General features: G+C 48.7%; 24 protein-coding genes and 1 riboswitch. Of the genes, 14 read left to right on the plus strand and 10 right to left on the minus strand.

The features are described 5' to 3' along the window. Window positions 1–423: 423 nt before the first annotated feature. The 4 genes from BLS44_RS25075 to BLS44_RS25090 all read left to right on the plus strand — a co-directional run bounded on the left by BLS44_RS25075 (window position 424) and on the right by BLS44_RS25090 (window position 8,271). Window positions 424–1,701 (plus strand): DUF3472 domain-containing protein, encoded by a 1,278-nt coding sequence (locus BLS44_RS25075; RefSeq protein WP_090393532.1) that lies wholly within the window; start codon window positions 424–426, stop codon window positions 1,699–1,701. Between the two features lie 139 nt (window positions 1,702–1,840). After that, window positions 1,841–1,939, plus strand: a riboswitch (SAM riboswitch). 305 nt (window positions 1,940–2,244) lie between these two features. Continuing rightward, a complete protein-coding gene (locus BLS44_RS25080; RefSeq protein ID WP_176954553.1) occupies window positions 2,245–5,418 on the plus strand; it encodes a SusC/RagA family TonB-linked outer membrane protein in 3,174 nt (1,057 codons plus the stop codon). Window positions 5,419–5,429: 11 nt separating this feature from the next. After that, a complete protein-coding gene (locus tag BLS44_RS25085; protein ID WP_090393515.1) occupies window positions 5,430–6,872 on the plus strand; it encodes a SusD/RagB family nutrient-binding outer membrane lipoprotein in 1,443 nt (480 codons plus the stop codon). A gap of 154 nt (window positions 6,873–7,026) precedes the next feature. Next, on the plus strand, window positions 7,027–8,271 hold the full coding sequence (locus BLS44_RS25090) for a peroxiredoxin family protein (protein ID WP_090393516.1): 1,245 nt from the start codon (window positions 7,027–7,029) through the stop codon (window positions 8,269–8,271). Here BLS44_RS25090 and BLS44_RS25095 read toward each other — a convergent pair. From BLS44_RS25095 to BLS44_RS25115, 5 genes are all read right to left on the minus strand, one after another. Next, complete coding sequence (locus BLS44_RS25095; RefSeq protein WP_090393517.1) at window positions 8,268–9,281, minus strand: zinc-binding alcohol dehydrogenase family protein; 1,014 nt, start codon at window positions 9,279–9,281, stop codon at window positions 8,268–8,270. The genes BLS44_RS25090 and BLS44_RS25095 overlap by 4 nt on opposite strands. A gap of 254 nt (window positions 9,282–9,535) precedes the next feature. Then, on the minus strand, window positions 9,536–10,129 hold the full coding sequence (locus tag BLS44_RS25100) for a KilA-N domain-containing protein (protein ID WP_245729429.1): 594 nt from the start codon (window positions 10,127–10,129) through the stop codon (window positions 9,536–9,538). Window positions 10,130–10,338: 209 nt separating this feature from the next. Further along, window positions 10,339–10,689, minus strand: a complete 351-nt coding sequence (locus BLS44_RS25105; RefSeq protein ID WP_218127817.1) for a helix-turn-helix domain-containing protein — start codon at window positions 10,687–10,689, stop codon at window positions 10,339–10,341. A 130-nt stretch (window positions 10,690–10,819) separates the two neighbouring features. Continuing rightward, window positions 10,820–11,839 carry an aldo/keto reductase gene (locus tag BLS44_RS25110; protein WP_090393518.1) on the minus strand — a complete coding sequence of 340 codons (1,020 nt, stop codon included), beginning with the start codon at window positions 11,837–11,839 and terminating at the stop codon, window positions 10,820–10,822. 105 nt (window positions 11,840–11,944) lie between these two features. Beyond that, window positions 11,945–12,982 (minus strand): nucleoid-associated protein, encoded by a 1,038-nt coding sequence (locus tag BLS44_RS25115; RefSeq protein ID WP_090393519.1) that lies wholly within the window; start codon window positions 12,980–12,982, stop codon window positions 11,945–11,947. 335 nt (window positions 12,983–13,317) lie between these two features. Here BLS44_RS25115 and BLS44_RS25120 point away from each other — a divergent pair, with 335 nt between their 5' ends. From BLS44_RS25120 to BLS44_RS25140, 4 genes are all read left to right on the plus strand, one after another. Next, complete coding sequence (locus BLS44_RS25120; RefSeq protein WP_090393520.1) at window positions 13,318–15,237, plus strand: peptide-N-glycosidase F-related protein; 1,920 nt, start codon at window positions 13,318–13,320, stop codon at window positions 15,235–15,237. A gap of 412 nt (window positions 15,238–15,649) precedes the next feature. Next, a complete protein-coding gene (locus BLS44_RS25125; RefSeq protein WP_090393521.1) occupies window positions 15,650–16,096 on the plus strand; it encodes a styrene oxide isomerase in 447 nt (148 codons plus the stop codon). 178 nt (window positions 16,097–16,274) lie between these two features. Further along, entirely contained in the window at window positions 16,275–16,706 is a 432-nt protein-coding gene (locus tag BLS44_RS25130; RefSeq protein WP_090393522.1) for a hypothetical protein, read from the plus strand. Between the two features lie 674 nt (window positions 16,707–17,380). Next, window positions 17,381–17,974 (plus strand): dihydrofolate reductase family protein, encoded by a 594-nt coding sequence (locus BLS44_RS25140; RefSeq protein WP_090393524.1) that lies wholly within the window; start codon window positions 17,381–17,383, stop codon window positions 17,972–17,974. A gap of 672 nt (window positions 17,975–18,646) precedes the next feature. On the opposite strand, the gene BLS44_RS25145 is transcribed toward BLS44_RS25140, so the two are convergent. The 4 genes from BLS44_RS25145 to BLS44_RS25155 all read right to left on the minus strand — a co-directional run bounded on the left by BLS44_RS25145 (window position 18,647) and on the right by BLS44_RS25155 (window position 32,535). Next, window positions 18,647–21,046: an alpha/beta hydrolase family protein gene (locus tag BLS44_RS25145; protein ID WP_090393525.1), complete on the minus strand. Its 2,400-nt coding sequence runs from the start codon at window positions 21,044–21,046 to the stop codon at window positions 18,647–18,649. Between the two features lie 90 nt (window positions 21,047–21,136). Then, on the minus strand, window positions 21,137–21,271 hold the full coding sequence (locus BLS44_RS27055) for a hypothetical protein (RefSeq protein ID WP_262492883.1): 135 nt from the start codon (window positions 21,269–21,271) through the stop codon (window positions 21,137–21,139). Between the two features lie 148 nt (window positions 21,272–21,419). Then, a complete protein-coding gene (locus BLS44_RS25150; RefSeq protein WP_090393526.1) occupies window positions 21,420–23,621 on the minus strand; it encodes an alpha-galactosidase in 2,202 nt (733 codons plus the stop codon). Window positions 23,622–23,844: 223 nt separating this feature from the next. Next, window positions 23,845–32,535 (minus strand): GH36-type glycosyl hydrolase domain-containing protein, encoded by an 8,691-nt coding sequence (locus BLS44_RS25155; protein ID WP_176954554.1) that lies wholly within the window; start codon window positions 32,533–32,535, stop codon window positions 23,845–23,847. A 354-nt stretch (window positions 32,536–32,889) separates the two neighbouring features. On the opposite strand from BLS44_RS25155, the gene BLS44_RS25160 reads away from it, so the two are divergent. Continuing rightward, window positions 32,890–33,207, plus strand: coding sequence for a hypothetical protein (locus tag BLS44_RS25160; RefSeq protein ID WP_090393527.1), 318 nt, complete (start codon window positions 32,890–32,892; stop codon window positions 33,205–33,207). Here the strand turns inward: BLS44_RS25160 and BLS44_RS25165 are convergent. After that, window positions 33,204–34,442 (minus strand): trans-sulfuration enzyme family protein, encoded by a 1,239-nt coding sequence (locus BLS44_RS25165; protein WP_090393528.1) that lies wholly within the window; start codon window positions 34,440–34,442, stop codon window positions 33,204–33,206. The two genes, BLS44_RS25160 and BLS44_RS25165, sit on opposite strands and share 4 nt — an antisense overlap. 134 nt (window positions 34,443–34,576) lie before the next feature. Here BLS44_RS25165 and BLS44_RS25170 point away from each other — a divergent pair, with 134 nt between their 5' ends. The 5 genes from BLS44_RS25170 to BLS44_RS25190 all read left to right on the plus strand — a co-directional run bounded on the left by BLS44_RS25170 (window position 34,577) and on the right by BLS44_RS25190 (window position 44,425). Beyond that, window positions 34,577–35,977: a M60 family metallopeptidase gene (locus BLS44_RS25170; protein WP_090393529.1), complete on the plus strand. Its 1,401-nt coding sequence runs from the start codon at window positions 34,577–34,579 to the stop codon at window positions 35,975–35,977. Between the two features lie 363 nt (window positions 35,978–36,340). Beyond that, the gene (locus BLS44_RS25175; RefSeq protein WP_090393530.1) at window positions 36,341–39,451 is read left to right on the plus strand and encodes a SusC/RagA family TonB-linked outer membrane protein; all 3,111 of its coding nucleotides are present in this window, start codon (window positions 36,341–36,343) and stop codon (window positions 39,449–39,451) included. A gap of 10 nt (window positions 39,452–39,461) precedes the next feature. Next, on the plus strand, window positions 39,462–41,420 hold the full coding sequence (locus tag BLS44_RS25180) for a RagB/SusD family nutrient uptake outer membrane protein (RefSeq protein ID WP_090393535.1): 1,959 nt from the start codon (window positions 39,462–39,464) through the stop codon (window positions 41,418–41,420). 32 nt (window positions 41,421–41,452) lie between these two features. Next, window positions 41,453–42,724 carry a DUF4959 domain-containing protein gene (locus tag BLS44_RS25185; RefSeq protein ID WP_245729434.1) on the plus strand — a complete coding sequence of 424 codons (1,272 nt, stop codon included), beginning with the start codon at window positions 41,453–41,455 and terminating at the stop codon, window positions 42,722–42,724. Window positions 42,725–42,748: 24 nt separating this feature from the next. Further along, entirely contained in the window at window positions 42,749–44,425 is a 1,677-nt protein-coding gene (locus tag BLS44_RS25190) for a DUF4998 domain-containing protein (RefSeq protein ID WP_245729436.1), read from the plus strand. Window positions 44,426–44,612 lie beyond the last annotated feature (187 nt).

Here is a 44,612-nt window from a genome sequence, read left to right on the forward strand (position 1 = left end):
AAGTGCCTCGTGTTTATAGCAAGATATTAAGAGCCTGTTTAAAATTCATTCAATGGCTTTATTATGGCTGTTTTGGGCTGCAACTGCGTTAAATTTTTCGCCATAGTGGCCTACTATGCCTGCAAAATTTTCCTTGTTTCGCTCCAAAATAGCTTCATAATAAATTCCATCAATAAAATTTAAACAGGCTCTAAAGGGGAAACCCCGGCTCCTGTAGGAGCCGCGTAAAATTTCGGGCCCAACAAACACGCGGCTCCAAAAGAACCCGGGGGGATAAAACAGCAGATTACTATAAACACGCTGCTCCTCCGGAGCTGAACAATGCTGAAATTAGATGCGTTTGCCCGGTCCGATGCAATCGGTTGTGCAGCCGAATCACCGGGTTTCACAATATATTCGCATACACACAAAAAATTACGCTTTATGAACCGTTCCATAAAAGGATTGTTTGCAGGATTGCTGTTTTCTTCTGCTGTTATCAATGCCCAGACCGTAACCGTTCCTATGGGAGGGAACGCCTGGGCACAGGAAAGAACAGGAGATGGGCTGAGGATCCGCAATAACGGGGTTTCTAACTGGACGAAAACCGGTGACGGCTTTACGGCCTATATACGGGTAACACAGCCCGGCACCCTTAAACTGTGGCTGGAGACCGGTGCCGTTGACGGCAGTCCCCAAATAACAGTATCCCTGTTTGGACAGGCCCGTAAGGCAACCCTGAAAAACGGGGCTTCTTCTTTTTATATCGGGGAATGGAATATAAAAGACAGCGGCTATGTGCCTGTTATAGTAAAGGGTATCAAAAAAGAGGGCTGTTGTTTTCCCGATGTAACAGCATTAAAGCTGGAGGGGTCCGCCCTTACCGATAAAGCCAGTTATACAAAGAACAATGAAGGCAGCTTTTTTCATTGGGGAAGAAGAGGTCCTTCTGTACATATGGGTTACCAGCTACCCAAAGATGTGGATGCCGAGTGGTTCTATAATGAGGTAACGGTACCCACAGGAAATGATGTGATCGGTTCTTATTTTATGGCCAATGGTTTTGGAGAGGGCTATTTTGGAATGCAGGTAAACTCCGCAACCGAACGCCGCATCCTTTTTTCTGTATGGAGCCCTTACCAGACTGATGATCCAAAACAGATCCCGGAAGACCATAAGATCAAAATGCTGAAAAAAGGCGAAGGCGTTTACAATGGTGAGTTTGGCAATGAGGGCTCCGGCGGCCAAAGCATCCTGCGGTACAACTGGAAGGCTGCTACTACCTATAAGTTCCTGCTGCATGTAGTACCGGATGGCGACAGTCATACCATTTATACCGCTTATTTTTACGATGGGGCAAAGAACACCTGGCTGCTGGTGGCCAGCTTCCGGCGCCCCAAACTGGCTACCTACCTGAAACGACCCCATTCCTTCCTGGAGAATTTTAGTCCGGACCAGGGTAATATTGAGCGTAAAGTGTTTTTTGGAAACCAGTGGGTGCGCGATAGCAAGGGCAACTGGCACGAACTTACCAAAGCGCGTTTTACTGCTGATAATACGGCACGCGTAGGATATCGCAAAGATTACGCAGGTGGTGTAAAGGGGCAACAGTTCTACCTGAGGAATTGCGGTTTCTTTAATGATTATGTTCCTTACGATACGATGATCGAACGTCAGCCCACGGGCATAGCGCCACAAATCAATTTCAGCGCACTACCATAAGACCGCTACGACATTTTTGTAAAGCCATCGCTTAAAAACGGCGATGGCTTTTTTAAAAAACGAATAGTCTACCTGTTTTGTAGAAATTTATTTTGCTGCTAATGGTTTAGCTACTACCTTTGCTTTGTCTTAAGCAGACAACTTATCAAGAAAGACTGAGGGAAATGGCCCTGGGACGTCTTAGCAACCACCAGCATAGGAGCGGTGCTACATCCATCCAAAAAAGGAAAGATAAGTGGTCGTCAATGTTTCTGCATTGTCTTTATCCACGATTTTCTTTCCATAACTAATTTTTTAAACGGCAATTTTTGAACATGAACACAAAAATGCAATCGTCGGGGTATGGCCATGCGTCTCCCAATTGCCGGCAGAAGAACTGTCGTAACATACAAACAGGGCAACCCGCTGCCATGATGATGGCATGTTGTTGCTGCTGCTGATCTTCATTCCTTTTTCATTTTAGTTTCAAATAACGGCCGGGAGCCGGAGGACCCCCTATGCCCCGGCCGTAGCCATCCGAATATTTTAAAACAAAACGCAACGATGAACCAATTTCTAAGACAGATGATTTATGCAGTACTGCTTCTTTTCCCGTTATTGGGTACTGCACAATCGGCAACCATTACGGGAAGGGTACAGGAACAACTGTCCGGCAGCCCTTTGGCAGGGGTAACGGTAGAGGTTTCAGGAACCAACCGCCGCACGCTTACCGACGAACAGGGACGTTTTTCGATAGCGGCCGGACCGCATGCGATCCTGCTATTTTCTTATGTGGGATATGCCAACCGCCAGGTAAATACCGATACCATACAGGGGAACCTGCTGGTACCGCTGCAAAGCTCCAATACAGCGCTTGATGAAGTAGTGGTAACCGCGCTGGGTGTAACCAAAGCAAAAAAATCCCTGGGATATGCCACACAGGAGTTAAAGGCAAAGGATATTTCCGAGGCAAAAGAAACCAATATTGTAAATGCCCTGGCGGGAAAGATCGCCGGGGTACGTATTACCAATACGCAAGGCGATATGGGATCCTCGCGGATCGTGATACGGGGTGAAACCTCTATCGCCGGGAATAACCAGCCGCTTTTTGTAGTGGACGGGATCCCGGTAGATAACTCACAGCTGGGTGCCGGAGGCTCGCGGGATTTCCGCAATGCGATTGCGGATCTGAACCCGGAAGATATTGAGACCATCAGCGTACTGAAGGGGCCCAATGCCGCGGCGCTTTATGGTTCGCGCGCAGCACAGGGCGTGATATTGATCAAAACAAAAACCGGCCGGGGTAAAAAAGGGTTGGGGATTACCTTAAATTCCAACGTGAATATTGCCAGCCTGCTGATCCTGCCGGAGTATCAGAATGTTTTCGGACAGGGCTCCGAAGCTAAGTTCAGCTATGTGGATGGCAAGGGGAGCGGGGATAATGATGGAGTGGATGAAAGCTGGGGCCCAAAGATGGATGGACGGCTCATTCCCCAGTTCTATTCCAATGGAGAGCCGGTACCCTTTGTACCGCATCCCAACAATGTGCGCGACTATTTCCGGAACGGTGTTACCTATAGTAACGGTATCGCCCTGGCAAATGCCGGAGATAACTATGACTACCGTATTTCTTATAACAACGAAAAGCAGCTGGGGGTGGTGCCCAATAGTGAAGCCAGGAAAAACAACCTGTCTTTTAATGCCAGCTACAATGTAACACCCAAATTAAAAGTAGGCGTAAATGCCAATTATATTGTGAATAACGCGCCCAACCTGCCGGGGGCCGGTGGTAAACGGGCTACCAGTACCATGCTTCAGTTTACCTGGTTTGGCCGGCAGGTAGATATCGGCCGGCTAAAGAACTATAAGGACGCCAACGGCAACGGCATCAACTGGAACAACAGTTATTACAGCAACCCGTACTGGATCGCCTATGAGAACACGGTAAGCCAGCGGCGCAACCGGATCATCGGGAACGTGAATGTCAACTATGCCATTCTCGACGGACTGAGCGCCAACTTCCGTACCGGTACCGATTATTATAACGACCGCCGTAAACTCCGGGTGGCCTATGGTACCAACGGTACACCTTTTGGCTCTTACGAAGAAGATGCGTATGGAGTAAATGAAAATAATACAGAGGCCACGCTCCGTTATAATAAAAACATCAACAGCAATTTTAGCCTTGATGCCCTGGGTGGATGGAACCTGCGTACAAAGATCTATGAGGAAAATATACAACAGGCGCCCCGCCTGGCAGTGCCGGATGTATATACCCTGGCCAATTCAAGGGATCCGCTGGTATCCAATAATTTTTATTCCAGGTCAAAGATCTATAGTGCCTTTGCTTCGGCGCAGGTAGGATATAAGAATATTGCCTTTATTAACTTAACCGCCCGTAACGACTGGTCTTCCTCGCTGCCGGAACAGAACCTGTCCTATTTTTATCCTTCGGTAAATGCCAGCCTGATCCTGTCTGATGCGTTGAACATAAGCAGCAATACGCTGAATTTTCTGAAACTGAGAGGCGGATGGTCAAAAGTGGGCAGCTCCGCAGACCCCTACCAGCTGATCAATATCTTTAATTTTAACGCACCATTCCTGGGCAATCCGCAGCTGATCACTTCAACAATTGATCTGAACCCTGAGCTCAGATCGGAAACAACCAATTCGGCAGAGGCCGGGTTGGAAGCGGCGTTCTTTAACAACCGGGTACGGCTGGATCTGAGTGTATACAATACCAATAGCATTGACCAGATCTTAAAAGTGGATGTAACGGCCGCAACCGGCTATAATCAAAAACTGATGAATGCCGGTAAGATCAACAATAAAGGCATTGAAGTGCAGCTGGGCCTGATCCCTGTAAAGGGCAGTGATTTTCAATGGAACGTAGACCTGAATTATGCGGCCAACCGGAGCCGTGTACGGATACTGGATTATGAACAACGGCTGCAGAATTATGTGCTGGGGTCTTACCGCAGCGTACAGGTGCTTGCTTCTGTAGGAAAACCCTATGGTACCCTGTTTGGAAATGCATACCTGCGGGATGCACAGGGCAATATTGTTGTAAACAACAGCGGTATTCCGCTGGCGGACCCCAACAAGAAAGTACTGGGTAAATTTACGCCGGACTGGGTGGGCGGTATCAGCAACAGTCTTACCTATAAGAATTTCAGTTTTTCCTTCCTGGTAGATGCCAGCATCGGCGGATCCCTGTTTGCCGGCACCAACTCCACCGGCAGCTATACCGGTGTATTGGCGCTTACCCTTCCGGGCCGGGATGCAGAGCTCGGCGGGCTTAGTTATTACTATCCCGATAATAAAAAGATCAATGGTACCAGGGCCGGCACCAGCGGCCCCAACGGGGAAACCGTGTATGATGATGGTATGATCTTTAACGGGGTTACCGCCGGTGGTCAGGAGAATACCACCATTATCCCGGCCTCCCAGTATTACAAAGCCGCCCGGAGCATTGAAGAGGCATATGTATACGATGCCTCCTATGTAAAGTTAAGAGAAGTGAAGCTGGGGTATACCCTGCCACAGCAGTGGATCCGGAAGATCGGTTTTCAGGGGGCTTCCTTTTCGGTAGTGGGCCGTAACCTTTGGATCATTCATAAAAAAGTACCCAATATCGATCCGGAAGTGGCTTTCAGCACCGGCAATGCGCAGGGACTGGAAGACCTGACGCTTCCAACCGTCCGGAACATCGGATTCAACCTGAACCTTAAATTTTAAAACCGGCAGCTATGTTTAAGAATATCATTACACTATTTATTATTTTAATTACGCTTTTCGTTACCGCCTGCAAAAAGAACCTGGCGGAGATCAACCGGAACCCCAATGCAGTGGAGGATCCGCAGCCGGATTATCTTTTAACGGCGGCAGAAAAAACGGCTGCGGATAATTACTGGGGTGCCGATAATAATTTTAATTCCAGTTTGCTGCTCATCCAGCACTGGGCCAAGATCCAGTATACAGAACCCGACCGGTATATCTTCAGTAACAGCAGCTTTACCTCACTGTGGAACACCGGCTATGCGCAGGTAATCACCAACCTCAATACGATTATCCGGTTCCCTGACGAAAAAGCCAATAAGAATTATAAGGCGGTAGCAACGATTTTGAGGTCCTGGACCTTTCAGCTGCTGACCGATGCGTATGGAGCTATTCCCTATAAGGAGTCCGGAAAAATAAAGGAAACCCTTACCCCGGTATATGATTCGCAAAAGGAGGTATACTTTGGGTTGCTGGATGAGCTAAAAACCGCTGCAGATGCATTGGATCCCGCTGCCGGCAGCATTTCCGGGGATGTTTTGTTTGGCGGTAGCCTGGACGGCTGGAAAAAATTTGCGCGGGCGCTCCGGTTGCGCATCGCCCTGCGTATTGCCGACCGGGAACCGGAAAAAGCCCGGGAAGTGATCAGTGAAGTAACGGCCAGTCTCTCTCTGCTGATCGCCGGTAACGGGGAAGCGGCCAGATTGGTCTATGATAAACCTCCGTTGCAAAACCCCATGGCCGCCTGGTTTTCAACCCGGGACGATTACCGGGTGGGCAAAACCATTATCGATAAATTATATGCGCTGAACGATCCCCGGCTGGCGGTATTTGCTGATAAACCTGCCGATCTTTCGGTTACCAATTACGTAGGTGTGCCCAGCGGGCTCACCAATAGTGACGCCAACAACCTGGGATTTTCAAAAACATCAAAACCGGATTCGGTATTTTTCCGCTCGGATGCCAATCCTGCCATGATCCTGAGTTATCCGGAAGTGCTGTTTAACCTGGCTGAGGCTGCTGCGCGGGGATTGTATAACGGTAACGCTGCAGACCTGTACAAACAGGCGGTAACCGCTTCCTTGCAGCAATACCAGATCGCCGATAATACGGTGATCAGTACATACCTCAATCAGCCTGCGGTGGCCTACAACCCCGCAAACTATAAAAAGTCCATTGGCGAGCAAAAATGGATCGCACTTTATGGACAGGGACTGGAAGCTTTTGCAGAGTGGCGCCGGCTGGATTATCCGCAACTGGCACCGGGAGCATCTGGGGTACTGGATGGAAAGATACCGGTGCGGTTTATTTATCCCGGCACGGAGCAATCGCTCAATGGCGCTAATTATAAAGCCGCAGTGGCGGCCCAGGGTACAGATAACCTGCTTACAAAGTTGTGGTTTGATGTAAACTGATCATCTGGTAGCTGTTTCGTTGCCTGAACTTTTAGGTTCAACCAAATAACAGGCAACATTGTTTTAATATCGACAGATTGGGGCCGGGCAGAACAAAAAAAGGAAATTTTTAGCCGGTCTTCACCAGCTTCGCTTTAATATAAAAGAATTATAAATGCATAAAATATACCGATACACCCTTCTCCTATTCATTCTGGCGGCACCGGTGTCAAGCCAGGCTCAAGGGATAAAGCCTGGCATCTGGCAGGGGGTACTACAGCGACCGGATGGGCAAAAGATCATCTTTAATTTTGAATCGGCTACACTCAAAGGCAAGCCGGTGTGGTATGTGATCAATGCGGGGGAACGCCTGCTGGTAGATGCCATCCGGCAGCGGGGCGATTCGCTCTGGATCCGGATGCCCTTTTTTGCCTCGGGTTTTGCATTGCAGGTGCAAAAGAACGGAAACCTGAAAGGCCTGTATATAAAAAATTATGGCGTACGGAAGGAGGAGATCCCGTTTTACGCCGCGCACAATGTAACCGAGCGGTATCCCCGCACCCAACCGCCGGCGGCGGATATCAGCGGGCGATGGGCGGCAACCTTCAATTCCGGCAATGGAAAGACCCAGCAGGCCATCGGTGAATTTGTGCAGGAAGCTGGTGGCCGGGTCACCGGCACCTTTCTCACTCCTTCGGGAGACTACCGTTACCTGGAAGGATCCGTTAGCGGTGATTCTTTACACCTTTCCGGCTTTGACGGCGGACATGCATTTGTGTTCACGGCATTATTGAATGATAAAGACAGCATCAGCAAAGCAGCGGTGTACTCCGGGCTAAAAGCCACACAAAGCTGGACAGCCCGGCGAAACGATACGGTGCAGCTTCCGGACGAAAATACCTATACCAAATTAAGGGAAGGCGAGAGCCGGCTGAATTTCCGGTTCCGGTCCACCTCCGGTGAATGGGTATCCATTGATGATCCCCGGTATAAAAATAAAGTGGTGATTGTACAGATCCTGGGCTCCTGGTGCCCCAATTGTATGGATGAAACCGCGTACCTGAGCGATTTTTATGCCCGTAATAAGGCCCGGGGAGTGGAGATCATCGGGCTGGCCTATGAGCGTACGGGGGATTTTGAAGCATCGCGCAAAGCACTCATCCCTTTTCAGAAGCGATACAATGTTAAATATCCGTTCCTGGTAACGGGCGTAGCGGTCTCCGACGAGCAACGGACAGAAAAAACGCTGCCCCAGCTGGAAAGTATTAAGGCTTTTCCTACCTCTATTGTGATTGATAAAAAAGGAAATGTGCGGAAAGTCCATTCCGGGTTTAACGGACCGGGCACCGGGAAACATTATGAGGAATTCAAAAAGGAATTCGAATCCTTTATCGATGGGCTGCTGAACGAACCGTCTTAAAAATGCACCATGGCTTTGATGACGCCCGTGGCGGGATTGAGCCAGCTTTCAAATTGTGCGGGCACTTCATCAAAAGCAACGGTATGGGTGATATAGGTCTGCGGCCGGATGCTGCCTTCTTTCATGGACCGTATCACGTGCTCAAAATCTTCTCTTACGGCATTGCGGCTGCTCATTAAGGTGCTTTCCCGTTTATGAAATTCCGGGTGGCTGAACGAAAAGGCTTCTTTCTGCAAGCCGATCAACACATAACGGCCGCCGTGCGCCAGGTATTGAATACCGCTGTTGATCGCCCGAAGGTTGCCGGTGGCGTCGATAACTACTGTTGGGAAATCTCCGTTGGTGATCGCTTTTACCTGCTCAACCGCATCTGCATCCGTTCCATTCACAACCGCATGCACCCCCAGTTTTTCTTTACAAAAACGCAGCCGGTCTGTATTAATATCCAGGGCAATTACATGCGCACCCGCGATACGGGCCAGTTCCATAGTGCCTAATCCAATAGGGCCGGCGCCGGTTACCAGTACATATTCCCCCGGTTGCACAGCTGCGCGGCGTACACCGTGGGCGCCAATGGCCAGGGGTTCTACCAGTGCGAGCTCATCTGCATTAAGACCCTGGCCGTGCAGCAGGCTGCCGGCCGGTACAGCGATCTCCTCCCGCATGCCGCCATCGATATGTACGCCAAATACGTTGATGTCTGTACAGCAATTGGGTTTGCCCATCCGGCAGGCAATACAGGTGCCACAACTGAAATAGGGCATAATGGTGACCCGTTCACCCGGCTCAAACCCTTCGGCCCCGCCGGTATCGATCAGTTCACCAGACAGCTCATGCCCCAGGATGCGGGGATAGCTGAAAAATGGCTGGGTTCCCTCAAAGGCGTGGAGATCCGTACCACAGATACCCACCCGCCTGAGGCGTATACGGGCCATGCCGGTGCCGGCTTCCGGAAGGGCATCTTCACGGAAGGCAAAATGGCCGGGGGCAGTGCAAACAAGCGTTTTCATGTTGCAAAATTAATTGCTATTTCGACAATTGATAACATTGCATCAAACTTGTTTCAACTTTTTGTAACAGCATATATACGTCGCTCCTATGGGGCGATATATCGAAGAGCGGGCCGTGTGAGGGCTTTGCCGTTGCAGTGGCATCCTTTTGTGTAGCCCTTCGACAAGCTCAAAATGGGGCTGGGCGCAACAAAATATACAGCGGAAAGCCCTAAAAATTTATTTTGATTCCAGCAACTTTCTCAACCTTGTCATCATTTCAGCCTTTTTATTGCTTTACTTTCAATTAATGATTTCATCTGCATTATAGCCACCCGGTTTAGTTGAAGCAGTCTTTCACTTTGTGATAATCCTTGTTCTATAAGCAAAGCGTTGATGCTTTCCATATTACTCAAAACTACCAGCTGCTCCAACGTTGCGTAGTCCCTTATGTTCCCGGTTCTGCTGGGGTTACCGTCCCGCCACTCTTTAGCCGTAATGCCAAAAAGGGCTACGTTTAGTAAGTCGGCCTCGTTGGCATACACAAAACCTGCTTGTTGTCTGGTAATTTCTTTCGGAATTAAACTTTCCTTTATGGCGTCTGTATGAATGTGGTAATTGATCTTGGATATGGTACGCTGTAGGCTCCATTCTAAATTTAAGCGATTGTTTTCATCATCTTTCAGGCGTTGAAACTCCTTTATAAGATAAAATTTAAACTCTGCACTCAACCATGTAGCAAACTCGAATGTAATATCTTTATGAGCAAACGTACCTCCATATCTCCCTGTTTTTGAAATAATTCCTACGGCATTTGTACTTTCGATCCAGCGTTTGGGCGTTAAGGAAAAACTGTTAGAACCGGACATATTTTTAATTCCATCGAATTCGATGGAATTAAAACCAGGATTATGAAATGTTTCCTATAAACCTATAAATTCAATGGTACTTCGGTTTCGCATCCAGTTTTGAAGAATATAATCGCTTCTTTCGGTATCCCGATATCGCGCTATGTCGGTAAGGGAAATGAAATCATTATTATTGTCTTCATACAAAACAATGTCAAGACCCTGAACATTTATTTTCTTATTTTTTCTTCGTGTAATTGGATAATCTTTTCAACAGGATTATAGTTGTTAACAATTACGCCTGTTGCACTATCATTGAATGTACTTGCAATAATATTAATCGCCTGTTCCTCATCAAAATTCTGAAAAGCCTCCGCAGGTATTTTTAAGGCAGCGGATATCTGTTGGAGCAGGGGCGCGTCTATGGTTTCTTTGGTTTCCAGTATGAATATTTTCTTCTGGTTCCAATCATCGCCTAACTCAAAAGCCAGGGCATCCTGTTTTATACCCAGCATTTCGCGAAAGCGCTTTACGTTGCGGCCGGGATGTATTTTTTTGTCCATAGCATCTGTATTTGTCATAGGTTCAAATTTAAGCGTTAATAAGGAATGGTGTTTCACTTATAAAAATACGTAAAATACAGCGGTTAAAAACAGATACTTCTGGTATTTTACAGCATTTATCGGGTGCTCACCTGCTACTATTCATAGTTTACAAATACGGATAATCTTCAGCGATCAACCCGTCTTCTTTTAACCGGTTCCAGAAATCAACCGGGATCTCGATATGTCCCATTTCTACATTTTTCCGCACACGGGCCGGGTTACTGCTGTTCAGGGCAATACTTTTTACCCCCGGCACATGCAAACCGAAATAAATGGCGGCGGCGGCGGGGTCGATCTCAAACTCACGGCAGATCTCGTAATACCGGTCGCGCCACTGGTAATAATGCGCGTGTTCCGGGTTGTTGCGATCCAGCAGGATATAATTAAAGTAGTCGCTGCCCATCAGGAAGCCGCCGTGGAACACCGCGGAGTTGATGATCGTAATGCCCTGCCGGAACAGGCTGTCCATAAAGGCGATCAGGTCCTTGGGGTGATGGTATACTGTAAAACTGTTGGCGATCATTACCCAATCCAGTTTTACATCCCGGGCAATTTTTTCAATAGCCCTCCAGTCTTTGGCCCCGATGCCGATGCCGGCCACCTCGCCTTTCTCTTTTAACTCCGTAAGTGCCCGGTAGGCACCCAGGATATCGTTGTATCGTTTCTGGTAATCGGCTTCATCCGCAGCAGCGGCCAGGTATTCGTCCGGGTCGTGTACGGAAACCAATTGTGGTATATAACCGCCCAGTAATTCATTTCCCTGCCGGAAACATTCCAAAATACCCTCGTAGCTGATCTTTTGTTCCGCATCGTTTTTCAGGCCATGCCAGATCCCTTTTTCAAAAGTAGGCTCGGGTGTTGTCAGAGGTTTTTGTACCCAGGCCAGTTTATTGCTGATCAGTACTTCGTTCCTGGCAACGCCCAGGTCCCGGAGGCATTTTCCCAACTCTTCCAGGGCCAGGCCGGCGCCGTATTTCCCCGCAGAGTCAAACAGGGGCGTGTCCCCCGCAGGCGTGGCGGCAATATATTCTTTTACAATAGCCAGCTTTTCATCATAAGGCAGTTCCCTGTACAGGTTCCCGAGCAGGCTGGTACCGGAACAAACAACGGGTAATTTTATTTGCATCCTTCAAAATTATCTGAAATAGAGAATATTAATTATTCTATATTGACTGATTTCTATATTTTATTAACTGTTTTAACATCTTTTGAGCGAATGGGGCATTCCCGCTTATTCTTCATTGTGGAAATATAATTTGTAGAACCGTCCTTTGTCATCTTCCCCGTGCTCGATCATGTTCCGGTCGCCATGGATATAGATATGAAAATTCTTATCCAGTTTGATGATGCTTTTATACGACCGGTTCTGCCGCTTTACCGCCGCAGGGGAGATGGAGAAATTATCGGCGATCTCAATATCCCGCTCGGCGGAATAGTGCTGTTTGTACTTGTCAAAACTTTCCACATATTCCTTGTGGTGCAATACCTCGTTATTAAAGGTTTCCTGGTCGAAATGCTGCTTTTCCTTAAAGAAATTAAGGCTCCGGTTCAGCAGGTCCGCCTGATCGGCCTTGGTTACGTTGTATTGTTCCGGTAAATGGTCTACTACATATGATTTGTACAGGGCCATGGTACTTTCTGTATTAAAATACTGATCCTGGCGCTGCTGGATCCGCAGAAAGCTATCGGTCCAGTAACGGGCTTCCGGCGATTTGTTCTTGGTATCCACAATAGATATGATATAGCCATTTTCCTTGTCGGTATTAAAGATCATACAGCCCTTATCCAGCTTGTTGATGTTGATGCCTTCCTCGCTTTCCACTTCAAAAGCATCTTCCACGGGGAGTACTTTTAAAAAAGGCTCCTTATTCTCCGATTTGAACAGCCCGATGGCGTCCACTGTTTCGCCGTTCAGCAGGCCTTCTTTAAAATATACCACATAAAATTCCCCCCCTTTGATGCTGGGGTGGGTGCCCTGGTTGTACAGGTGCTGGGCCAGGTTTTTGGATTGGGCCAGGGTTTGTTCCGGCGTTTCAAAAATGGCCGAAACATAGTTCCAGGCTTCATTGGTACTGATATGCCCCTCGGCGTAAAACTGGAAATATTCTTCTGATTTAAACGGGTTCAGGAAATAGCGGGTCATCAGTTCCTTTACCTCCGGGTCTACCGCCAGCTCCTTTTTGGAGAGCGTCAGGTATTCGTCCTCCAACTGGTTGCCCACTTTATGTACGGCGATATGGGTGATCGCGGATCCTTCAAAATACTGCATGCTGCTGTTTTTAAAACGACCTGCAAAATAATACAAAACCCGGGAAACCGTCGTTGCAGCGATTGAACATTTTCAACCCCTGCTTGTACCAATTTGCGGGGTCGGAAATAATATACGGTGCAATGCAAGGGTATTCCCGGGTAATCCAGTCGGGCAGATACGCTCTGTCCTGTGTGCCGCGGGTACTAAACTACAGCCCTTTTTGTGTGTGGTGATGCCTTTTCAGCGGGATGGTTTGGCGATTATTGATGTTCATAATGGGCTGGTTAGAATAGTAGAAATATACAGAGAATATTATTCTAACTTCGGGCCCAAAATCATTTATCTACCGGCTTATGAAATTGAGATTGGTATTGTTCCTGCTGCTGGCTGCAGCTTCGTTGGTTACCGGGGCACAAAAGCCTGCGGTAAGTCATGTAATTACGCATAACCGCACAACGGTCATCTGTGATCCCTCCAGGGGGGAGAAAGCGTATCCCGCCTGGGGCGTATTCCCTAAAGAAAATGCACCGGTACGTAAAATAACCATGCATCTTACCCTGGGAAGCCCGGATAATTTGCTGACTGCGCATTGGGACTACCTCGATCATATTACGTTACGCCGGAAAGGAGGAGCGAAGGGCACAGAGCTGAATTACGAGCTGGGCAGGATGCTTACCCCCTATGGAAGTATCTATAACAAAGGCTGGAGCTGGAAATGGCAGGTAGATGTTACGGATTTTTCTCCCTGGCTGCGTGATAGCGTGGAGATCGTATACACACATTCCGGTTATGAAGGCAATACTGTGGGTTGGGCCCTGACCGTTGATTTTGAAATTGTATCCGGACCACCGGTTGTAACGCCCCTGGGTATGGTGCCGCTCTGGAACAAGGGGTATAAATATGGCGATCCAAAAGCAAAGATCGAAGACAGCCTGTTGCCGGTCAGCTATACATCAGCAGCAGGCTCCGCTATTAACCGCATCCGTATCCAGCATACCGGGCACGGGATGGACCGTCCGCGCGGGTGCAGTGAGTTTTGCAGCCGCTGGCGGGATCTGAAGCTGGATGGCAATATGATCGATCACCGCAATATGTGGAAGGATTGCGGCGGCAATCCGCTATATCCCCAGGGTGGTACATGGATCTACGACCGTGCTTACTGGTGCCCCGGTGATCTGCAGGAACCGGATGTGATCGATGTGTTTACAAAACCCGGCCGGCATGAAGTAGCACTGCAAATGGAACCCTATACAGCCACCGGTAATATACAGGCGGTTGAAAATATTTCGGCTTATTTATTTCAATATTCCGCGCCGCGGCAAAAGACAGATGTGGCAGTTGAAGCGATTATGGTTCCCAGCGATGAGCAACGTTTTTTCAGACTGAACCCGGCAAGCTTCAATCCGCGTGTATCCATTCGAAACCTGGGGGCCGATCCTTTGCGTTCACTCACCATCCTGTACGGGACAGAGGGCTTTGAAAAAAAGACGTTTCGCTGGAAGGGCTATCTTTCGTTTAATAAAACAGAAGAAATAGTACTGCCCGGGGAGATCGGGGAGAAAGACGGGGCCAATACCTTTAGCGTAATACTTGTGAATCCCAATGGAAAAAAAGATGCCTGGTCCGGTGATAATTCCCTTGAGGCAACTTTTACGGCCCCTGTAAAACTACCTTCGGAATTTGTACTGCAACTGCTCACCAATAACAAGCCGAAGGATAACAGGGTATTCCTGGTTAACAATAAACAGGACACCCTTTTCCAGAAAACACCGCGGCAGCTGGAGCCAGGAACGGTTTATACAGATACCATTCGTCTTACCGGGGGCAAATATTCCCTATATCTTACGGATACTGCGGGTGATGGACTGGAGTTTTGGGCGGAGCCGCGGAACGGTGATGGTTACCTGCGTTTGTTTGATATGAAGGGGAACCTGATCCATGCTTTTGAGAGCGACTGTGGCAACGGCGAAATGCTGAGCTTTAAGGCAGTACCGGGCTTTGTGCCGGATACTACGAAGGCAAAACATGCATTCTCCCTTTATCCCCGCTCTGTGACCGATCTGACACAGCTAAGTGTGGTATCCAATAAGCTGAGCAACATGACGGTTGTAATAACGGTAGATGGAGTGGTTTGGCAAAAGCATGAATACAAAGGCATAAAAAATACCCTGTTCAGTTATGATCTTACCCATATGCCGGCCGGCAGAATTGTAGTTGAAGCTTTCATGGATGGGGTAAGCTGTTTTAAGGGCCGGATCAATAAAAGGAAATAAGGATGGGATCGCAGGGGAAACGCATCTGAATTGGGTGAAAAGAGAGCCGGGAACATGTTCAGGTACTGTAAGCGCCCTGTGCTTACAGCAAGGTATTTCCCGGCTCCGCGTAAAACTGTCAAGGTCAAAGAAGCAGGCTGCTGCTTTTCCAGGGCCGATCCGTGCTGAAATCGAATGCGTTTGCCTGGATTGGATCGCCGTGTCTGCTTTATTTGTTGATGAGAAGCCTGATCTCCCGCCGACCTGCGCAAATTAAAGTGCGCCGGGAGTCGTTTTGTTTTGCCTGCCGGCGGACCTGCGGTAAGACCGGCACTCATTTGATGGAAAACTCTGTTAAACCGAAAAAACTTAAACACTTTGATGTTTGGAAAGACGAATATGTAAATTGACATCATCTAAAACTGGATCTCATATGGAAAATCAAGCTTCAACAAAACAATCCGGAAAACTCCTATTTCTTGGGCTATTATTATTTTTATTGGGACTTATTATTGGATTGTTTGTGCATAATATGGCGAACCCCCGTATGGCACTTTCTGCCCACCTGGAGGGGGTGATGAACGGGATCTTTTTAATGGTACTGGGATTGATCTGGAAACGGATCAGGCTTTCAAAAAAAGCGCTTGCCATAACCTTCTGGTTAGCGGTATATGGAACCTTCGCCAACCTCGCTGCGGTGATCATTGCGGCCGTTACCGGTTTTGGTAAAATGATGCCCCTGGCAGGGGGGCAGGAGGGACCGGCATTTTTGGACGGGGTCATTTCGTTTTTGCTGGTATCTCTTTCGCTGTGTATGGTGGCGGTTTGCATCCTTTCGTTAACCGGTGTTTACAGGCATATGAAGCAAGGGCATGAATAGAAAAAGAGACCCGGTTTTGTGGGTGATAACCCGGCATTTTAATTATGGGAAAACGACAAATTGTATTAGCAACATTTTTATGATTACGATGAAAGCAAAATCAATCAAATAATTTATGAACTTTACGACTTGACAACAGACGAGATAAAGTTGATAAAAAGCAAATGATTTTATAGCTATGTGTACAGTATCCGATAAATTAAAATTATGCACTTGCAAAACTGAAAATGTTGAACAATTGAAACATTCTTGGATTTTGTATAAATACCATAAGAGTGAAGTGATTTTGATGGGAGAACCTATGTTACCGCAAGAATACGAAATAGGTAAAGAAAATGAGGAATATAATAAAAAGAAGTTAGAAACATTACTCAACGAAAGGAACTGCTTTGATGTGGATTTGACAATAAACAACAAAGATATTTTGGAACTTAACTTTAGTTGCACATCAAAAGCAAATCCAGACAGAACGATACACTTAGTTTACGAATTTATATACAAAAAAGACAAGTGGACAGTCAGTGAATACGACCCCTTCAATACAGATAAATTGCAAAAACAACAAGGTAAAATTAAAACCTCGTTTACTAAATTTCAAACGAACGAATAAGCACAACACAGCCACCAACAAGCGGTTTTGAAAGAGAGCGGGTAAACGGCTTCGGGTCAAAGTTTTGTTTTTCAAAAATCACCTTGAAATCCCTTTTATAAAATCCTGATTTTGCAACATGTTTTAAGTGGCTTTCGATAATCGGCGCGACGGGTATTTTGTGGACAATCCTTGTTTATTCGACGCTATTCTATGCAGGAACACAGGCTTCGGTTTTGAACATATCGCAGAAATGCAATTAAACAGCCTGGTGAAAAACATCGGGTTCTATAAACTATCACACGGACAATATCCTGAAAGGTTGGAACAACTTCGGGAAGATGATCAACTGGCATCGATCCATGATGCCGCGCAGGGAATGAACACAAAGGGGCACTTATTATAATTATGAGAAAATCGGCAACAACTATTGACTTTTCTCATCCAGACAAGACGGAATACCCCATACAAAGGATGATTTATTTCCGCAAATAATCATTACAGACAGTAGTAAGATTGGGTTGATAAAACTCCGTTGAAAAACACAACAACGGACCGCAGTTGAGGGGCAGACCCAATCGTATTCCTCCCCCAAAATTGTCGTATTTGCACTGCAATAACAGGGGGCTTATTAGCGAGCTTTGTATCGTAAAAGATACTTTTAAAAACTTTAAACGCAACAGGAGGGCACTACTATGCGGAATATAATCGTTTCAGAAATGATTACACTGGATGGCGTGATGCAGGCGCCTGGCGGGCCGGAGGAAGATATCTCCGGAGGGTTCAAATATGGAGGCTGGACGGCGCCTTACGGAGATGAGGTGAGCGCTAAGATCCTGCAAAAACAGCTGGAACCTGCCGATTATCTTTTGGGACGGAAAACATTTGAGATCTGGGAAAACTACTGGCCGCACCATGGCGACTTTTGGCCGGGTATCAATGCCGGTACCAAATACGTCCTGTCTGCTACCCGGAAAAACTCGGATTGGAACCACTCGGTCTTTCTCGGCAATGTGGAAGAAATCAAAGCGCTCAAGGATACAGCCGGTCCTGACATCCAGGTTTGGGGCAGTAGCAAACTCGTGCAACTGCTGCTGAAACAGGACCTGGTAGATGTGCTTTGGCTCAAGATTTACCCGGTAATACTTGGCAGTGGGAAAAAGCTGTTTGAAGACGGCTCTATTCCTGCAGCGTTCCAATTAACCGAGAGTACCATTACGCCAGGTGGCGTGATCATTGCCAACTACAAACGGGCCGGGGAGGTTAAGACGGGTACGGCTGGCGGGTAAATCGCGGATGAGGATATGCATTCTCCCGGATGGATTTCTGTTTTCCGGCCCGGCAGTGCATGAAAAATATCTAAATGGCTTATAGCGCCTGGAAGCGGTAATAAACACTTAAAAACAGGCCGATTGCGTATATTTAAGGAGTTGTATTGCATACGATGACTCTTAATGATATTTTCCAGACATATAGTTTAAGCGCGTCCGATATAGACAGACTTAGCAAGGAAGCCCGGGATACTTCCATTGACTGCGGCAGAAAAGGTGTAAACGGGCAACTGTCTTCCGGCACATGGAACCTGTTTGATGAAATTTCGGACAAGGTCTGGTACTCATCAATGGCCAACGCTCAAAAGATCCTTTTGGGATTTCAGCTGTATGAAATATTTCCAGGCTATTATCATTTCTTAACGCCATTTTATCATGGTATAAAAAATAAAGAGATTGCAAACCCCGGTGAAAAAGAAATGATCTGGAAGCGCTTCATGAAATATTTAGCATCAGAGAGCTATTACGCGGACCCAGTCGGCTACTTTTTGTGGGTGGAGTTTTTTGAAGATGAAACGACCGTAAGGGATACATGGCAGGGATTGGTTAATAACTATGCCAGCAAAAAATCGTTGCTGTGCTTGCTGGGGCATGCCGGTCCCGTACCGTTTGATTTAAAAGAACAAAAAATTATTCCCCCCTTTTTACATACTTCTCTAACCACTGGTATTCCTCCCAAAGCAGGTGCAGAAGGTTTTCCCTGGCTGCATAGCCATGCGATTCAAAAGGAAGTTGTACAAAGCGCACCGTACCGCCATGGCCCTTGATGGCGTTGAACAGCCGTTCGCTTTGAACGGGGAACGTACCGGGGTTGTTATCCGCCTCTCCGTGGATAAGCAACAGCGGCGTTTTTATTTTATCTGCGTAACTAAAGGGGCTCATACGATTGTATACCTGTGGAGCCTGCCAGTAAGTACGCTCTTCGTTCTGAAACCCAAAGGGGGTAAGGGTCCTGTTATAGGCTCCGCTGCGGGCAATACCTGCTTTAAACAGGCTGGTATGGGCCAGCAGGTTGGCTGTCATAAACGCGCCATAGCTATGACCCGCAACGGCTACGCGGGTGCTGTCGCCAATGCCCATGGAGGCAATTTTGTCAATGGCCGCCCTGGCGTTCCACTCCAGCTGCTCTACAAAATTATCGTTGGGGTAGTTGCTGCCTTCGCCCACAATGGGAAACTCGGCATTGTCCATAACCGCATAACCTTCCAGCGCAAAGAATACAAAACTCCCGTAGTTGATCTGCGTAAAGGTGTTCTTACTGCCGCGTACCTGGGCGGCATCGGAAGCCTGTTTATACTCTCTGGGGTAGGCCACAATGATCACCGGGAGTTTGCCATCCTTTGCCGGATCATAGTTTTTTGAAACGTATACATTGGCGGTAAGCTGGATGCCATCCTTACGGGTATAGGTGACTTTTTCTTTTTTTAGATCGCGCAGCTCCGGTTGCGGGTCCGGGAAGCTGGTAAGGGGTGTTTCTTTTTTGCCGCTTATAATAAAATAGTTGGGCGGCTGGGCATTGCTCTGCCGGCTGGTTACAAAGGACAGCCCTTTTTGCTGCAACAGCAATTTAACCGGTACTTCATAATAGGGGTCCTTTGCCTGCCATAGCTTTTCCTTTTTTAAGGAAGTAAAATCGAAAGTGCCCACAAAAGGATAATCGCCTTTGGGGGAAGCTCCCTGTCCGCTCATGACGAATTTTGTTTTCTGGTAAATAAGCGGCACCTGTCGGCCAAATTCGTTTCTTACGGTGAATGGTGTACCGGGGTCATTATAAGCGTCGTTGGTGCTGCGGTCATCCAACGTGGTGAGCACTTTGGTTTGCAGATCCAGCCGCTGCCAGATGCGTTTTTGCAGGGCAAAAGAGCCCTGGGTTACCAGTGCCATATCCTTGTTTACAAAGCTCACATTGTACATGCGCATGGGCGTGGCTGCTACGGTTTGCGGAGTTGCAGTAAACGGAGCATCGAGGGTTACATACTGATCGTGATTGGGCACATTGTGTTTGATAAAGCCACTATCCAGCGGCTCGATCCAGCCCAGCGTGGCGGGTTTTGTGGCGATCCAGTTATGAGCACGCGGTGCGTTCAGTACATTATCAAAGCCGCTGGGTGCCAGCTCCGAAGAAGGGATCTTTGCAATGGTCTTCACCGGGTTGCCTTTGGCATCCCATACTTCAATAGCGGAGGCAAAGCCATAATAGGGCACCAGGTAGGAAAGGTCGCCTGTGAGGCGTTCTACCAGCAAGTAATTTTTATCAGGCGAAAGCTGGATGGATGCATACAGACCCGGCTTACCGACAGGGGTTTCCACACCATTGTTGTTGAGCATAGGTTGCGCTGTTGCAAAAAAGCGGAACAGGGCTTCATCGTATTTGTTTTTGATGAGGTCCTGGTAGGTGCGGGAGGCAGCCACCTTGCCCAGGTTTTGCTGGATAACCGGCCCATCCGGTGCGGCGGGTTTTTGAGGCAGGGCCGAAGGAGCGGCTGTGGTTGCCTGGTAGAACAACTGGTCATTGTCCCACCAGCTGAAATCATGGCCCGTAGCGGTATTGAGCGGTGTGCGGTTTATTTTAACTGCCTGCGCCGCCTTTATGTCCACGATATAAAGATCTATTGCTGTCCGTGTTTCCTGCAGAAAGGCCAGCTTATTGCCCGCGCGGTTCCAGGAAACGGAGGAGGCTCTTAATGGCTCCGGCAGCCCGCTGATGCCCACTTCTTTACCCGTGCTTACATTTTTTAACGTGAGGCCTGTGTAATAACTGCCCCTGCTGGGACTGAAATTGGCAGGGTTGATGCGCAGCCCGGCGATCCTCAGCTCCGGCTGTGCCAGGTCTTCTACGGTAGGACCGGTACTGCGCTGCATGAGCACCATCCACGAGCCGTCGTCGTTAAAACTGACACCGGGATTAAAGGTGGCGAGGAGCAGCTTTTCTATGAGAGCCGGTGGTTTTTGGTAACTGCTGCTTTCCTGGGCCGGCAAAGTGGTAACAAAAAAGAACAGCGCTAAAAGCGGCAACAGGCTTCGTTTCATTCTTTTGAAGATTTGGTATTCGAGCCGAAAATAGCAAAAAAAAACGGGGTCTGTTGCTTCAAAATTATGAGGATGGCTGTGGCGGAGGAACTAACGGAGCAGATCGAGTAAAACATAGATAAACAGTCCAACCGTAGCCACTGTGCCACAGATAAAAAAGCCGGCCAGGAATTCCATGTACCCGATTTTTTTGTGCTTTAGGGAGAGTTCATGTTTAAGGGACATATGCTTTTGTTTTGTTTCGGCTATAAAGTTCCGGTTGCGGGCAGACGTATTAAAGCGTAAAAACCCGTTTTTTTTATAGGGTTTTTACGGTAAGGGCGTCAGGTACCAGCCGTTCGCTTTTAGCTGGTAGCTGACTCTTAAGTGCTGTCTACAATGCCTCAATGCTCAGTACCACACTGGTGCGGCCCGATGTTACATTGGGATTGAATCCTACGGTCATCAGGAAATCGCCGCTATAGGTCTTGCTTTCGTCCAGCGTGGTCTTTTGCTTATCGTAGAGGTTGAGCTCTTTGATCCGGTATTTTTTTGCGGGATCAAGACCCTGTAGCTTAATGGGGTCAACATTAGCTTCACTGATATACCGGTTATTGGTAAGATAGTTGAACATGATGGCCCTGTTTCTGCCCTGATTTACAAACATGAGTGAAGCCAGGTCCTTTTCATAGGGACTGGCCAGGCGGTACAGGTCGCCATGCCACACAATATCCTTGAAGCCATCGTAGTTTTTAACGGCCTGCTGGCAGAAAGCACGGTCTTCCGGCTTAAGCTCATTGGCCCGGATGTCGAAGCCGAGTTTGCCCATGGATGCCACGTCTACCCGGTATTTCAGCGGTTGCTTACCCCAGTCGGTTACGTGATTGCACATGGAAATGGCGGGGTAATAGTAGGAATAGTTCCATTGAATGAATACACGCTCCAACGGATCTGTATCATCGCTGAGCCAGAATTCGGTAAAGTATTTCAGGGAACTGTAATCTGAGCGGCCGCCACCACCGGAGCAAAGCATCATCGGCACTTTCGGATATTTGGCCCGGATGCGCTGTAATACTTTCTCCAGGCCGCGGGTATATTCTACATATAAATGTGATTGCGGGATCTTATTTTGCTCAAGGTATTGGGAGTGCCCGTTAAAAATGGGAGCATTGCAATCCCATTTGATAAAGGCCAGATCGGGGTTCTTTTTAAATAAGCCGTCTACCACCCCAAATACAAAATCCTGTACCTGCGGGTTGGTAAGGTCCAGCACCAGTTGATTGCGGTAGTAGATCTCCGGGCGCTTTTCTTCCCGCAATACCCAATCCAGATGCTGTTCATAAAGTTCGCTTTTAGGATTGACCATTTCCGGTTCGATCCAGATACCGAATTTGATGCCCTGTTTGCCGGCCTCCTTCACCAGGTAGGGAAGTCCGTCGGGTAGTTTCTTTTTATTCTCCTGCCAATCGCCCAGCCCTGCTTTGTCTCCGTTCCTGGGGTATTTATTGCCAAACCAGCCATCGTCGAGCAGGAAGAGGTCTACCCCCAGGTCTTTGGCGCCGTTAAAAAGGCCTACCAGTTTTTCCTGGTCAAAATCAAAATAGGTGGCTTCCCAGTTGTTCAGCAGGGTAAGCCTTCGGCCTTTTCCATCCAGTAACTGGTGGTTACGCAGCCATGCCTGCAGGTTGCGGCTCCCGGTACCGGTACCGGTAAAGGACAGTGTATAGGTGAACCGTGGTGTTTCAAAGGGTGTGCCGGGTTTGAGATCATAGGCCGACTGGTAGGGGTTGATTCCCGCTACCAGGTGCATTTTTTTATTGATGTCGGTCTCAAATTGTATAGAATAATTTCCGTTCCAGGCGATCTGGCCCAGCATGACGGTGCCGCTGGTTTCTGTGGCCGGGGCATCCAGGGCCAGCATGAAATTGGGCGATCCGATCAGGTTCTCGCGGGTGCCCAGCCGCGACTGGATGGTATGCATGCCCTGCTTCAGCTGTGTTTGCTCGGGCTGCATCTCTTTTGCCCAGTTGCCGTTATAGCTGGTGAGGTAATAGTCCCTGTTATAGAAATAAAGATTGGCTGAGGCGTATTTGTTAAGGGTTACTTTTCCTTTTTCCGTGTGCCGGATCACGCTCCATTGTTCAATGACATCTTCATCCTTCCAGGCTTTGAAAAACAGATCTACATAAAACGGGTAGACTGCATCTTTTAAAGTGATTTTTGTGAGCACGGCGCCGTCTTCACTGGTGAGGGTTTTATTCTCGTAGCGAAGATCGAGCGAGTTGTTGCCATCTGCATGTACTACAGCAATGGCTGGTTCGGAGAAATTGTTATCGATCCCCGCTACCGCAAAAGCGCTATTGTTGGAACTGCCGCCATCCCCGGTGAGGTGGTACATCCGGCCGGCTGCCGTGTACTCCTCCGGTTCCTGCAATTTTTTTCCGGTATGAATGATCCTTAGATGATTGTTTTTATCTGTTTGCAGTACCACGGCAACGTTTCCTGTTTCAACAGGAATGGTAATTTGTGCTGCAACGGATCCTGTAAGATCAATGATAAGGGCAAGGCCGGCTGTGAATAAGCGCAATTTTTTCATATGAACGAATTCTGTACTTGTATATGGGGCGAAAATACTTCATTCGTGGTTATTTTACCGCGGGGGCTGCAATGATTCAGGGCAAATGCGTCTAAATCGGATGAAAAGAAAGAACCCGGCTGATCAGAACGATCTGTTTGCGGTAAACACAACGCTCCCCGGGAGCTGATCAACGCTGAGATCCGGTGCGTTCTTCCTGTGCAATGATGGTAAAGCGCAGACGTTATAACGTTACTTCTATATAGTGCTCATTGCCGTCATCCTTTAATGCAATAAACGGTTCATTTGAAGTTTGCCCGTTTTCGCTGAACCGGACACGGCCCTCTTTTTTTTCATTCTTAAACTGTAAATGATAGAGCGTATTGCCGAACCGGTACCGGATCTGGTAGCCTTCCCACTCATCCGGGATGCAGGGTGTCAGGTACAGGCGGTCTCCCTGCCGGTTGATGCCGAGGATGGAACCAATGGCCAGCTGGTAGGTCCAGCCGGCAGAGCCGGTGTACCAGGTCCACCCGCCGCGGCCTTCATGGGGCGGAGCCCCGTAAACATCTGCCGCCATCACATAAGGCTCTACTTTGTATTTTTCAACATCCTGTGCGCTGCGGGTATGATTAACGGGGTTTACCATGGAGAACAATTCCCATACCCGCTCTTTGTCTTTGAGGGCAGCAAAAGCCATGATCGTCCAGATGGCCGCATGGGTATATTGCCCGCCATTTTCACGCACCCCGGGCACATATCCTTTGATGTAACCGGGGTAAAGATCCGATTTGTCGAAAGGAGGAGTGAGTAGTTTGATGATCTTATTCTTTCGGTCGATCAGCTGTTCATTCAGCGCTTTCATACCCTGCAGGCTCCGTTCCGGAGCTCCCCCGCCCGAAAGCAATGACCAGCTTTGGGAAATGGAATCGATCTTACATTCCTCATTGGTGGCGGAGCCAAGCGGGGTGCCGTCGTCAAAATAGGCCCGGCGATACCATGCGCCATCCCAGGCATTTTCATGAATATGCGTTTTTAAATTTTCGGCTTCCGTGTTGCAAAGGATTGTAAAGTCGGTATCGCCATAGTTTTCTGCGATGGCCGCAAAATGCGTAAGCACATCATACAGGAAAAAGGCCAGCCATACACTTTCGCCTTTCCCATGCTCACCCACTTTATCCATGCCGTCATTCCAGTCGCCGGAGCCGATCAGCGGCAACCCATGCTGCCCGAATTTTAATCCATAGCGGATGGCATGCTTACAGTGATTGTAGAGTGTTTCCCAGTGATTGAGGAACACCGGCAGGTCGTAGTAGGACTCTTCATCAGGCTGTAGCGGACGTCCATCGATAAACGAAACGTATTCATTCAAAACGGCAGCATCGCCCGTGGTGGTAATATACCGGGAGGCAACATAGGGTAGCCAGAGGTAATCATCCGAGCAGGTGGTACGTACCCCGCGGCCGGTGGGGGGATGCCACCAGTGCTGTACATCGCCTTCTTTAAATTGCCTGGAGGCGGCCAGCAACAGCTGTTCCCTTGTGATCTCCGGGGTGGTATGCATCAGGGCCAGCACATCCTGCAGCTGATCCCGGAAACCGAAGGCGCCGCCCGACTGGTAAAAGCCGCTGCGGCCCCAAATACGGCAGGCCAGCGTCTGGTACAACCACCAGCCATTGGTCATAATATTCATGGCATCATCCGGGGTGCTTACCACAACGGCGCTTAAAATATGGTTCCACTGATCGTGCACTTTCAGGCGGGCCTCATGGGCATAGGCTTTCCCCTTTATTCTGGCTACCAGTTCCTGCGTTTCCTGTTCGTTCTTGCCCGCACCCAGTCTGAATACCAGCTCCTTTTCTTCTTCCGGCGCCAGGTGTACGGGTACCTGCAATGCGGTACAGGGATCGATGCCGGCACCAGCCCTTCCGGACAGGTGCTTTCTTGACAGGGCCTCGGGGTTACGGAGACTGCCGTTCCTCCCGATAAACTCGGTACGGTCGCAGGTGAATGTTTTTTCTGCGGTATCCGTATCAAAAAAAGCGATCTTTTCTGCGAAGGCAGTATTGTAGCGGTTCCTGGCGAAAAGCACATTTGTTTGCGGATCCTTATCGACTACAACAAACATTTTGTTTTTATGTACCATATCGCCCAGTACCCACTCCACGTAGCCGGTTACGGACAGCCGGCGGTCCTGTGCTGTAAGATTGCGCAGTTTCAGTACTACATATTTTACGGGCAGGTCTTTATCCACATAGACCCACAGTTCGGAGAAGACGCCCTGATGGATATGCTCATAAACAGAATAGCCGAAACCGTGCCGGGTAATATAGGCATTTTTGCCGGCAGCCGGCAGCGGCGTGGGCGACCAGTAGCTTCCGGTTTCTTCGTCCCGGATATACCAGGCTTCACTGCACCTGTCGGATACCGGGTCGTTTTGCCAGGGTGTGAGCCGGAAGGCCTGGGCATTATCGACCCAGGTATAAGCAGACCCGCTTTCAGAAAGCATGGATCCTATCTCTTTATTGGCAATGATATTGCACCAGGGGACAGGTGATTTCTTTTGCTGACCGGAGATCTGAATATACTCTTTTCCGTCTTCGGTAAATCCGCCGGTGCCATTGTTAAACCGGAGATGATCCGGTAAAGTAAGGCTTTGCTCCGGCAATGTTTTGATGCTGGAGGGTTGTACCGGAAGCGGCTCCGGAAGCCCTTTTGGTGTTCGCTTTTTTAGGACCTGTTCCGCCAGGGTACCTTTATCGTCGTCAAAGATAACACGGGCAACGGTCTGGAACAGGATGCGGTCCTCATTGGAGATCTGGTCTCCGGCTCTTACAAAGATGCCCCCCGGCTGATCCAGTACACCACCACTGGTTGCGGTAATAAAGCCGATCACCTGGTCGTGGAACACCTGCCGGTAAGACCCGAAATCATCATTCCAGATAACGAGGTCTACCCGCAGTGCTTTTAGCGACCAGTAGGAATGCGCCTTGATGAGTTGTTTAACCAGGTCTATATTATTGCTGTCCTTTACCCGCACCAATACAATGGGCAGGTCCCCGGAAATGGCATAACTCCACAGGCCCGACTGTCCCTTTAAATTGCTTTCGATAACCGATGGTGTGGCCCTGAAGCTGTTGTTGGCATAGATAATGGAACCCGCAATAGCGTTAAAGAGCTGGGCCTCTACCTCCGTTGCATTGATCTGGCGCAAAAGGACCTGGCTATGGGTCCAGGCCAGTTCAAATACCCGGTTTTTAATGTAACGGTCCCGGTATTTGATGAGCAATGCCCTGCATATTGTTTCTGATTCCCCAATCCCTACTACGAGATCAACTGTTACGGTTTGCCGGGCCTTGAGGATGATCCGGTGCCGGATGGCCATTACGGGGTCCAGCACAGAACCCTGTGTTCCGGAAAGCGGTTCCTGCTGCAGCAGCGCAGCCGGAGTTGCAATGGACTGGCCGCGGCCGATGAACCGCATCCGGTCCGTTTCGTAAGAGACCGATTCACTGGAGGCACCATGCAGCATCAGGGTATGAAACATCCAGGGTGGGTTTTCCTGGCGGGCCCTGGGTCGCCGGGAACAAAGGATGGCATCTGCTTCCGTATCTATTTCCGTTTGTACAAATAAGTTACTGAAAGCCGGGTGCGCTTCGTCTGCCGCCTGGTCGGTAAGAACGACTTCGCCAAAGCTGGTCACTTCGATGGTTTTTGATGTAGCGGACCGGTTGGTGATCCGGATGCGGCGGATCTCCACATCATCCTCCGGGGAAATGACCATATCTGTTTTGGTTTCAAACCCATCATCTACCCGGCGGAAGACCACGTGTCCCTGTGAGAAGACGGTTTCGTAAGATTTGCTTTTTCTTAAAGTGGGCTGGTAGGTATTGGACCAGAAATGACCGGTACCAAGGTCTTTAATATAACAGAATATGCCCCAGTTATCCCTTGTTGTATCCTCCCGCCAGCGGTTGAGCGCCACACCTTTCCAGCGGCTGTAGCCTCCTCCGCTGTTGGTGATAGCCAGGGAATAACGGCCGTTAGAGAGCAGTTGTATCTCGGGGATGGGTGTATTGGGTGTGTTGAGTACCCGCATGTGCGACTCATGGGAGATGGTTTGCCGGGCGCTTTCATCCTCTGTATGGGAATAAAAATTGGTGGAGCGCGGCGCTTTTTCCTGGAGCAGGAGGAGGGCCGACTGAAATTGCGGATCCCGTGTAAACCGGTCGTGCATTTTGCGGTTCTGCAACAGGTAGGCCAGGGAAAGAAAACTCATCCCCTGGTGGTGCACCATAAAGGATTTAATAACGGCAAAAGATTGTCCTCTTGGCATACGGGAGGGGGTGTAATCGATGGCTTCATAAAAGCCATAGCGGCCCTCAAAACCTTTTGACGACAGGGTTTTGAGATTTTCCAGCGCTTCTGCGGGAGCCACCATCAGGGCCATCATCGTGGCATAGGGAGCAATAACAAGGTCGTTGGCGAGGCCTCTTTTTAAGCCGAGGCCCGGTATACCAAAAGACTGGTACTGATAATGCAGGCTGGTATCAACCAGGTTGTAGCCCGATTCCGAGATTCCCCAGGGCACATTGTTCTTGTTGCCGTAATAGATCTGGTTCCTTACAGCTCCTTTCGTACTGCGTTCCAGTAAGGTGTTTTCGTAAACGGGCATCAGCAGTTGCGGCATCAGGTATTCAAACATTGATCCGCTCCAGGAAAGCAGCACAGGGCTATTGCCCAGGTTGGTTACCAGGCGGCCCAGTGTAAACCATGCTGCCTGGGGGATCTTGCCCTGGGCAATGGCCGTATAAATGCCGATGCGCGCTTCTGAAGCCAGCATATCATAATAGCTCTTGTCAGCAGCATCCTCGCTTACGTTGTAGCCGATATGAAAAAGGTTTTGCTTCTTATTATAAAGGAAGTCATAATCTGCTGCGGCAAAGTCCGCACAGCGGTGTTTCATTTTTTCAATACCTGCTAAAAAGCCGGTGGCTGCGGATGCGCCTGTTTCCAGGCTTTTTAATAGATGAAGCAGTAATTCTTTTTCATCATTATGGCTGGTTGCTGCCAGATATTCGTTTATATGTACGGGCAGTACACGCTGCAGCTCCAGTATGTTATTAAGCGAGGGGATCTCCTGGAGGATCTGGAGCCGGCTGAACCGGTCCGGTACCGGAAGATAGGCTGCCCAGGGGCAAAAAGTGCGGGTACAGGTAACCAGGTCTGCCAGCTGGAGCTCCAACCGTCCGGCCCAGTTTAGCGCTTCCGCGTTTCCGGCGATCGCCGGGTTGTTTTTAAAGGCTGCAGTTTGTTCCTGGAGTGTGTTCAGCCGGAATAAAAGCTCCTGCAGCGTATGCGGATAAGCGGCCTTAAGCCCGTTTATGGTTTTATCGAGTAAGCCCGCCTGCTCCGGCAGCGCCTTTTTATCGATGAGGCCTTTGAGTACGGAAAAAGTATCCAGCAGCCCGTTTGCATGCTGCTCCTTAAATAGTTTTTCCTGCCGGATCTCGTCAAGTCCCTCCCGCAGCAGGATCATGCCGGCAATAAAGTTGCCGCTGTCAACAGTAGAAACATATTTAGGATGCAGAGGTACCAGCGATACAGTATCATACCAGTTATAGAAATGTCCCTTGTAGCGCTCCAGTGCCGCCAGTGTTTCAAAGGTGTTATGTGTCTGCTCCGCCAGCTTGTTAACAGAAAGATAGCCAAAATCGTAGGCCGCAAGATTAGAGAGCAGTGCAAGGCCGATATTGGTTGGCGAAGTGCGGTGGGCCAGCGATTCCACCGGGTGCTCCTGGTAATTGTCCGGAGCCAGCCAGTTGTCCTCCTGGGTAACAAAGTCTTCAAAATAAGCCCAGGTTTTGCGGGCGTAGCAATGAAGTAAATCTATGTTCTTTGAAGAGAGGGCAATGATTTTTTGATAAGAAGGACTACTGATCCGCCAGGCTACAGCAGGTGCCAGCACCCATGCCGCCAGCAGGGGGGCTGCCAGCCAAAGAGCAGCGGGGTTGAGTACCGCCAGCAACATTATAATGCCGGCGGGAAGGACCACCGATGCCCACATGTAGCGATATGCCTGGATGAGGTTTTTTTGTTTGCCATTGGATGCGCCGGAGGGGGTCCATTGCAGCAGCCGGCGATGGGAGATGAGCATACGCCAGTTGGCACGGAAGATCGCGTCAAGGTTTTTAGCAGCTTCAAAGGGAAGACAGATGATCCCGAACAGGATATGTGTAAGACCGGAAAAGATATGGTCTTTTGTTTCAGAAAAATGCGCGCGCCAGTGCATACTTTCCGGTTTATGGAACAGTTGCCAGATAGTGGTTGCCATCAGTGGCAGCAACCAGGCTATCAGCAATAACAGGGTCCACAGCCGGGCATCGGGCAGCAGGGCCCAGCCCAGGACCAGAAAGGCAATCGCCGCCGGCGCCACCAGGCTTCTGCGGATATTGTCCCATATTTTCCAGCGGGAGAGGCTGGATATAAAATTTTTACGTACCTTATTTTCCCTGCCGGGTACAAAGGGGGTGCCCCAGCTGGCAATCTGCCAGTCGCCCCGTATCCACCGATGGCGGCGGCTTACATCGGCCCAGTAGGTTTCCGGGTATTCTTCAAACAGCTCAACGTCTGTCAGTAAACCTGAACGTACATAGGATCCTTCCAGCAGGTCGTGACTTAAGATGCGGTTGGGAGGAAAAGTATCGCCCAGCACTTTTTCAAATACATCAATATCATAGATGCCTTTGCCAACAAAGGAACCTTCGGAAAACAGGTCCTGGTACACATCGGAAACCAGCCGCGTGTAGGGATCCAGGCCGGAGTCGCTGCTATGCATCCTTGCATAATAGCTACTGTCAGAACCGGGGATGCTTACCGAAGTTCGTGGCTGTAAAATACCATACCCATCTATTACGCGGGTTTTATGGGTATTCAGCACCGGTTTATTTAACGGGTGTGCCATGGTAGCCACGAGTTTCCAGGCTGCCTCACGCGGAAGCTGGGTATCGGCATCGAGGGTGATCACGTACCGGACCTGCTTCAGCCCGGTGGTGTTGCCGGCGATCTTCATAAAATCATAGTGCCCCGTATTTCTTAAAAAACTATTCAGCTCAGCCAGTTTTCCGCGTTTACGTTCCTGCCCCATCCATACTCTTTCACAGGTATTCCATTTGCGGGGCCGGTGAAACAGGAAAAACCGGCTCCTGCCGGCACTTTCTTTAACATACCGGTGGTTCAGTGCTTCTATGCGTTTGACGGCGTAGGTCAGCAATGCATCATCTTCCGGCATTTTTTCTTCCGGGGCATCCGTAAAGTCGGTCAGTAAGGCAAAATACAGATACTCCTCGGGGTTGGAAAGATAGCGGACTTCCAGTGCATCGGCCAGTTCTTCAATAGCCTTTTCGCTGGAAAGCATGCTGGGCACCGCTACCAGGGTACATTCCGATTCAGGGATCCCCTCTGAGTAATCCATTTTGGGCAGGGGGCGGGGTTTGATGATCAACGTTGCGATCCAGTTTGTAAGGATAATGATGGCCTGGCTCAACGCAACAAAGCATACCAGGCTAAAGGCTATGGCCTGGTAAATGCCGGGAACCCGCTGGTATACATAAAAGCCGGCCCACACACTGAGCAGGAGGGTAAGCAGCAATGCAGACCCTGCATAGGACAGGAGCCTGTTGTACCTGAGCAGGTTTTTAAAGCGGTGCCTGACCGTTATCCGCATGCCCGATTTTTTGATCAGCACGTGCTGCCCTTTCTCGTCAACAAGAAAATATCCGACATGGTGCTGCCGGACAGGTTCGTTGTTGCGGGCGCTTTCTTTTGTCAGGTCAATGGCCATTTGAGCAACCTGGAACTCCTGCAGGGTACTGTTTTTACCCACCCATTCCACAACATGCCGGTAGCGGTCGCGGGTTATAAAGTCCATCTGGCTGTAAATACCACTTGCATCAGTGCTCAGGATCTTTTCAACAATGCTGACCTCTTCTACAAAACTGCGCCAATCCGTGCTGCGGATCAGCCGGATACTTTCTATGGAATTGCGGATAGATACCTGGTCGGTTGCCTGTTTCTGGTTTTCAATGTTGACGAGTTCAACAGAAGAGCTCCCGGTTTCTGCCAGCCGTTCTTCCAGCCAGGTAAGCGGCAGGGATAATCCCTGGCCCCGGCCCTGCAGCCGCCGGATGAACTCTGCAACAAAAGCACTGTCGAGCCTCAGTCTGGACCGGGCCATATCCGCTATAATGATGATGATATCGCGCGGTTTCTTTTGGGCGGATTCGATTAATTGCTCCGACCAGTAAACCGCAACATTTTTATCCAGGCGGTCGAGGGCAACACGCGAGGCGATGCGGCGGATATTTTCAATAATGGCCAGGCGCAACATAATGGGTATGGCCCAAAGCTCCCCCAGGGTCAGCTGGGTCACGGTCTGGTAGGACTCAATGAACGCGGTGAGGGTGGCAATGCTGATGTGTCCGTCGCTGTGGGCGATGAGCTCCAGTGCGATATCATACACCCGGGGAAAACCGGCCGACCTTCCTTTTGCGAGGATCGGGAGGGTTTCGCTGTACCCTTTGGGTAAATGGGTTCTTCCGAGCGCTATTTGTTCTTTAACCAGGTAATAGTTGTCGAGGAACCATTCGCTGGCAGGGGCGATCGGCTGCTTGGAATTTGCAGAATCATTGAGCAGGTCATATACTTTTGCAATGACGGTTTCATTGTCGTCCAGCCGGGGTAATACCTTATCCGGAGGATGACCCCCGGTTACCACATGTGCGTGCGCTACCTGTGCTCCATGCAGCTGCATTTGGTCATGACTGAACAATTCTAACCGGAACGGTTCTTCTTTCTGAAATTCAGGCGTGGCATCTCCTGTAAAGAGTTCGCGCATGCGCACTACGAAATCATCAACGGGTTTTGAAATTTTCATAGTATTGCCAGATAAAAAAAGTTACAGACCCCGATGGGGAGTGTAAAGTTAATTTTTATTCCACAGAAGCCGGGCAAAACACAGGGAGCCCCACGCAATAACAGCGGCGGGCGGTTTACGGCCTGTTGAAAAAATATCTGTGTATAACAACCAAGAAGCGTGCCATGCGGTGTGAGTCCCTGTTGTTTATTTATACTGTTTTTTTTTAATGTAGCGGGTGGAACTCCTGTAAAGATAAAAGCGCTGCAGCGAAAAGTGACTGGCAGCGCCTTTAAGAAATGTTTGTTCCGGCCGTTATACCGGCGTCGATCCCTTTCTGCCGGAAAATGATTATTTTACCGGTGAATTACTTTTATGGAGCGTTTTTTACAAACCATTATTTTACTGGGCGTGGTTCAGGGGTTTATTGTAAGCAGCCTTTTATTCTTTTCCCGTTGTTTGCGTGTACCCAGCCGCATACTGGCCGTGCTGATTTTTTTACTGACGCTTGCAAGTTTGTGCTTATATGGATCCTATATCGACTGGTTTGGTTCAAAATGGCTGAATTTCCTGTCAAACCTTGTACCGATGATCGTGGTAATGCCCGTAGGCCCCTTGCTGTATTTTTATACCCGTTCATTCCTGGAGCCTGGGCATTTACTTGTTTTGCGTCCGGGGTTCGTGTCAGATTAAGCAGGTAACCCGGCAAGCGCCTGTTGCAGGTCGGCTAGAATATCATCCGCGGCTTCAATGCCCACGCTCATCCGGATCAGTCCGTCGGTAATGCCCGCTTTTAACCGTTCTTCGGGTTTCATGATGGCATGTGACATTGATGCCGGGTGTGAGATTAATGTATCCACCGTACCCAGGGATACGGCCCGGGTGCACATCTGCAGGCGGTTGATGAACTGTTTGCCGGCAGCGATGCCTCCCTTTAATTCAAAGCTGAGCACAGCGCCGGGGTGCCGCATCTGGCGGGTGCTTAGTGCATAGTCAGGGTGTGTTTTCAGCCCGTTATAGTTCACTTTAGCTACAGAAGGGTGTGCATCCAGCCAGGTGGCAACGCGTTCCGCATTGGCACTGTGCTGGCGCATTCGCAGGGGGAGGGTCTTAATACCATTGATGAGCAAAAACGCGTCAAAGGGATTGGCGTTGGCGCCCAGCAGTTTGAAGGTTTTTGTGGCAGTAGTCTTCATAAATTCGATGTCTTTTCCAACGAGCGCACCTCCAATGGCCGTGCCATGACCATTTAAGAATTTAGTGGTTGAGTGGTATACGAAGTCCACTCCAAATGCAAAAGGCTGCTGCAGGTAGGGGGTGGCAAAGGTATTATCAATACTCACTTTTATACCATAGGGAGCTGCCAGTTTACAGATTGCCTCAATGTCAGTGCAACCCATCAGCGGGTTGGTGGGCGATTCAATATGAATCAACCGGATCTGCGGGTGCTGTTGCAGGGCCGCATCTACGGCATCCAGGTCGGAAAGGTCGATAAAGCATGTATCAATGCCGGATTTAGACAGCAGGTATGCAAAAAACTCATGCGTGCCGCCATAGAGTGCCGTATTGGTCAGCACCATATCCCCGCTTTTCAGCAGCGAAAAACAAAGTGTGGAAAGAGCGCCCTGCCCGCTGGCATGAAGCAGTGTTTTTAATTGCAGCGGCTCGTTCCGTTCGTTTTTCAGTCCAAAGGCCTCCAGCGCGGCCACCAGTTTTTCGGCGGCAGTTGTAGTAGGATTGGCAAAGCGGGAGTAAATATACCCCGGCTCCGTGCCGGCAAAGCGGTTCATGCCCTGTTCGGCACTGTCAAATACAAAGGTAGATGTGGCATGAATGGGGATCGCATGGCTGCGCAGGCTGCCTTCATCCTGTACTCCGTGGATGGCCGCGGAGCAAAAATCTTCAAAATGTGGTTGGTCGGAACTCATCTTCTTATGTACTATTTTAAAACCGGGGCCGCTTTTCTGATCGGCTCCTTATATTTACCAGTACTGTGCAATCGGTTGTTCAATAGTTGAGCACAGTTCTTGCGGAATCATTATTCAAAAATCTGCAGGTCATTATGAGATTATCGGTATTTATGAAGCCCTGGTTGGTTGCCAGCCTTTTAATATTTATGGTCCTTGGCTGCCAAAAGGCAGCCCCGGTAAAAGCTGAAGAGCGTCCTGTTCCGGGCGGGGAGCCAGGCAATCCAAAAAATACGGATACTCCGGTGAAGGTAGCAAAAAATGCAATTGGCTCCGAAATACAGGAGTTTAATGAAAAAACAGATGCTTTTAAGGAATCGGTTGACCGGCTGCGGCAGGGCAATCCCTGGTCTGATTTTGAGCCTACCGGTTTTTACCTGCCGCCCAATACCGTATTAACATTAAAGGTTGAACAGCTTGCGGGGAGTGCACTTCCCAAACTGCTGATCGGCACGTACTCTTTTGATACGCTTCGCTGGGATCCTTTATCGGTGAAGCTTACAGCAGGAACCAATACCATTGCGGCTGATCCGCTGGGAGGCCTGCTGTGGGTCCGTTATACCACAACGGGTACCCCTGCGGCTAAAGTGCGGATCACGTTTCAGACCGGTGCGGTAAGGGCGCCGGTATTTATAAAAGATGAAACCGTTGACTGGCAGGCGCAGCTCAATACTTATACCGGGGCGCCGGCAGCCTTGCTGCTTAATAAAAATGTATACCTTGTTGTTAAAAGGAGCCGTGCGCTCAGTACCGGCAGCGATGCCGCTAATTTTATATTACAAACGATTGATAAAGGTGTTGATAAGGGCGAAAATTATATCAGCGGGCTGGACGGGTCTGCACCTGAACACCAGTTACCCACCCATAAGATCCTGATGACGGAGTCAAATAAACGCGGCCTGTGGGGAGCTGCGAGCTACTACCGTACATGGTTTGCGCCGGGCCTGATGGATGAGGCACTAACCGCTCAAAAGATCATCGCAAGCGGCTGGGGCGCCTGGCATGAGCTGGGACATATGCGTCAGCAGCAGGCATGGAAATGGTCGGTATTGGGGGAAGTAACCGTAAATATTTATACAATGGCAGCGGAGCGGGCGATCAATGGCGGCGGTGCAACGCGGCTAAAGGGCGCTCCCACAACGAATGCGATGAATTTTCTGGCGTTAACCGATCCCAACAAAGATTTCAACTCCAATACCCAGATGGCAGATGGTAATTTTACCCGGCTGTTTATGTTTCATCAATTATGGCTGGCGTTTGGCGATAACTTTTATATCAGGCTGCATCAGCAGACCCGGTCGGAAAGACCTGATTTGTCTGCGGATGCCGATAAAATGCGCTACTTTATGTTAAAGGCCTGTACGATTTCCGGCAGGAACTTAAGCCGGTTCTTCCGGAAATGGGGCTTCAGGGTTAGTGAATCTGTTTATACAGAAATTGCCGGCTTAGGTTTGCCGGAGCCGGAAACAGATCCCAGCACCCTGAAAGACAGCTGACGCGACCTTTTCTCATAAATAAACGATTGCAAAATATACAGGGCTATAACCGGCCCCGAGGAAGATTTAAAAAATGTTTTAGAATCTTACCTGTATTTTACGGATTGTAACACAAATGAATGCCTGTTATTGCAAATCAAACATCAGTCGGGCGTCAAAAAATCGATTTTTCAATATTTTTTTTGATTCTATTTAACAATGAGTTAACATTGCTGAATTATTTTTAATTTTTATTTAATTATTAAAAATATTTCATTTTGTTTCATTTTATTTTAGTTATTTGCAGCAACGATTGTTTGGCCTTGCCAATAAACTAAAAAGCAAACCAGAATATATAAAAATAAACTTAAACTAAACAGTCCAATGTTTCTAAAGAGATTACTAGGGGCTCTTTTGTTGCTCTTTTGTTTTGCAACAGGATTTGCGCAAACCAGGAGTATCACGGGAGTAGTTAAGAATGCAGATGATGGTACCGTTATAGCAGGGGCTACCATAACCAACCTGAAAACGAGTTTTCAAACAGCCTCCAACCAGAACGGCGAGTTTAAAATTGATGCTGCCTCCGGCGACTCTGTTTTGTTCTCCCATGTAGGAAGAAGAGATCAGACCGTCGTTGTTAGTGAAAAAAGCATCCTTGAGGTCGTAATGTATGCCGGCAAAAGCGAAATGGATGAGGTTACCGTGGTAGCCTTTGGTAAGCAGAAGAAAACCAGCGTGGTGGGTGCTGTTACCACGGTGAGTGTAGAGGATCTCCGGATCCCCTCTTCCAATTTTACCAGCTCTTTTGCGGGCCGTATCCCGGGGATGATCTCCTTTTCTCCTTCGGGCGAGCCGGGTGCAGATAATGCCCAGTTCTTTATCCGGGGGGTAACCACCTTCGGGTACCAGGCATCACCGCTCATTTTGATTGATGGATTTGAATCCTCCACGGATGTATTAGCCCGTCTTCAGCCGGATGATATTGAGTCCTTTTCTATTTTAAAAGATGCTTCGGCTACGGTACTGTATGGTGCCCGGGGGGCCAATGGTATCATCATGGTCAATACAAAATCGGGAAAAGAAGGGCCGGTACGGCTGAGTGCCCGTTTTGACCTGAATGTGAGCGCTTCCTCAAGAATTCCAAAAATGCTGGATGGGGTGTCCTATATGAAGCTTTATAATGAAGCCCGTATATCCAGGGATCCTATCCTGGGGGCGTATTATTCCGAGCAAAAAATTCAATCAACCGCCAGCGGAGAGAATCCCATGATCTTCCCCAATATCGACTGGTACAACACCTTATTTAATCAAACAACGCAAAATAAAAAGCTCAACTTAAATATCAACGGCGGCGGACAGGTGGCTACTTATTATGTTGCGCTTGGTATTGATAAGGAATCCGGGTTACTGAAGGTGGACAAAAGGAACAACTTTAATAATAATATCGACATCAACCGGTTTTACATCCGCTCCAATGTGATCTTTAAGCTGACGCCTACTACCAAGCTGGATACAAGGATCCAGGGACGTTTTGAGCGGTATAACGGTCCTTTTGTTTCTGCTACCGATGTATATAATATGGTAATGAACACCAACCCGGTAGATTTTCCGGCCACCTATGAGCCGGATGAAAAGCATTCAAGCGCGGATTATACCCTGTTTGGAAACACCTATCTGGGTGGAGGGCTGAAACGCAATCCTTATGCGGAAATGGTGCGGGGGTATGAAGGACGCAACGAGAGTGATATCACTACCAATGCTACGCTTTACCAGGACCTGAAATTTATTACCCGGGGCTTAAAACTGGAGGCCCGCGCTTCCGTGGATACCTGGAGCAAATACTCCGGCCGCCGCAGCTATAATCCGTATTATTTTGACCTCGAAAGCTATAACCAGGTTACGGGTGAGTACAAACTGTTTGACCTGAACCCCAACGATGGCAGCCCCTATTTGGGGAACGTACTCCCCGGGAGGGATGCCAACGGGCACTATTACTTCCAGGTAATGCTGAATTATGACCGGACTTTTGGCCGGCACAATATCGGGTTAATGACGGTGGGTATGTCGGATGAAAAGCTGCTTACCGCGGGTAACAGTAATTCAATTTACGAAACGCTCCCCGAGCGGAACCTGGGTAACTCCGGCCGGGCAACCTATAACTATGACAACCGCTACTTCTTTGAATTTACGTATGGTTATAACGGTTCCGAAAAATTCTCAAGCAATACCCGCTTTGGATTCTTCCCCTCCTTTGGTGGTGGCTACCTGGTTTCCAATGAAGATTTCTGGGAGCCTATAAAAGATGTGGTAAGCACACTGAAGTTCAGGGGTACCTGGGGACTGGTAGGTAACGATGCGATCGCTGGCCGCAGCGGCCGTTTCTTCTATTTATCGGATATAGAGCTGGGCGGTGGTGCCTACCGCTGGGGCAGTTCCTTTATGAATGCCTATCCCGGCTATACCATCAACCGCTATGCAAACCCTGATATTACCTGGGAACTTTCTAAAAAACTGAACCTGGGGATGGATCTGAACCTGTTCAAGGATGCGGTGAAATTCCAGATCGATTTTTACAGGGATATGAGATCCGGGATCTACATGCAGCGCCAGAACTTCCCATCTACGGCAGGGCTGGAAGCTTCTATCAGCGGAAACGTGGGAAAGGTTTCATCAAAAGGGTTTGAGGCGCATGTGGATTATTCCAAATCATTTCAGAATGGCCTGATGGTTCAGATCATGGGTAACTTTACCTATGCCACCAATAAACTGGTGGAAATTGATGAAAAAAATTATTCCGATGCCTACCTGAGACGCCTGGGAAGCAATATTAACCAGCAATGGGGCTTAGTGGCGGAGCGGCTTTTTGTAGATTCTGCAGAAATTGCCAACTCCCCCAAACAGGATTTTGGTCGCTATATGGCCGGGGATATTAAATATAAAGACGTAAATGGCGATGGAGTGATCAACGCCAACGACCGGGTGGCCATGGGCTATCCTACGGTTCCGGAGATCCAGTACGGTTTTGGCGCCTCCGCCTCTTTTAAGAATTTTGACCTGAACTTTTTCTTCCAGGGTAACTCCCGCGTTTCTTTCTTTATTAACGCTGGCGCAGGGGATGGAGGCATTGCTCCGTTTGCCAGCAGAAGAAATGCCTTAGCCCTTATTGCCGATGATCACTGGAGCGAAACCAACCCCAATATTCATGCTTTCTGGCCCCGCCTTTCCACGGATCCGATGGACAATAATACACAGCAATCGTCCTGGTGGCTGAGAGACGGCTCTTTTTTAAGATTAAAGAAGGTAGAAGTGGGGTATAGCCCTCCCGCATCCCTGCTGAAGCGGATTGGCATTTCGCCCGGTACCCGCACCTACATAAGTACGGAAAATGCGGCAGTATTTACTCCCTTTAAGCTCTGGGATCCGGAAATGGGACGTAATGGATTGGGTTACCCTCCTAACAGAAGATTTGCCTTTGGTATTCAAGTGATGTTCTAAAAAAATGATTATGAAATTGTATAAAATTATTCTATTTACTCTTTTGCTGACCGGGGGTGTTTCCTGCTCCAAATTCCTGGACGTGGTGCCGGATAATACCATGCGGCTTGAAAATATTTTCCAGAAAAAGGAAGACGCCTGGAACGCCCTGGCCAAGGTATACAGCTATATGCCTCCGGATGATAATACACACAACACCTCCTGGCTGTTGGGCGATGAATGGATCGGCCGCCTGGATTTAAATGACGTTACCGGCAACATTCATGGGATAAGGGTCATGCGGGGTTTACAGTCGAAATCATCTCCGCAGCTGGGCTACTGGTCGGGCAACAACGGTGCTACCCCGCTTTACCAGGGGATTCGTCAATGCGACGTGTTCTTACAGAATATTGACCGGGTAAGCGACATGACGGAGACAGAACGCAACGACTGGAAGGCGCAGGTGAAAATGATGAAAGCCTATTATGTTTTCCTGCTGATACGCTATTATGGCCCGGTAGTGCTGCCGACAAAAATGGCCACTCCCGAATCTTCCAAGGAAGAGCTTTTTATTCCCCGCTCCAAAGTAGAAGACTGTTTCAAATTTGTGCTGGACCTGATGGACGAAGCCATTCCCCAGCTAAAAGAGAGGGCCGGTGAGAACGATCTCGGGCAGATCGATAAGATGGTAGCACTGGCCATTAAGGCGAAAGTATTGTTTTTCAGGGCCAGTCCTTTTTACAATGGTAACCGGGAGTATTTCGGGGATTTCCTGGATAGCGATGGTAAACCGTTTTTCTCCATGGAATATGACCGGGAAAAATGGAAATTGGCCATTGATGCTATTAATGCCGCCATTGCATCTGCAGAAGGAAATGGCCATGGCCTTTATACTTATGAAAAGCAACCCTACCTCTATGATTCAGCGGCCTTCCGGTTGAATGGCGACAAAATGAAGACCCTGTATGATCTGCGGATGTTGATCTGTGATCCCTGGAACAAGGAAGTGGTATGGGGCTACTCCAACCTGAATTACTATGGCCAGGGCGAAATAGCACACTCCACCAATATCCGCCTGCCATTGGGTTATGGAGACGGCGTTACCAATTCGGCAACATTTTCATGGCAGTGGCTGGCCGCTACTTACCAGATGGCCGAACGCTACTATACAAAGAATGGTCTGCCCCTGGATGAGGACCGGACCTTTGATATGAACCTGAAGTATGAACAGTTAACAACACCCGGCGCGGCTGATGCAGAGTATAGACCGCTCATGGGATATATGCAGCCGGGTGCAGAAACGATCAACCTTTATATGAACCGGGAGCCGCGCTTCTACGCCAACCTGGGCATCACCGGCGGATTCTGGAGGGCGCATACGGTACGGATCAACACCAAAATGTTTGCGAACTCCGATGGTGGGTTTAACTCATCAATCAATGCCACAGACTATTTAACCACGGGGATCGGGGTACAAAAAATGGTACACCCGGAGTCCATGTCGGGTGCCTGGCAGCGGACGATCAAATTCCCTTACCCGCTTATCCGGATGGCAGACCTCTATTTGATGAGGGCAGAAGCACTCAATGAATATTCCGGGCCAAGCAGCGAAGTATATAACGAGATCAATAAAATACGCCGCCGTGCCGGGATACCGGATGTGGAAGCTGTTTGGGCCGACCCTAGTCTTACACGTGACCCCGGTAAACATTTAACAAAAGAGGGGCTCCGGGATATTATCCTTTATGAGCGCTCTGTAGAGCTGGCTTTTGAAGGGCAGCACTACTGGGATATGATCCGGCATAAACGTGCACCGGCGGCCTTCTCCGCACCAGTTTGGGGATGGACGGTTACAGGAGCAGACGCTAAAACGTTCTTTAACCTGGAAGTAAAACAACAGCGGAAATTTACGATCACGGATTGCCTGTGGCCTATTGATCTGAATGAGATGAATACAAACGGCAAACTGATTCAGAACCCGGGATGGTAATTACAATATTGAAAATGAAATATAAAGTTATTATGGAAAAAAGAATACTTGCCTTCCAGTTGTTTCTTTGCGTACTGGTAGTCATGGGATGTTCTAAAACAGAAGGTTTTAAGACCCAGGGCAACGACAAAACGCCCCCCGGCGCCGTTACATTGAAAAAATATACGCCTTTATATGGCGGCGCCCGCTTTTTTTACACCATACCTACTGATGAGGACCTGGTTGGAGTAGAAGCGGAGTATACCAATAAAAACAACGAGGTCTTTAAGTTTATGTCTTCCTATTTCCAGGATTCACTGGATGTTTATGGCTTTGCCAGTATTGATCCGCAAAAGGTAAAACTCTATGCAGTAGACAGGTCCGGAAACCGGTCGCAGCCTGTGGAAGTAGATGTGGTATCCCTGGAGCCGGCTTATTCGAGGGTGGCTAACTCCATGACGGCTAGAGCCGGATTCAGCTCTTTCTTTGTGGATTGGAAAAATGAGCTGAAGCAGAACATTAATGTTTATGTGGATTATGAGTTTAAGCAAAATGGCGCCGATCGAAAATTGACAACAGTTTTCTCATCTAATCTTGAGCAGGATCGCCGGTTTGTCAACGACCTGGTCCTGGGTGCAGACGGTAAAGTGAAAGTAAAAGTAAGGGTAGAAGATAAATATGGCAATATGACCACCCCCATCGATAAAGGCGAATTGACCCTGCTGGAAGATGTGGTGATCCCGAAGCTGGCCTGGAAATTGCCGAATGCCAATGATACCATTGGTGGGGTTCCCATGGTTTTTGGTGACGGTTTGGAGGGCAGGACCGCCAAGGTTATTGACGGGATCATCGACCGGGGCGATAACCTGAATTTTATGCATACACAAAGCCGTGGACGTACCGGTAAGGCGGTTGATGGAAATATGCCCTGGAACCTGATGATCGACCTGGGCGACTATTATGAGATCAGCCGGATCGTAACCGTGCAGCGGCACTCCGGGGGATTGGCGAATATCATCCGCGGGCAATATTATAAGACAGAAAACGTAGGGATCTACCGGTTCTATACCTGGAACGATACTCAGAACAAATGGGATACGGTAATGCAAAAGAAAATTGATGTTCCCGTGGGCCTTACCGAACTGGAGTTTGTGAAAATGGGAGAAGCCGGTGATATGGCCTATATGTACCCGGATAACCCGCAATATACCAAGCCTACCCGTTGGATCCGGTACGAGGCCGTAATGGGGTTCACCAGCAACTACACCCTTGCGGATGCAAACTGCCTTTCTGAGGTAACACTTTATGGTAGAAAAAAGAATTGATCATTTGCCAAAAAAAGAGACTTTATGAGCAAAAAAAGATATATACACCTGCTGGTTTGTCTATCGGTAATAACCGTTACGATAGCCGCCTGCGGTAAAATGTATGATAACATTGACAAATATGCGGGAGAAGTGGTTTACCCGGGGAAATTTGATACGATCGTTGCCCGTATCGGTTACGAGCGGGTGGAGCTTGATCTGTCCAGGGCCGGAAGGATCCCGGCTTCCGGGATGAACCTCGGCAAGGCCAAGAAAACGGTTATAGAGTATGATAATGTAAAGATCGTTAAGGACTCTGTGGTGTCCTGGGTAAATGTTACAGATCTGAAACAATCAAAATTGTATCGTATTAAAGTGTATACGATCGATGAGTTTGAGAATAAATCGGTGCCCCAGGAAATAGGGGTGATTCCCTACACATCCAGTGATCTGGAACTGCTGCAGATGGCAGCGCCGAGGGTGCTGGCATCTCCTTCTACTGTTGCTCTTGACTGGCCAACAGGATTGTCCTCTATTTTGTCCAATTATTATGGCCTGAGTTATAGCTATAAGGATCGGTTCGGCGAGGTGAAGACCGGCGAGCGGAGGGACAAACCCAGGATCTTTATGGCCAATCTTGTTCAGGGAGAGGCGGCACAGATAGCGATCAAATATAAGGTCGTTCCCAAGGTAAACAATGTGCCCATCCTGGATACTGTTACCCTGGACCAAACCCTCCAGATCAATACGCCCACGCCCACCACAGTGTTTAAACCTGCAGAGGCCGATATTCTTAAAGCGAACGGTGTTACTGACTTCACTGCAAACGGAACAGCTTCTGTTCAAAAGCTTACCTTCCCCGTACATACCCTTACCTTACAGGATATTTTTTATTTTCCGAATGTAAAAGAGATTGATCTTACCGGGGGTACACTGTTCCAGATGAAAACGAATGCGTATAACAGGAACAGCGTTACCAAAACGATCGGAGGCGGAAGCCAGGTTAGTTTTGCACGGCGTGTGGGTGATATGCCCGAGGCAAACGTATTTTTCCTCCTGGATATGCTGGAGGCCGGCCAGCTAACCAAGGTGAAATATATCCCCGGTTCCCTGGGTATTGACGCTTTGCTGCAGCCTTATGTAGATAAAGGGATCGTGGAGCTGGTACCCCTGCCGAATGATGAGCTGATACCTTATGACCGCTTCTTTATTGATGGGCGGGTACAAACCGCTGCGTTTTACATGGATCCCAAGCCTGTAGCTTCCGAGTATCCCGCAGGTACGGATCTGCAAAATGTGTTTAAAGGAACGATCTTGGCCAAAGATGCTTCCATTGTAATGATGCTGCCGAAGGAGTATGAGTTTAATGTATCGCAGTATAAATACATCCGTTTTAAAGTGTACGGTCCGCCAAAGACGGATATATCCAATAACTATAAGGATTACCAGATCCTGTGGCCCCGGTTTATGAACTACTTATGGGCATTTGGTACAGAAAGTACTTTTGGACAGCAGGGATGGGATCTCGGGAAGTCCGATTATAAGCTGCCCGATGCCGCACTCCAGACCTGGTATGATGTAAGGCTGGATCTTTCCCAGGCGGTGGGCCGGCATAACCGGGTTTTGGTGCTCAATATCGGGGGCGAAACCTCTACAGCGTTTACGGCGCCGGCTCAGCCCATTGTGTTTTATTTTGCTAATTTCAGGTTCAGTAAGAATTAAAGAATACTGCTTTTTTACAGATTTTCTGCCGCAGCGTTTTGTCTGCGGCAGTTTTTTTATGGGGGGCTGTTTCATAATAAGCCGGCATCAAAATTATTTCTTTTCTCGGTCAGTGAGGACACTGACCGTGGCGTGGGCCGTGGTTTGTGTCCTCACAAACCACTAGTAATTACGCATTTTAATAAAA

The organism is Niabella drilacis, from assembly GCF_900101395.1.
Lineage (GTDB): Bacteria > Bacteroidota > Bacteroidia > Chitinophagales > Chitinophagaceae > Niabella > Niabella drilacis.

Bases quoted from the DNA above. Each gene is read 5' to 3' on its own strand.
- BLS44_RS25190 (WP_245729436.1), top strand. From the start codon at position 42,749: ATGAGCAAAAAAAGATATATACACCTGCTGGTTTGTCTATCGGTAATA.
- BLS44_RS25085 (WP_090393515.1), top strand. From the start codon at position 5,430: ATGTTTAAGAATATCATTACACTATTTATTATTTTAATTACGCTTTTC.
- BLS44_RS25120 (WP_090393520.1), top strand. From the start codon at position 13,318: ATGAAATTGAGATTGGTATTGTTCCTGCTGCTGGCTGCAGCTTCGTTG.
- BLS44_RS25110 (WP_090393518.1), bottom strand. From the start codon at position 11,839: ATGCAAATAAAATTACCCGTTGTTTGTTCCGGTACCAGCCTGCTCGGG.
- BLS44_RS25100 (WP_245729429.1), bottom strand. From the start codon at position 10,129: ATGTCCGGTTCTAACAGTTTTTCCTTAACGCCCAAACGCTGGATCGAA.
- BLS44_RS25140 (WP_090393524.1), top strand. From the start codon at position 17,381: ATGCGGAATATAATCGTTTCAGAAATGATTACACTGGATGGCGTGATG.
- BLS44_RS25090 (WP_090393516.1), top strand. From the start codon at position 7,027: ATGCATAAAATATACCGATACACCCTTCTCCTATTCATTCTGGCGGCA.
- BLS44_RS25185 (WP_245729434.1), top strand. From the start codon at position 41,453: ATGGAAAAAAGAATACTTGCCTTCCAGTTGTTTCTTTGCGTACTGGTA.
- BLS44_RS25165 (WP_090393528.1), bottom strand. From the start codon at position 34,442: ATGAGTTCCGACCAACCACATTTTGAAGATTTTTGCTCCGCGGCCATC.
- BLS44_RS25095 (WP_090393517.1), bottom strand. From the start codon at position 9,281: ATGAAAACGCTTGTTTGCACTGCCCCCGGCCATTTTGCCTTCCGTGAA.
- BLS44_RS25075 (WP_090393532.1), top strand. From the start codon at position 424: ATGAACCGTTCCATAAAAGGATTGTTTGCAGGATTGCTGTTTTCTTCT.
- BLS44_RS27055 (WP_262492883.1), bottom strand. From the start codon at position 21,271: ATGTCCCTTAAACATGAACTCTCCCTAAAGCACAAAAAAATCGGGTAC.
- BLS44_RS25170 (WP_090393529.1), top strand. From the start codon at position 34,577: ATGAGATTATCGGTATTTATGAAGCCCTGGTTGGTTGCCAGCCTTTTA.
- BLS44_RS25130 (WP_090393522.1), top strand. From the start codon at position 16,275: ATGTGTACAGTATCCGATAAATTAAAATTATGCACTTGCAAAACTGAA.
- BLS44_RS25145 (WP_090393525.1), bottom strand. From the start codon at position 21,046: ATGAAACGAAGCCTGTTGCCGCTTTTAGCGCTGTTCTTTTTTGTTACC.
- BLS44_RS25160 (WP_090393527.1), top strand. From the start codon at position 32,890: ATGGAGCGTTTTTTACAAACCATTATTTTACTGGGCGTGGTTCAGGGG.
- BLS44_RS25125 (WP_090393521.1), top strand. From the start codon at position 15,650: ATGGAAAATCAAGCTTCAACAAAACAATCCGGAAAACTCCTATTTCTT.
- BLS44_RS25150 (WP_090393526.1), bottom strand. From the start codon at position 23,621: ATGAAAAAATTGCGCTTATTCACAGCCGGCCTTGCCCTTATCATTGAT.
- BLS44_RS25155 (WP_176954554.1), bottom strand. From the start codon at position 32,535: ATGAAAATTTCAAAACCCGTTGATGATTTCGTAGTGCGCATGCGCGAA.
- BLS44_RS25105 (WP_218127817.1), bottom strand. From the start codon at position 10,689: ATGACAAATACAGATGCTATGGACAAAAAAATACATCCCGGCCGCAAC.
- BLS44_RS25180 (WP_090393535.1), top strand. From the start codon at position 39,462: ATGAAATTGTATAAAATTATTCTATTTACTCTTTTGCTGACCGGGGGT.
- BLS44_RS25080 (WP_176954553.1), top strand. From the start codon at position 2,245: ATGAACCAATTTCTAAGACAGATGATTTATGCAGTACTGCTTCTTTTC.
- BLS44_RS25115 (WP_090393519.1), bottom strand. From the start codon at position 12,982: ATGCAGTATTTTGAAGGATCCGCGATCACCCATATCGCCGTACATAAA.
- BLS44_RS25175 (WP_090393530.1), top strand. From the start codon at position 36,341: ATGTTTCTAAAGAGATTACTAGGGGCTCTTTTGTTGCTCTTTTGTTTT.